Genomic DNA, 57,671 nt, shown 5'->3' with positions numbered 1-57,671 from the left:
CCACCAGCCGTAGTCCTCCGCCAGGTACTGGGTGGACAGCGTGGACGCCCAGACGGTCGCCAGGCCGAGCACCGAGCCGACCGACAGGTCGATGCCGCCGGCGGTGATGACGAACGTCATGCCGATGCTCACCACGCCGGTCGTCGCCGCAAGGGCGAGCAGCGTGGTGATGTTGCCGACCGAGGCGAACCGGCCACCCGTGGTGACGATCCCCACCACGCACAGCAGGACCAGGGCGAGCACGAGGCCGCCCATTCGCAGTGCCGGCCCTGACAGGGCCGATCGTCCTCTCACGGGACACTTCCTTCCATGACCATATCGAGCACGGCGTGCTCGTCGATGTCGTCGGCGGGGCTGTCGTGGACCGCCCGGCCGTCGGAGATGACCAGGACCCGGTCTGCCAGGCCCAGTACTTCGGGGATCTCGCTGGACACGACGATGACGGCGGCGCCGTCGTCGGCCAGTCGGCGGATCAGGCTGTAGATCTCGGAGCGCGCGCCCACGTCGACGCCCCGGGTGGGCTCGTCGAGCAGCAGCACGCGGCAGCCGTGCACCAGCCAGCGGGCGAGCAGCGCCTTCTGCTGGTTGCCGCCGGACAGCGTGCGCGCGTTGCGGTCCACGGAAGCCGGGCGCAGCTCGAGGGCCTCGACCTGCTCCTGCGCCGCGGCACGCTCGGCCTTCTCGTCGAGCCAGCTGCCGTGAGCGAAGCGCGCGAAGGAGGACAGGGTGATGTTCCGGTACACGGGCTCGTCCAGGAGCAGGCCCTGGCTCTTGCGCTCCTCGGGGCACAGGCCCATGCCCGCGGCGACCGCCGCGTCGACCCCGCCGCGCAGGCGCTTGCCACCCAGCCGTACGGTGCCCGACGTCGCGCGCCGAGCCCCGTAGATCGTCTCGAGGATCTCGGACCGGCCGGACCCGACCAGACCCGCCAGGCCGACGATCTCGCCGGCCCGGACCGTGAGGGAGACGTCCTTGAAGACGTCGCCGAGCGCGAGGCCCTCGACCTCCAGGACGGGCGCGGCGTCCTCCGCGACGCCGGGACGCTCGGGGAACGCGTACTCGACAGCACGGCCCGTCATGAGCTTGATGAGGTCGTCCGTCGGCGTGTCCGCGACAGCGAGGCTCGTCGCGACCGTGCGCCCGTCCTTGATCACGGTGATGCGGTCGCCGAGCTGCCGGATCTCCTCCAGCCGGTGCGAGATGTAGACGACGGCGACGCCGTCGGCCGTCAGCTCGCGCACGATGCGGTGGAGGTTCTCGACCTCCTCGGAGTCCAGCACGGCGGACGGCTCGTCCATGACGACCACGCGTGCGTCCCGCGAAAGTGCGCGGGCCAGCGAGACGATCTGCTTGCCCGCCGCCGGCAGGCTGCCCACCTCGCGGTGGGGCGAGATCTCCGAGTGACCGAGCCGCTTCAGGATCGCCCGGGTGTTCCGAGCCGCCTCGGACCGGCGTGTGACGCCGCCTCGTGCGAGCTCGTGCCCGAGGTAGATGTTCTCGGCGACGGTCAGCCCGTCGACGACATCCAGCTCCTGGTAGATCGTCGCGATGCCCAGTCTGAGCGCCGCGACCGGGTCCGGGATCGTCACCTGCTTCTCGTCGAGCAGCACCTCGCCAGCTGTGGGCTGGTGCGCACCCGCCAAGATCTTGATCAGGGTGGACTTGCCGGCCCCGTTCTGCCCCAGCAGGCAGTGCACCTCGCCAGGGCGGACCTCGAGGTCCACCCCGTCGAGCGCCCGCGCACCGGGGAACTCCTTGACAATGCCCCGCATACGAAGCAGGGGCTGCTTCACCTGTTGCTCTGCCCCATGGGGGTCCACGTCGACCATGTAATGAACGTAGAGGGACTTTTGGCGACGGTCAAGCAAAAGTCGCAACTTCGTTGGCCATGATTGACTAGAGGCATGGTGGAAGTGGCACGGGAACTGATGCAGCAGGCGCCCAAGGTCTCCGGAGCAGGGGACATGTTCCAGCTCTTGCGCGACGGCAGACCGCGCACGCGAGCGGATCTTGCGGCGGTCACGGGACAGGCCCGGTCGACCGTGGCTGCGCGTATCGACCTGCTCATGGCCGCGGGGCTGATCGCCCCGGCGGGCGAGGCCTCGTCGACCGGCGGCCGCCCGCCCGCGACGTTCGCCTTCGCGCCGTCCGCCCGGGTGGTGCTGGGCGTGGACCTCGGCGCGACGCACGCGCGGCTCGCGCTGACCGACCTCGCCTCCACCGTGCTCGCGCAGCGCGACCTGCCGCTGCTGATCACCGACGGACCAGGACCGGTGCTCGACCAGGTCGCCGCGACCGGCGCCGAGCTGCTGGCCGAGGCAGGCCGGTCCGCCGACGAGCTCGCGGGGGTCGGCGTCGGCCTGCCCGGGCCGGTGGAGCACGCGACCGGGAAGCCGAACAACCCGCCGATCATGCCGGGCTGGGACGACGCCGACGTGCCGGCCATCCTCGGTGCGCGGTTCAACGCGCCCGTGCTCGTCGACAACGACGTCAACATCATGGCGCTCGGCGAGCACCGCGCCGCCTGGCCCGACGTCGCGGACCTCCTGTTCGTCAAGGTCGCCACGGGCATCGGTGCGGGGATCATCGCCGACGGGGCGCTCCGGCGCGGCGCCCAGGGCTCAGCCGGCGACATCGGGCACGTCGCGGTGCCCGGCGTCACGGACGTCGTGTGCCGGTGCGGGAACATCGGCTGCCTCGAGGCGATCGCCAGCGGGCTGGCCGTCGCGAACGCGCTGGAGGGCACGCGCACGCCCGCCGACGTAGTCGTCCTGGTGCGCGCCGGCGACGTCACCGCGAGCCAGGCGGTACGTCAGGCCGGCCGGGACATCGGCGCGGTGCTCGCCACGAGCGTCAGCCTGCTCAACCCGTCGATGATCGTCATCGGCGGCATCCTCGCGGACGCCGGCGAGCACATCGTCGCCGGCATCCGTGAGGTGGTCTACCAGCGGTCCCTCCCCCTCGCGACGCAGCACCTGCGCATCGTCACGGCCCGGACCGGCACCCATGCCGGCGTGCTCGGCGCGAGCGCCATGGCGGTGGACCAGGCCCTGTCCTCGGAGGCGGTCGACCGCCTGGTCAGCTAACCGTACGCGGACGGCCGGTGGCCCTGACTCGGCGTACCAGGTACGCCGAGTCAGGGCCACAGGCCGTTCAGGACCGCTCGGGCCGCGTCAGCCCAGCTCCTTCACCCGGACGTCGCGGTAGTAGATGGTCTCCCCACCACCGTGGTTCTGGAGACCCACGTACCCCTGGGCGAGGTCACGTGCGGGATCGGTGCTCGTGAAGTCGTTCACCAGCACCCCGTTGAGCAGGACCTTGATGTTCTGGCCCTCCACCTTGATCTCGTAGGAGTTCCACGAGCCGACCGGGTTCAGCGCCTGCTCCACGGCAGCCGCGTCCGCACCCTGGAAGGTGTAGATCGACCCGGTGGTGCGGTCGGGCTCGTCGCTCGCGTCGACCTGGATCTCGTAGCCCTCGTTCACGGCGACCCACGGGTCGTTCCCCGGGTTCGGGAAGCCGACGAAGATGCCGCCGTTGTCGTCCTTGATGAGCTTCCAGTCGAGCTTGAGGCTGTACTCGCCCAGCTCCTGACCGGTGTGCCAGAGCAGGCCCATACCGCCGGTGCTGCGGATCGAGCAGTCGGCCTGGCGGCCGAACGAGCCGGCTCCCGCCAGACGCCACTCGTCGAGGGATGCGAGGGTGCCGTCGAACAGGGCCTCGTAGCCCTCCTCGTAGTCCTCCGACCCGCAGATGTCCGGGTTGCCGTTGCCGACCTTGAGGACGTCGAGGTTGACGTTGCCGTCGTCCTCCGCGTCGTAGCGCAGCGTGATCGTGTTGACGCCCTTGCGCAGCGGCAGGTCCCTGGACGCGGTCGCCCAGGTCTTCCAGTCACCGGTGGACTCCAGCGCCCACGGCTCGACCTCCTCGCCGTTGACGAGCACGGAGACCGTCTTGGTGCCCTCGAACGGGTTGGGACCGTTCGAGTACCGCAGGCTCACCGGCTGGTCGCCCGTGCGCTTGGCGGTCGCCGTGAAGGTCGCAGAAGCGCCCACCTCGCCGAACCCGGCCGCGAAGCCGGAGCCGGAGTAGCCGCTGTGCTCGGTGGCGACGTTCGCCGAACCCCGCAGCGAGGCCTCCTCTGCCTCGAGGTACCCCTTCTCGGCGGGGGCCTTGTAGCCGGGGATCGCGTTGAGCGTGTACCAGGCCTCGGTGTTCCACAGCTCGCGGCCCTCGGTGTCCGCGAACGGGCGCGGGCTACGCAGGTGCACCACGCGTCCCGGCTCGAGACCGTCCACCGTGAGGGTCACCTTCGTACCGTCCCTCGACACCTTGGCCTTGTCGACGAACAGCGGTCGCTCGTCGACCTTCGGCCCGCCGTAGGAACGCGTGGGCACGTAGCGCCAGTGGTCCATCTGGAACGCCGCGTTCGGGTCCTCGGCGATCTTGGCCACCGTCTCCTCGGACAACGGCTGCGTGTACTCGACCTCGAAGCCCTTCTTGGTGGCCCGCATCTCGGTCATGTCGAAGGCGTCCTGGCCGTTCGGAGTGAGCTTCTGCAGGCCGTAGCGGAGCTTGCCCGGCTCGCTCCAGTTGCCGCCCTCACCGATGCCGCCCACGTACAGGGCGCCGTCGGGCCCGACGACGGTGCGGTTGACGCCTGCCTCCAGGCCGGCCGAGTGCCGGAACACCGCGCCCTGGTACTCGCCATCGACCTCTTCGAGGAAGCCGCGCTGCAGGCCGCCGTAGGTGACGTCACCGAAGACGAGCTGGCCCTCGTACGGGCCGTCCTCGAGCTGCACAGGGGCGCTCGGCGAGTTGCCGATCTCGTTCTGCGGCACCCAGAGGGCCGGAGCAGAGACGGGCTGGTCGTCGAACGGACCCGCCGGGTTTGTGAAGTGGTTGAAGAACTTGTCCTGCTCGATGTGCACGAGCTTCGAGCTGGGCAGCCACGCACCCTGGTTGTCCATCACGAACAGCTCGCCGTCCGGGCCCTTGACCATGCCGTTCGGCGTGCGCAGGCCACCGGCGACGAACTCGACCTCACCGGTCTCGCGGTCGATCTTGATGGTGCTGCCGCGGTTCTCGGCCGGCTGGGGGTCCGTGGTGGCGCCGCCGTTGTTGATGGCGACCGAGAGGCTGACGTAGAAGTAGTCCTCGTCGTGCAGCAGGCCGAAGGCGAACTCGTGGAAGTTGCCGCCGAAGGGCCACTCGGCCACCGTGCGGTGCTCGTCGTAGAAGCCGTCGCCGTCGGGGTCGGTGAGCTCGGTGAGCCCGTCGCGCTCGGAGACGAAGATCGAGTCCTCGATGACCGCGATGCCCATCGGGTTGAACAGGTCCGTGGCGACCTTCTCGTAGGTCACCTCGTCCTTCGACGTCTCGCCGGTCACGTTGTCGAGCAGGAACACCTCGCCCGGCTCCGGGTCCTCGACCCAGCCGCCGGGGCTCACGGAGCCGGAGGTGACGACGGCGAGGCGCTCGTCCTCGGTCCAGTCGAGGCCGGAGACCATGGGCTCGAAGCCCTCGGGACGCAGGTCGGTGAGCGTGTAGCCGGGGTACACGGAGTCGAGGCGCATGCCGTCGCCCGCCGAGTCGTCCTGGCCCTCGCAGTACTTGGTGCCGGGAGCGGTCACGCGCACGACACCGGCCTCGGTGCTCAGGACGCTCTCGGGGACGACGACGAAGTCGGCAGTGCCCGGCGGACGCCACTCGAGCCGCAGGATGTTGTCGTTCGTGTTGTCGAAGTACTCGACGCGCAGGTCGTGGAAGCCCGCGTCGAGGGCGATGGTGCCCTCCTTCGAAGACTCGCCGTGCAGGCCGTCGTGGTCCACGACGACCGTGTCGTCGATCGACAGCCGTGAGCCGTCGTCGCTCGTGAGCCGGAACTCGTAGTTGCCGGCGGACGGCACCGACAGGTTCGCGAGCGCGTGCGCGATGAAGCGCTCGCCCATGCCGAAGTCGGCTTCCTCGGTGTAGTCGATGGTCGGCTTCAGCTGGTCGACGTTCGGCGTCTGGCCCGAGCGCAGCGTGCACAGCTCGCTGAGGTCACGGGCCAGGTCGTACGTCCGGAGCGTGACGCCCGGCTCCTGTGGCGGCAGGTCGTCGGTCGCCGCCGTCGCTGCGGGGACCGTCCCCGTCAGTATCACCGCTGTCAGTGCTAGGGCAGTCGCGCCTGCGGCTGCCTGTCTCGCGCGGGTCGTGGTTCCACGTTGACGCATGAACTCTCCTCGGTCGGCGTTGACCTTGCGGCTAGAACCTACGAGAGACTTCTGTCGGGAGTCAAGCAGAAGTTGTCAGACAATCACCGTTAATGGGTGAACTATGCCGGGGCCGAACCGGTGCCTCCGGGCGCCTGGATCGGCCGGCCCGGACGCGAAGTACGCATCCGGGCCAGCCGGCCGAGGTGCCGATGCGGTCAGCTCATCGGCCGCTGTCGGCGACGACGAGCTCCACGGTGGCCCAGTCCCTCGTCCCCTCGCTGTCCGTGGCGATCAGCCGGGCGGTGTACCGACCGGGGGCCGAGTACTCGTGGGTGACCTCCTGGCCTTCCGACGTCGTGCCGTCACCGAGGTCCCAGAGGTAGGACGTGATCTCCCGGTCCTCCGGCGCGACGGCGGAGCCCGACAGCTCGACCGAGAGGTTGTCCGGGCCCCCGGTGCGGCTGGCCTCCGCCTGGACCACCGGGGCGGTCGCGTCGGCGACTCCCCGGCCGTGGAAGACGAGCCAGTCGAGTGCCAGCGCGTCGTCCGCTCCCTGTGCCTGCTCCGTGCTGCCCGACTGTCCCCTGTCGGAGACCACGAGATAGAGGGTGGTGGTTCCGCTCTGCCCCTCGATGTCGATGCTGGGCGAGACGACCTGTCCGGCGGCGGCCGCCGCGCCGACCTTCACCTGGCCGATCTTCGGTCCGGTCGGGCTGCCCGTGCGCACCTCGACGGTGGCACCGGCGGCGCCGGGCACCACTCCGAGGGTGAGCCCGGTGATCCCGGTCAGGTCGACCGGCTCGAACGCGATCCAGTCACCGTCGTCAACGTCGCTGACCAGGCGACCGCCTCGTGCCGAGGAGTCGTCAGCGACGGTCACGCCGGAGGCCTCGCTGAAGAACTCGGCCTCCTTGTCCTTGACCTGCAGCCTGATGCGGTCCTGGCCGGTGAGCTCGGGAACGCCCTCGGTGCCCAGGTCCTGGTAGCCGGCGCCGAGCACCCCGTAGACGTTCTGCCCGACCCCGTGGTCGGCGGGGTCGAGGAAGACGGACCCGGAGCAGCCCGTGTAGTTGTCCAGCGGGTGGGCGTGCGTGTCGTGCCCCAGCTGGGTGTTGACGGTCACGCGGCTGCAGTCGATGGTTCCGGCAGCGGTGGAACCGTCCTCGGCGTCGACGACGTCGACCGAGTACGGGACGGTGTCCCCCAGCTCGGCGAAGCCGCCGTCGGCCGGCGTGTCGAAGGAGACCTCCGGACGGGTGTTGCCCGCCGTGATCTTCTGGACCGCTACACCGGTGAGGCCGTCACTGTCGGTGACGGTCAGTCGCGCGGAGAACTGTCCGCGCTCCTCGTAGGTGTGCACGGGGCTGACCTCGGTCGAGTCCACGACGCCGTCGTTCTCGAAGTCCCAGGCATACGTGATGTCGAGCCCGTCCGGGCTGTGGCTGGCCTCGCCGTCGAAGCTGACCGTGAGCGGGGCCGAGCCGGACTCGACGTCGGGCGTGAACGACGAGATCGGGCGCCGGCCGTCGGCGACGTAGTCGACGCGGTAGATGCCCGCGTCGGTGTTGGTGCTGCCTCGCCCGGCGCCTCGTCCGCTGCCGAAGTCCATGATGTACAGCGAACCGTCGGGCCCGAACTCCGCCTCGAACGGCGAGACGAAGCTCTCCTCGGGGAGGAACGGGTCGATCGAGAGGAGGTCACCGGTGGCCTCGTCGATCGACAGCACCTTGTAGAAGTTGCGCGCGTACTCGGAGACGAACCAGTGGCCGTCGTAGGACTCGGGGAACTTCGTCTTGACGGGGTTCTCGGCGTCGTACCGGTAGACCGGGCCGGCCATCGGGGCGGCACCGCCCGACGCGAGCTCCGGGAACTCCGGCGACTCGCCGTAGCCGTACCAGACGAGGGGCAGCTGGCTGGGCGGCAGCTCGCGCAGGCCCGTGTTGTTCGGGGACTCGTTGACCGGGTTGGCGCAGTCGAACGCCTCGCCGGACTCGCCGGTGGCGAAGTCGTAGTCGATGTACGCCTGGTTGTTCGCGTGGCAGTACGGCCAGCCATGGTTGCCCGGCTCGGTCATCCGGATGAGCTCGACCATGCCCTCCGGTCCGCGCAGCGGATTCGCCACCCGGGCGTCGGGCCCGTAGTCACCGACGAGGACCGCGCTCGTCTCGGGGTCGACGGTGATGCGGAACGGGTTCCGGAAGCCCATCCCGTAGATCTCGGGGCGAGCGCCCTCCGTGCCCGGCGCGAACAGGTTGCCCTCGGGAACCGTGTACGTCCCGTCGTCCTCCGGGTGGATCCGCAGCACCTTGCCGCGCAGGTCGTCGGTGTTGGCGGACGTGCCCTGCGCGTCCCACGCACGGCGACCCTCGCGCTCGTCGATCGGCGTGTAGCCGCTCTGGTCGAACGGGTCGGCGTTGTCACCGGTGGCCACGTGGAGGTTGCCGTCGGGGCCCATCGCCAGGGAGCCGCCCATGTGCGAGTTCGCGCGACCCTCGCCCCGCCAGATCGTGTAGTCGAGCAGGCGCTCCTCCGACGCCGGGTCGATCGTGTTGTCCGGCCCCATGGTGAACCGGGAGAGGTTCATCTTGGCGACGTCCGGGTCGCTCCACAGCAGGTACAACCACCCGTTCTCGGCGAAGTCGTTGTCCAGCGTCAGACCCAGCAGACCGTCCGACTGGGTCAGGAGGTCGAGGGAGTACCCGAAGTCCAGTGCGGTGGTCTGGCGCAACGTGTCCTGCTCGAGGACCTTCACCGCGCCGGTCCGCTCGATGTAGACGACCCGGCCGTCGTCGGCGACGTCCAGCTCGAACGGGTCGCTGAGGCCTTCCGTCACCAGCGGGATCTTCTCGAAGCTGGACGAGTCGGCGTGGTCGCCCTCCCCAGGGTGTGCTGCGGAGACCGAGGCGGTTGCCAGGGACCCGACGGCGACGGCCATCCCGATCATGGCCGCCACGGCTCTGTGGCGTGATGCAGACATCATGAACACTCCTTCGTGTAGGTGAAATGTCTTGGTGCTGGGAGATCAGGTCAGATGGCCTGGTCGCACCACCTCTCCGGTCGACGCGGCCGCATAGATCGCGCACAGGAGCCGGACCGTCTGGACGGCGTCGTCGACGTCCACCGGAACAGGCGAGGAGCGCTCCAGAGCGGAGAGGATCCTGTCCCACTGGGCGAGGTGGCCGCCGTGCCCGATGGCGAGCGGGTCCGCGGCCCCGGTCGCGGCAGTCCCCGACGGCGGCGCCGGGACCCCCGGCACCTCCCAGCGGCGCACCTCCCCCTGAGCGAGCTCCACCGTGCCGCCCGAGCCGTGCACGGAGAGGGTCGCCGGGTGTCCCGGCGGCGTCGCGGTCGTGGTGGTCACGACGCCGAGTGCCCCGGACGCGAAACGCAGGGTGGCGACCGTGGTGTCCTCGGCCTCCATCGCGTGCGCAAGGGTGCCGTACTGCGCGGTCACTGACTCGACCGGGCCACAGAGCCAGCGGAGCAGGTCGACGTTGTGGACGCCCTGGTTCACCAGGGATCCCCCGCCCTGCTCGACGGTGGTCCGCCAGCTCGCGGCGGCGTAGTAGTCGTCGTCGCGGAACCAGTGGACGTGCGTCGTCGCCAGCCGGATCTCGCCGAGCGCGCCGGCGTCCAGGGCGCTCTTGAGCCGCTCGTGCTCGGGCTCGAACCGCCGTTGGGAGATGGTCGAGACCATGAGCCCGCGCTCCCGGGCGACGCGGGCGATGCTCACGGCGTGCTCGACGCTCAGCGCCAGCGGCTTCTCGACGACGACGTGCCGCCCTGCCTCCAGTGCCGCGAGCGCCAGCTGCGCGTGCGTGCCGCTGGGTGAGCAGATCGCCACGACGTCGACGTCCGGGTGGTTCATCACCTGCTCCGGCGTGAGGTGGGCCGCCTCCCAGCCGGCGAGCGCCTCCCGGGTCGCGCCGCGCGAGCTGCTGTACGCCACGAGCGCGGCACGCTCGCCCAGGTCTCGCAGGGCCCGCGCGTGCATGGTGCCGATGTTGCCCATGCCGACGATGCCGACACCGAGGCTGCTCGTACTCATGGATCCTCCTGGAAGGGCTTCGGGTCCGCGGGGTGATGAGGCGCGCCGACCGGTCCGCGGTGGCCGCGGTGGTCGGTGGCGGCCCGTACGTCTACTCGGGTGTGTGCGTGGCCCCGAGCAGGCCCCGGATCCGTTCTGCCGCGCGGGTGAAGCGGGGGTCCCTCAGGGTGGTGCCGTAGTCACGCTCGTCCGGCAGGCCGGGCTCCAAGGTCTCCACGATCCGGCCGGGTCGTGGGCTCATGACCACGATCCGGCTGCCCAGGTACACCGCCTCTGGAACCGAGTGGGTGACCAGGACGACCGTCGTCCCGGTCTCGCGCCAGATCCGGTTCATCTCGACGTTCATCTGCTCGCGGGTCAGTGCGTCCAGTGCTCCGAACGGCTCGTCCATGAGCAGCACCCGCGGTTCGTGCAGGAGTGCCCTGCACAGCGCGACCCGTTGCTGCATGCCTCCGGACAGCTCGTGCGGCAGCGCCTTCTCGAACCCGGTCAGTCCGGTGAGCTCGATGAGGTGGTCTGCGCGCCGCTGCGCCAGCCGCCGGTCCATGCCTCGCATCTCGGCCTGGAGGAGGATGTTCTTGCGCACTCCTCGCCACTCGAGCAGGGCCGACCGCTGGAACGCGAACCCGATGTCACGCTGTGGCCGGGTGACCGGCGCACCGTACAGGTGCACCTTTCCCTCGAAGCCGGGTGTGAGGCCCGCGACGAGCTTCAGCAGCGTCGACTTCCCGCAGCCGGAGGGGCCCGCGATGGTGACGAACTCGCCGGCGCGGACCGTCAACGAGACATCGTCGAGGGCCACGGTCTCCGACCGCTTCGACCTGAACCGCATCGTGAGGTTCTCGACCTCGATGATCGGGTCCGTCGCCACGGACGGCGTCGTCGCTCCGTCGAGAACTGTGGCTGCCATCAGAGGTCCTCACCGAACGTGGCGTCCCAGTACTCCGTCGGCGCGACCTCACCGTCGAAATCCGTGTTCTCGGAGAGGAACGTGAGGGTGTCGGTCCACTGCTCCTCGGTGTTGGTACCAGGCACCGGCGCCTCCTCCAGGTTGAGCAGCTCGATCGTGGCGGCGAGCTGAGCGGACAGGACGCTCTCCTCCGGGGCCTGCTCGGCGCCGGCCGCCATCGCCTTGACCGCGGCATCCTGGTTGTCGGCCGCCTCGAGGAACGAGCGCGACGTAGCGCGCACCATGGCCTCGACGAGCTCCGGGTCCTCCTGGATCATGGACTCGTTCGCCACCAGGCCGGTGCCGAGCAGGTTCATCCCGAAGTCGGCGAACGGCAGGGCATCGACCTCCTCGCCGGACTGGTTCTCGATGGTCGGGGCCTGGTCGTGGTGGAAGCCCTGGATGGCGTCGACCTTGCCCTCGATCAGCGCGGCGATCTTGCCGGCCGCGTCGACGTTGACCACCTTCACGTCAGCCGGGTCGACACCGTTGAGCTCCAGCCAGGCCGGGAACGTGCCGTACATGGCGTCACCCGGTGTGCCGCCGACCGTCTTTCCGACAAGGTCGGCGGGCTCCGTGATGCCCTGGTCGGCGAAGAACTCGACCGAGCTGGGCCCGGTCTGGAGGAAGACGCCCACGCTCCGCACCGGCATCCCCGAGCTGATCCCGTTCGCCAGCGGCGGCGTGTCCGACCAGCCGAAGTCGGTGTTGCGCTGTGCCACCTGCTGGACGGTGTTCCCCGATCCGTTGCCCGGCTGGATCGTGAGGTCGATCCCCTCCTCCTCGAAGAAGCCCTGCTCGACCCCGTAGTAGAGGGGGGCGTGCTCGCCGTAGGGGACCCAGTTCAGGGTGACGGTCACCGCGGCGTTCCCCTCTGCGGCGCTGTCGGGCGTCCCTCCGGCCGAGCACCCCGCCACGGCCAGGCTGACCACTGCCAATGAAGCTCCGAGCTTTGCAGCACGCATGAGAACGGCCTTTCTTTCGTGCCGCCGCTACGGGCGGCCGTTGGCTACAGGCAAGTGACACGAGAGAAGCTGAGGTTCGGGCGGGTGGGGCTCAGGACGCCGCGAGCACGACGCTGCCCCGACGCGACGCGTGCCAGGGGATGAGAAGGTGCTCCGCCAGCTCGACCAGCACGAAGAGGACGACGCCGATGAGCGACATGAGGATGAGGTCCGCGAACAACAGCGGCGCGTCCAGGTTGCCGCTCGCCAGGAGCAGCACGAACCCGAGACCGCGGTCGGCGCCGACGAACTCGCCGACGACCGCACCCACCACGGCGAGCGTCACTGCGACCTTGAGGCCCGACATGAGCTGCGGGAGCGCACCGGGGAACCGGATCTTCACGAACGTCCGCCAGCGCGAGGCGCCCATCGTCGCCGACATCTCCAGCAGCTCCGGGTCGACCGACCGCAGACCCGCTACCGCCGAGACGACGACGGGGAAGAACGCGATGAGCACGGCGAGGATGATCTTGGGCGTCAGCCCGAACCCGAACCAGACCACCAGGATCGGCGCGATGGCGATCTTCGGGATGACCTGGGCGAAGAGGATCAGCGGGTACAACGACTTCTCGGCCGTCTTCGAGTAGACCAGGAGCACCGCCGTCGCTACACCGACCACCGCGGCGATCACGAAGCCGAGGACGGTCTCGACCGTGGTCACCCAGGTGTGCTCGAGCAGCATGGCCCGCTCACTGACCATGGTCTCCAGCACCGCTCCGGGAGACGGGATGAGGTAGGCGGGAACGAGCTCTCGCCACGCGACGAACCACCACCCGGCGAACAACAGGCCGAGGACGACGAGCGGTCGCCAGGACGCATCGGCCAGGCGGACGGCCTGACCCCACGCCGAGGTGCGCCCGCGCCCGGGGACCGCCGTGTCCTTGGCCGTGGCCCTGGCAGTCGCGGTGGGCGGGCCGTCCGACGAGTCAGCCCGCAGGTCCTCAGTGGTGGTCATCGGGCTCTCCTCCGTGCTGGTCGTTCGAGGGTTCGTCGAAGCGGGCGGTGGGTCGGTGGTGGTCACGTGTACGGCACTCCCTCGGCTCGCAGCATGGTGGTGAAGGCTTCCCAGGCGTCCGTGAACAGCTCCGGCCCGGAGAAGCCGCCCAGGCTGTGGGCGTCGCTGAGATGGGGCTCCAGCGAGAAGAACCCGTCGAACCCGTCGGCCCAGAGCGCTCGGACCGTGTCGCGCACCTCGCCGTCGCCCAGCCCTGGGAGCACGATCTCCCCCGTACTGCGCTTCGTGTCCTTGATCTGCACGTACTCGATGTGCGAGCGGAGGAGCTCGTAGGCGTCGGTGTACGGACGCACGCCGACCTGGACGAAGTTGGCCGGGTCCCAGGCCAGGGTCAGGTGCGGTGACCCGACGGACTCCACGACGTCGAGGCACCGCTTCGGGGTGTCCCCGTAGACGCCCTGCTCGTTCTCGTGGAGCAGCACGACACCGGCGTCGGTCGCCAGCCGGGTCAGCGCGGACAGGCGCCGCAGCACCTCGTCCCTGCACGAGTCCGGGTCGGTACCCGGCCGCACGTAGAACGAGAAGATCCTGACGTAGGGGGCCCGGAAGTACTCGGCCGTGTACGCGGCCTGGTGCATCCGTTCGAGGTGCGCGTCGAAGTCCTCGTCCACGAAGATCTTCCCGATCGGGGACCCGATGCTCGACACCTCGAGCCCGTACTGCCGCAGCAGGCTCTTGACGCGCTGACGCTGCGCGTCGTCCAGATCGAGGACGTTGGTGTCCCACGCGCTCCGCAGCTCGATGAACTTCAGGTCGAGCGCTGCCGCCACCCTGCACTGGGTCTCGAAGTCGGGCGATATCTCGTCAGCAAATCCTGAGAGCGTCCACACCTTGGTTCTCCCTCTTTGGCGCATGTCGACACTGACACCCGGCCCGTCCGGGCCGGCCGGCCTTTCTCCTGTGCTGGCCCTGCTGCCGGTCCGCGCGAGCGGACCGGCAGCGTGGATCAGTAGCGCAGCTCGGCGAGGTTGCCGATGCTGGTGCACGCCGACGTGACGCCGTCCGGGCTCGGCCGGTCGTGCTCCGTGAAGCCGTACCGGACCCCGGCGAGCGAGGCGCTGGCGAAGATCTCGGCGAAGTCGATGGTGCCCTCGCCCACGTCGGCGAAGGAGCCGTCAGCCGCGATGTCCTTGAGGTGAAGCAGCTCGAACCGGCCGGGGTAGGTGTTGAACAGCTCGACGGCGCCGACCTCGGCGCTGGCCGCCCAGTACACGTCGAGCTCCATGGTGACGAGCTCGGGGTCGGTCTCCCGGACCAGGACGTCGTAGCCGCTGACGCCGTTCTCGACGGTCTCGAACTCGTACCCGTGGTTGTGGTACGCGACGGTGATCCCGTTCTCCTTGAGCGTCGCGCCCACCTCGTTCAGGACCGCGGCGGTCCGGGAGTAGTCCGCGAGGGTCCAGCTGCTGGAGCCCGAGATGCGCACGTACTCGGCGCCGATCGCCTGCGCCTCCGCGATGACGCCATCGAGGTCGTTCTCCAGGTCCGCCTGGCTGACACCGATGGACGGTACGGCCAGCCCTGCGGCGTCCGTCAGCGGCGCGAGCTCCGCGGAGGTGTACCCGTAGAAGCTGCCGACGCGTCCGGACGGCTCCATGTTCTGGAAGCCGCACTCGGCGAGAGCCGCAAGGGTCCCCTCCGTATCCGTCGGCATCGTGGCCCGGACAGTGAAGCCCACCAGGCCGATCTTGCTCAGGTCCACCGAGCGGGTCCCGGTCACGGGGTGCGGCGCACCCACCTCCGAGGCCGCCGCGGCTCGCGAGATGCTGGAGCGCTCGGCGTCCGTGAGCACACCCGCCCGCTCCAGGTCGCTCGCGACTCGAACGGCAGTGCTCGTGAACTGGCCGTGCGTCGAGAACGGCGCATCCGCCATGATCTCGTCCATGACGGTGCATCCGTCGCCGGTGTCATAGTTAGGCACACCGGAGGCGGCCTCGCCCGCACCGAAGAACACCGCCTGGCTGGCCGAGTACCCGTAGGCGCACTCGTCGGTCGTTGGAGCAGCGGACGCACCTGACGCGACCAGAGGTAGCGAAAGAACGCCGCTGACCGCCGCGACGAGCCACTTGCTGGTGCGGTGTGAGGTCCGCCCGGGGGTGGGAATACGGTCCATCAGCCTGCCTCTCCGTTGAGGTTGCCTGTCCGTTACGCACGAAGAACACCGATGTGGTCCTCATGTCGTGGCAGACGTTATGTCCCCGACAGAGCCGCCACAACGAGTTGCCATTTGTTGCCCTGGGGCGCTCACGAGGCTGGGTGGCGGCCCTCCAGCAGCAGCGTCTTGCCGGGACGCGACGGCCGAGGACCGGCCCCGAACGCATCGGCGCCGAGCTGGGCGAAGTGCCGCACGACGGGCAGGTCGAGCGCCCAGCCCGCGAGCGCCCAGCCGAGGTGGATGTGCCCCAGCGCGCGGGCGACAGCGGCGACGCCCTTGGCACGAGCTCCGGGCGTCTCGTAGGTGATGCGGTACAGGACATCAGGGTGTTCGGCGGCCGGCCGGATCTCCAGCCGGGCGGGCGCGCGGCGGGCGAACCAGTACGCGAGCCCCGTGCACGGGTCGCAGCCGGCGGCGACCCACAGCGTCGCGGCAGGGATGGTGGCCGCCGGCCGCCGACGGGGCAGCCAGGATCGTACCGATGCGCGATAGGTGAGGTAGCGCGCGCCGAACGTCCGGTGCAGCTGCTCCCTCTCGTGCCACTCGCCCAGCCCAGCGGAGTAGCCGACGGCGACCAGCGCGCCGAGCAGGAGCGCCGGCTCACCGAGGGTGAGGGCGAGCATCGCGTACGCGGCGGCGACGGTCGCCTGCATCGGATTGCGCAGGTATGCGTACGGTCCGGAGGTGACCAGGCGCGCGGGCGGGTCGTACGGCAGCGGTGTGCCGTGCCCGACGACGGCCAGCTCGCGCATGGCGGCAAGGCCCGGCAGGCAGACGAGCAGCGTGAGCTGGAGACCGATGGACGTGACCGACGTCGGCCACCTCGGTTCGGGCGCCAGGGCCAGGACGGGCAGGGCGAGCAGCAGCCCGCAGGCCCAGATCGCCTGCGCCCATGCCCGAACCGTCACGCGCGTGCCGCGCAAGGTCCAGCGAGCCAGGAGCAGCGCCGGGACCAGGACCGTCACGACGCCGACCAACTCGCCGACCAACCACGCGTCGCCGAGCACGACCACCGGCTCACCGAGCGGCATGAGGGCGAGGTCCAGCCAGACCAGGGCGGCAACGAAGAGCAGGAGCGATCCCGGTCCCCCGCCTTGTCGTGCGCCCAGGGCCGGCACCGCGCCCCACAGGAGCGACCACCCCAGCCACAGGTCCACCGGCACGTCGAGCCACACCGCGCCGGTCGCGTGGAATGTCCACCAGCCGAGCGCAGGCGCCACGACGTTCAGAGGGAGGAGCAGCAGCGCGGCCCACGCCGTCGCCGTGATCGCCGCTCCGACCGCGCGCGGACTGGGCGCCCGCCAGGCGCACAGGGCGATCATTACGGTCAGCGGGGCCGCTAGCGCCACTCCCCGGACGATGACGGCGGCCGCGGCAGGGTCGAGCTGGCCGGTCACGAGGCCGCCTGCTCCGCCGTGGCCGCGAACGTCTCGATGAGGTACTCGGAGGCCAAGTCCGTCGCGTAGCGCTGGAGCGGGCCGAAGTACCAGGACGGGTCGAAGGTGCGGGTGTACCGCAGTGACCAGGTGACTCGGGTGCGGTCGGCGCCGACTGCTTCCCACGTGACGTCGGCGGCGTGCAGGTCCATCCAGCGGCTCAGGGTCGTGTCGTTCGTGACGTCGAAGCGCAGCCTTCCCCCGGCGTCGGACACCTGGGACCGGGTGATCCGCAGGGACATCGCGCGCGGCGTGGTCTCCGCGCCGATGCCCAGGCTGCGACGCGGGGTAAAGGTCACGTGCCGCTCGTCGCCGACCCGCAGCCCGTCACCCGTCGCGGACACCGGCTCGGGGAACGGGACCGACCGCAGGAACGGCTCCTCGAAGTCGCCGTAGCTGGGTTGGGCGGCCAGGGCTGCCGCTACCTGCTCGGGCGTCGCCTGCACCACGACGGTCGCGGTGCCGGCGTCGTCGCGCGGAAGCAGGCTGAACCCACCGACGCCCTCGGCCAGCAGGACGAGGAGCAGCGGCGCCACGGCGACGGCGCGCCCGCGATGGTTGCGCGACTTCTGGACGAGACCGCCGATGATCGCCGCGACACCGTAGAACAGCGGTGCCGCGATGACCAGGCACACGACGCCCTCGTCCAGGAGCGGACCGGCGAGCGCCAGCCCGACCGTGGTGGTGGCCAGGGCGGTGCCGACCGCACTCCTTGGCCGGGCCGTGAGGATCACGGTGAGCGCGATGACCGCGGGGATGCCCACGTAGAAGAGCGCGGTCTGCTGCGCGTCGGCGGAGCCGAGGAGCTTGGCCGCGAGCATCGCGGCGAACAGGGCGAGGGCGATCCCGGCCAGCTGGAGCCGTGCGCGACGCGCCTCCGGCGTCAGCGGAGGGCGGCGAGTACGGGCAGGCTCGGGGTCGGCGTCCCACTCGGCGTCGGGCCGCGTGTCCCGGCGGACCCGCCGCTCCGGGTCGGGCTCGGTCTCCCGGGGTTCTTCCGTCGGTCCATGCACCAGTTCCTCCGTCGTCGCCGCGCGGGACTGACCGGCGCGCTGTTTGATCACTCGATTTAATCACTCGATTAAAGCATATGATCAAGCGACGGCGGAAGGAGCTCACGATGGCCCAGACCGGGCGCGGGACTGCCGAGGAGACACGCAAGCGCCTGCTGGACGCCGCGGACCAGGTGCTGCGCGAGCACGGGTACGCCGCGGCGTCGGCAAGGACCATCGCGACGGCCGCTGAGGCCAACTCGGCGCTGGTCTTCTATCACTTCGGTGGCGTGGACGGGCTGCTGCTGGCGGCGCTCGACCGCGCGACAGAGGAGCGCATGGCGCTGCACCGGGTCACAGCGGCGAAGGCGCGCACCGTCGAGGAGCTGGTCGAGGCGGCGACCGCCATCTATCGCACGGACCTGGAGCGTGGGTACCTCGCGCAGTTCGGCGAGCTCGTCGCGGCGGCCGTGACCAAGCCGGCCCTGCGGGCGGAGATCAGTGTGCGGGCCGAACCCTGGGTCGGTTTCGTCGCCGAGCACTGGGAGCGCGTCGTGGGCGGGTCACCGCTCGGGAAGCTGCTCCCCGCGCGGGACGTCGCCGACGCCGCGATCACCTTCTACCTCGGCGTGAACCTGTTCTCGGTGATCGACCCCGACCGCCAACGGACCGACGGCGTCTTCGCCCTCGCCGCCCGGCTCGCGCCGCAGGCCAAGCTGCTCACCATGCGGCTGCCGGGCCGCCGGTGAGCCCACCGGCTCACAGCGCCTCTGGACCGCCCTCCAGCAGCGCCTTGAACCCGTCCTCGTCGAGGGTGGGGATCTCGAGCGCCTCCGCCTTGGCGGCCTTGGTGCCTGCATTCTCCCCCAGCACCACGTAGTCGGTCTTCTTCGAGACGGATCCCGAAGCCTTGCCGCCCGCTGCGATGATCGCCTCCTTGGCGCCGTCGCGCGTGAAGTCCTCCAGCGAGCCGGTCACCACGACGGTCAAGCCCGCGAGCGGCCCGGTGGGCTCGGTATCGGCCACTGCCATCGCGGCAGGGCCGGGGTGCCCCGGTGTGGCGAGCTCGACCCCCGCAGCACGCCACGCCGCGAGGATGTCCCGGTGCCAGTCCACGGCCAGCCAGGCCTTGATCTCGGCGGCGATCACCGGCCCCACCCCGTCGACCGCCGCCAGCTCCTCCTCGGACGCCGCCTCGATGGCCTCGACGGAGCCGAACCAGCCCGCGAGCGCCCGCGCCGCAACCGGCCCGACGTGCCGGATGTTCAGGGAGACGAGCTTGCGCCACAGCTCCTTCGTCTTGGCACGCTCCAGCTCTTCGAGGAGCTTCGTCGCGTTGGCCGACGGCGCCCACTCGTCCAGGGTCTCGCCCGCCTCCTCGGCCGCGACGCGCTGCGCCTTGCCGTACGACAGCTTGCGCCGGAACGGGGTACGCCGGCGCACGACGCCGTCGTCGTCCATCTTGGGCAGGCCGGTCTCGGCGTCGCGGACCACCGCTTCGATCGGGAGCAGCTCGTCGAGCGTGAGCGAGAAGAGCTGGGCCTCGGTGACCAGGGGCGGGATCTCCGGCACGTCGGGCTGCGTGAGCGCCGCGGCGGTGACCTCACCGAGGGCCTCGATGTCGAGGCCACCGCGCGAGCCGATGTGCTCGACCCGCCCGCGCACCTGCGCGGGGCAGGACTCCGCGTTCGGGCAGCGCAGGTCGACGTCGGCCTCCTTCATGGCACGCAGTGGCGTGCCGCACTCGGGGCACTCCGTGGGCATGACGAAGTCCTCGCGCGGGTAGCCGTCGTCGGCAAGGGCGGCCACCGGCCCGAGGATCTCCGGGATGACGTCGCCCGCCTTGCGCAGCACCACGACGTCGCCGATGCGCACGCCCTTGGCCCGCACCACGTCCTGGTTGTGCAAGGTCGCCTGACGCACCGTGGAGCCTGCGACCTTCACCGGCTCCATCACGGCGTACGGGGTGGCCCTGCCGGTGCGGCCCACACCGATCTGGATGGCCAGCAGCCGCGTGTTGACCTCCTCCGGCGGGTACTTGAAGGCGATGGCCCAGCGTGGCGCTCGGCTGGTGGACCCCAGCCGGCGCTGCCGCGCCAGGGCATCGACCTTGAGGACTATCCCGTCGAGCTCGTGCTCGATGTCGTGCCGGTGCTCGCGGAAGTACTCGATCATCTCCAGCGCGCCGTCCAGGCCGTCGACCACCCGGTTGTGCGGAGAGACCGGGATGCCCCACTGCTCGAACAGGGCGTACGCGTCGGACTGCCGCTCCAGCTCCGCGTGCTCGCCCTCCTGCCACTGCAGAGCACCCACTCCGTGCGCGTACATGCGCAGGCCTTCCACGCGGGCGAGACCCGCCTCCAGCTCGAGCCCGTCCTTCTTCTCCAGCAGCTGCCGCAGGCCACCCGCCGCAGCGTTCCGTGGGTTGGCGAACTGCGGGAACCGGCGGAGCCCGGCGATGCGCGCCCGGTCCATGTCGAACTCCTTGCCACCGGCGTGCCGTCCGGAACGTTCTCGTGCTTCCTCGACGGCCCGCTCGCGCAGCTGGGCCTGCAGCTCGTTGAGCCGCGCGAAGGTGGCGACCGGGATGAACACCTCGCCGCGCACCTCGACCACGTCGGGCAGTCCCTCGCCGGTGAGGCTCTGGGGGATCTCGGCGATCCGCAGCACGTTCCGGGTCACGTCCTCGCCGACGCGCCCGTCGCCGCGCGTGACGCCCCGCACCAGGCGCCCCCTCTCGTACACGAGGGAGATCGCCAGACCGTCGATCTTGACCTCGCACAGCAGGCCGGGGCGATCCGTGCCGAGGTCGCGGTTGACCTTCTCGGCCCACACCGCCAGCTCCTCGGTGCTGAAGGCGTTGTCGAGCGACAGCATGCGTTCGAGGTGCTCGACCGTGACGAAACCTGCCGCCGCCGCGCCACCGACGCTCTGCGTGGGCGACTCGGGCGTCACCAGCGCGGGGTGGGCGGCCTCGAGCGCCTGCAGCTCACGCATCCGCGCGTCGTACTCGGCGTCCGACGAGACGGGCGCGTCGGCCTCGAAGTAGGCCCGCCGGTCCTCCTCGATCCGGGCCACGAGCCCGGCCCACCGGCGCTGCGCGGTGGCTTCGTCGCTCGTAGTGTCGGCGGGTTCCGGAATGCCTGTCGTCTCGCTCACAGACACAATCATGGACCGAACCACTGACATCCGAGCGGTCATGTCCTCGACGCGCAAGGTCGGCGGCGAGCGGTCAGACCGACAGCGCAGCGGGCGCCGTCGATCCGGCCGTCAATACACCATTGACCACGGTGGATGCACACCTCCACCGCTCGCTTCTCGTCTCTGCGAGCGGATACGATTCGACCGGATTGACCGAGTCGTTGATCGTCGGGTTCGAGGAAGCAAAGGGGTTGGCGTTGAGGATCGCTGTCGTCGGAGCAGGATTTGCTGGAATCGCCCATGCCAGGGTGCTCACCGAGCTGGGGCACGAGGTCGTCGTGTTCGAGAAGGCGCCCGACGTCGGCGGTGTGTGGAGTGCGACCCGGCGCTACACGGGCCTGCGCACCCAGAACAACCGGAAATCCTATGCGTTCTCGGACATGCCGATGCCCAAGGATTACCCGGAGTGGCCCACGGGTGAGCAGGTCCAGGCCTACCTCGAGCGATACGTGCGGTCCTACGGGCTGGTGCCCGTGCTGCGCCTGTCCACGGAGGTGGTGCACGTCGTCCCCACCCCGGACGACGACGGCTGGCTGATCACGGCCCGCCCCCTCGGAGCCTCGCTGCGACCCCCCGAGCGCTTCGACCACCTCGTGATCGCCAACGGCATCTTCTCCGACCCGGTGATTCCGCACTTCGACGGCTATCCCGACTTCGTCCGCTCCGGTGGACGCCTGGCGGCCTCCAGCCAGCTCACCGACGTCGAGTCGGTACGGGGCAAGCACGTCGTGGTCGTCGGCTACGGCAAGTCCGCCTGCGACATCGCGGCCGAGATCGGGCACGTCGCTGCCAGCACCACGGTCGTCGCACGGCACCTGCTGTGGAAGATGCCCAAGCGGATCGCCGGCGCCTTCAACTTCAAGTACCTCCTGCTGACGCGGATGGGCGAGAACCTGTTCCAGTACCAGACGCAGAAAAGCGGCATGGAGCGTTTCCTGCACGGTTCAGGCAGCGGGTTACGGCAGGGCGTCCTCACCCGCGTCGGTTCCGTGGTGTCCTCCCAGCTCGGCCTGAAGAAGCTCGGCCTCGTGCCCCGCGGCGAGTTCTCCGACATCGCCCGCAGCACCGTCTCGCTGTCCACGGACGGGTTCTACGAGCAGGTCGCCGCAGGGACGATCGCGGTGCACCGCGACACCGAGATCGACCGGTTCGTCATCGCCGACGGACAGCCCATGGTCGAGCTGTCCAACGGCGAATCGGTGAAGGCCGACGTCGTGGTCTGCGGGACCGGGTTCAACCAGCGCGTCCCGTTCCTTGGCGACGTCGTCACCAAACGGCTCCTCGACGAGCGGGGCAACTTCCAGCTATGGAAGCACATCCTTCCCCATGACGTGCCCAACCTGACCTTCGCCGGCTACAACTCCTCGTTCTTCAGCCCGTTGTCGGCCGAGGTCGGCGCGCTGTGGGTCGGAGCCCATCTGGCCGGCGTGCTCGACCTCCCGCCCCTCGCCGAACGCCGGGCGCGAGTCGCCGAGCGACTGCGGTGGATGGAGCAGCGCACCAACGGCAGGCACGCCCGCGGCACGAACGTCCTGCCGTTCTCCCTGCACAACATCGACGAGACCCTCGAAGACCTCGACATCGACGTCTCCCCGAGCATCCGGGCGATGCAGTGGCTGCTCCCCGTGAACCCGGGAGCCTACTCAGGCCTGCTGGCCAAGCTCAAGAAGAAGATCGCCAAGGCGCAGGCCACCGCGGCCGTCTGACCGTCACCAGCGGCAGCACCAAGCCCACCGGGGCGTGGCGCGTCGGTGCGACCGGTCGAATCGTCGCCGGTCTCCACCAGGGCCACCAGCCGCGTTGGTCAACCCCGCTCAGGTGCTCTCGCGTCGAGCCGAACCATCCCCAGACCGATCGGAGGGCCCCATGATCGACGACCTCGTCAACCAGCCCCTGTGCACCGCGTCCGACCAGGACATCAGCTGCGCTGCCACCCCGGACGCGCGACCGGGCTCTTGGCGATGAGCCCGCGCCGCCGTGAACGCCAGGTCGTCGGCTCCGACGTGCGCTTCGATGTCGTCGACGTCATCGAGGAGCTGCACCCAGGGGACACCGCCCTGATCTACCTGGCCGGCCCCGGCCACACACCCGGCTCTTACGCCCCTGTCGACCTCATCGACGTGATCGACGTCATCGACGGTGTCCGGCCCGGGGACACCGCCCTGCTCTACCTGGCCGGACCCATGGCCGGTTTCGTGGCCGGCACGGTCGAGTCCGTCCTGACCCCCGGGCCCGGACGGTCCGCCCACCAGATCACCTTCACCACGCCGGTCACCGACGATCTCGGCTCCTCCCGGCTCTCCGTCACACCCCACGGCACACCCGAGAGCACCTGCGTCTTCATCCGTGCCTACCGTGTGAACCAGCCCCGCGTAGACCGTCGCACCCGGCAGGCGACAGACCCTGCAGCCGACGATGACGAACCATCCGGCGCCTCCCCGTCCGCACCTCCAGGCGCAGCCGAGCCCAGCATCGTCTCCGGCGTGGTCGGATCCGTCACGCCCTGGGGGCTGACCTGGCCAGGGCACCTCATCAGCTACACCACACCGGTCATCGACGACGGCTCCTACCAGTTCCCCGTCAACCGGACCTCCGCCTACGCCTTCATCAGCGCCTACAGAGCACAGAGGGACTGAACGGCTCTCAGTCGCTGAGCGTGGCGGCGTGGGCCTTGGCGTAGATCTCCTCGTACGACCTGAACCGGCCGGGATTCTCCTCCAGGAGCCGGAGGACCGTCTCCACCTCCGGGTCAGAGATCTCCCGAGCCCGGATCGCGACGTCCAGGCTGTTGCGGATCTCCTCGTCGTCGCCGGGCAGCGACATGGTGCTGGCCATCTGGATCCTTTCAGGGCGGTAAGGGCGGACATCTTCTGCACGACGGCGGGGTGTGACGCGTGCGCGGCGCACCCCGGAGACCAGCTCGCTGGTGATGTCCGACAGGCTCTTGACCCGGTCGGCCCACAGGTCGTCCCCGAGCAGCGGGCGCACAAGGACCGAGCCGACGATGACGCCGTCGGCCCATCGCCCGACCTCGGCAGCCTGATCGCCGGTGGAGACGCCCAGACCGACACACACGTGTGGCGCGCCAGCGGCCCTGGTGTCCGTGACGAGCTTCTCCGCCCGTTCACCCACCGTGGCGCGGGTCCCCGTGACCCCCATCGTGGAGGCCGCGTAGACGAACCCACGTGACGCCTGGGCCGCGCCGGCCAGCTGCTCCGGCCGCGCGCTCGGTGCCACCAGGAACACACGGTCCAAGCCGTGCCGGTCGCTCGCCTCGACCCACTCCCCGGCCTGGCCGAGGTCCAGGTCCGGGGTGATCAGCCCGGCCCCGCCGGCAGCGCCAAGGTCGCGGGCGAACGCCTCCACGCCGTAGCGCGCCACCGGGTCCCAGTAGGTCATCACCAGCACCTCGACGTGTGGCGCGTGCTCACGCAGCCGCTGCACCGCTTCGAAGACGTGCCCCACCCGTGTCCCGGCCTCCAGCGCGACCTGGGCCGCCTGCTGGATCACTATCCCGTCCATCACCGGCGCAGTGAACGGGATCCCCAGCTCGATGATGTCCACACCGCTGTCGGCAAGCGTGTACAGCGCCTCCATGCTGCGCTCGAGGTCGGGGAACCCGAGCGGTAGGTACCCCACCAGCGCCGGACGCTTCTCCTTCTCACGCAGGCGGCTCAGCAGGGAGGCTGTCCTCCCCTCGCCCGAGACTGCGTTCTCCTGCCAGTTCCCCATAGCGGTTCCTCCCGAGCGATCATTCATGTCGGATCAACGGACTGGCAGGTCACGATGCCTACCAGCTCCGCCGCAGGGAGGGCGAGCTCACGTCATCGGAGGAGTCCGCGACCTGGGTCAGCAGATGGGCCGCGAGTCGTGCGCTGTCAGCGCTCATGGGGTCGCGCAGCCCTGGCAGGAACACCGTGCTGGCCCCTGCCTCCCCGGTCCTGCCCACGATGCGGAACGAGGACAGCCACCCCGAAGCAGCGTGCGCGGCATGGTGGGCGACACGGATGAGCTCCTGCTGCCAGCCGGTCAGCCCCACCTCGGTCTTGCCGTCGACGTCCACCGCGCACAACGCAAGGTTGCCGCGCAGCTCCTCGTCGGGGACCGCCTGTCCAGCCCCCGCCGCCAGAGCCGCCCTGACACGCCGGGCTACCGGGTTGACCGGATACTCCTCCGGCACGTCCCGGGCGGCCTCCGGCCGGTATCCGCCGATCCCCGCAGCACCACCACGAGGGTCCACGACGGCGACCCTGGCGGCCGCCCCGTGCAACGGGTCGGCCGCCTCCCGCACCTCCCGCGGCGTCCCGTCCTTGAGGGTCAGCAACCCGTCCGGATTGATCAGCGCGAACACATTCCTGCTCGAGGTCAGGCGGTGCGCCTCCCGCGCCAGCGCAGCCTGCAAAGTAGGGGCGGCGTCGTCCCAAGGGACCGAATCTGACATGGTCCCAGAGTACGTGAGCACGGGGAAAATACGCATATCGACCCTCATGTGGAGCTACTTCCGACACGTAAGGGCACTCGGGTGCCGGTCACCGTGCGGACGGAGCGACTACCTCCGCAGGTGGTCGGCGCTCGGGACCGCCCAGCCGTCCATCGGCGGGGAGGTGAACCGGACCGGCAGGCTGCGCGGGTAGCGCGACCACGACGAGACCGACATCTTGATCGAGTCCGACGACACGATCAGCTCCATGTCGAGGATCCGGCGCAGCAGGGTATCCACGGCGATGCGACCGATGAGCGGCCCGATCCGGTGAGCGGGGCACGCGTGCGCACCAGCGCCCCACGTGAGCTGGAACCGGCTGCCCAGCTCCTCCCACGGATCGTCCGTGCGGATGGCCCGGTCGGAGTTCGCGGCGGCGACGGCCGGGACGAGAGCGTCGCCGAGCGCGATCCGGCGCCCGCCCAGCTCGCAGTCCTGCAGGGCGAACCGGGGCAGCACGTGCGGCGTGGGCGGGTTGCGCCGCGACACCTCGTCCAGCGCGTCGTCCAGGTCGAGCCGGCCGCGGCGCACGCGGGACGCGAACGCCGGATCGGTCAGGATCATGTGCAGCGTGCTGGCGATCCAGGCGATCTCGGCGTTGTGCCCCAGACCGAACATCACGCCGAGCGAGGCCATCACCTCGGCGTCGTTCCTGTGGTTCGGATGATGCACCAGGGCGGTGATCAGGTCATCGCCCGGCTCAGCCCGGCGCCTCGCCACGAGCGCCGCCAGCAGCGCCTCCTGCTCGGTCGCGGCCGCGATCGCGTTCTCCGTGCCCGCGTACAGCGCCTCGGTGAGCTCGTGCATCTTGTTCCCGTCGGACAGGCTCATGCCGAACATCTCGGTCATGACCAGTACGGGAACGGACACCGCGTACTCGCTCACGAGGTCCGCCTCACCGCGCGGCATCAGCCGGTCGATGATCGCCTTGCACGTCACCGAGACGGTGCGGGCCAGACGCTTCTCGTCGACGCCGCTCAGGGCGTCGACGAGCGGGGCGCGCAGCCGGCGCTGCTGCATCCCGTCGAGGTAGTAGGCGTTCTCCCGCGGGGACAGGGCTGCGAACACGCCCGACTCCGCACGCAGGGAGTGTTCCCTGACGTAGCGCCAGTTGCGCGAGCTGCGCGAGAACAGCAGCTCGTTACGCATCACGCTGCTCGCCTCGTCGTACCCGAGCACGAGCCAGGCGGGTACGCCGGGCTCCAGGTCCATCGGGGCCACCGGGCCCCACTCGTCGCGCAGCTGCTCGTAGAGCTTGTGCGAGTCCCGGGCCGCGGTGATGTCCGACAGCCGCATCCGGTCCGGAACGTCCTCCAGCCGCAGATGCAACCCGTTGGCCAGGGTCACGCGTTCACCTTTTGGAACACGGGAAAGGTCATCGCGTGCTCGACGAGGGTGATCAGGGTCAGCACGGACGACGGCCGGTCCCGCGCGTCGCACTCCACGATCGGCGTCTCGGGCAGCAGGTCCAGCGCCGCGCGAACTCGTTCCAGCGGGTAGCTCGGCGAGTCCGGGAACTGGTTGACGACCACGGCGAACGGGATCTTGGTCCGCAGCTCCAGCTGGTCCAGGACCTCGAAGCTGTCCTCGAGGTTTCTGGTGTCGATCATCACCAGGGCGCCGACGGCGCCGTCCGCCAGGCCCGCCCAGAGGTCCCAGAACCGGCGCTGACCAGGGGTGCCGAACAGGTACAGCGCGATCTCGTCGGTCACGGTGATACGACCGAAGTCCATCGCGACCGTCGTCGTCTCCTTGTTGGGCTGTCCCGGATCGATACCGACGCTGGCCGTGGTGATCCGTTCCTCGGTGCGCAGCGGGTCGATCTCGCTGACCGCACCGATCAGCGTCGTCTTGCCCACCCCGAAGGCACCCACGACGAGCACCTTGACCGACCGTGCCACGGTCGGCGCCAGGTGCTGCTCGGGCGCGGTGCGATCAGAGCTTGCGGAGTCCATCGAGAATCTTCTCCAGGATGTCCTTGCCGGGCAGGACGTGCGCTTGATGGTTGGAACGAATCGTCAGGTTCCCCGAGTCGACCAGGTCAGAGACCATGACCGCCACGAGGCTGACCGGTAGCTGCAGGTATGCCGCAACCTCTGCGAGCGCGAGCGTGCCTCGGCACAGCTGCACCAGCTCGCGCTCCAGCCGGCCCGCCGTCGAGAGCACGGGACGGCTCTCGACGGCACGGACAAGAGTCTCTGGTCGCAGCGTGTTGCGCGACGGGTGCGCCCGCCCCGAGGTGAGCACGTATGAGCGCACCGGGTGGTCGCGGTACTCCTCGGTGTCCATCCCCTCGCCCCCTGTCGGTCGGTCAGGTATCGGTCGAGCTGGTGGTGCGTGAGCACTCGGGCCCTGCCGGGCCGGAGCACTGCCTTCCATCGACGGCGCCCGGTGCGGGATCAGCTCGTGATCCGCTCCGTGCCCAGCGTGCGTTCCCCGATCATGAGGACCTGGGCCTGCATCTGCTGGGCGATCAGCGCCGGGTCGATCACCGGATCGGTGACGACCGCGAGACGAGATCCGTCGCCGGCCCCCCGGACAAACAGGAACCCTCCGTCAAATTCCACCACAATCTGGCGAATCGTGTCGCTGTTTCCAAACTCCCGGCTCATCCCGATCCCCAGTGCCGCGAGACCGGCACACGCCGCGGCTACCTTGTCGGCCGTGTCGAGCGGGGTCTGGTCCGTCCGAACCTTCATCAGGCCGTCCGAGGTGAGCACCACAACATGCTTGACCCCCCGTACACCACTGATGAGCTCGAGCATCCAGCTGTTGCCGTCAGTGCTGGTCATGCCGTCGGCCTGCGTAGTCATCGGTCCTCCGAAGTTCCGCCGGCTCCAGCCGGCGGCTCGCTGCTGTCAGATGAGTCCCCGAACCGCGCCTCGCTCGAACTGAAGAAGGCACCCATCCATTCACCGGCCTCTTCGGCCGATTGCGCGGGACCGGGAGCTTCCGTACGGACCTCCGCGGTCCTGGTCCGGTCGTCGGGCGCTTCCGCCTCTCCACGGCGCGATCGCCGCTGCGGAAGTGCGGACGGCTCGGGGAACTCGTCGTCCTCGGGGCGGGCCCGCCCAGGACGCAGGGGCAGCTCGCCTGGGGCCTTCACCTGGGCACCGGCCACGGGCGTCTCCTCCTCGTCGTCGACCACGTCGCCGGGCACGCTCAGCGGCTCGACAGGGACCACGCTCGCAGGGTCGGGCGCGGCAGGGGCCGGCCACTCGCCGTCGTCCGCGGGCCTTGCACCGGGCAGCTCCGGTGCGAGCTGCGGCTCGATGACGGCGGTGGCGCTGGCGCTGCGGCCGGACCCGAGTGCCGAGACCCCTGCGGACGAGCTGCCTGCGCTCGGCAGGGTCGCTGCCGGCGTGAGCATCCCCGTCGGCACCACTGCCTCCGTGAGCTCGGCCGGGATCATGACGATGGCGCGCAGGCCGCCGTACACCGACTCGGTGACGTCCACGCGGAAGCCGTGGCGCCGCGCGTAGGTGCCGACGACGGCCAGGCCGGTCTGCGGGATCTCGCCCAGCTCGGTGATGCTGATCTCGCGCTTGCCTGAGGCGATGTCGCGCGCCTGCTCGAGCTGCTTGAGGTCGAGGCCCACACCGCAGTCGTCGATCTCGACGACGGCGCCGCGCTGCACCTGGCGGAGCGAGACGAGCACCTGCGTGGTGGGCGGAGAGGACTGCGTGGCGTTGGACAGCAGCTCGGCCACGAGGTGGATGAGCGGCTCCACGATGCGCGCCGAGACGGCGACGCCGGGGTCACCCGACACCTCGACCCGGTGGAACGCGGTGATGCGGCTGGCAGCGCCCTTGACGACGTCGGGCAGCGGGAGCGGCTCGCTCCACTGCTGACCAGGCCACTCGCCGCACAGGGCCGCGAGGCTCTGTGCCTGGCGGGCCTGCTGGGCCGCGGCGTGGTCAACGCGCATGGACGTCTGCAGGATGTCCGGGTCGGTGGGGTGGCGCTGCACCATCCGCGCCGCCTCCTCCTGGATGCGGTGCGCGGCGGCCTGGACCTTGCGGCTCAGGGCGACCACGGCGACCTGGACGGCGTCGCGGCGGGCGACGCGCTCCTCCTGCACCCGGGCGAGCATGGCCGCGGCCGCGTCCAGACGGGCCTGCGCGTCGGCGTCACCGGGAAGGTGAGGCAACGGCGGGGCCGGCTCGCTGTGGAGGAACGCGGGCAGCTGCTCCTTCGCCAGGGCGTCGAGCGCCGCGGAGGCTGCCTCAGCACGCTCCTCGGCCCGGCGCTGCGCGAGGACCAGGACCTGGTGCGATGCGAGATCGTCCCGTGAGGACCGCGCGGCGATCAGCGCGGCCGCCACGGCGAGCCCGACGGCGGCGATGCCGACGAGCCATGCGGGCCACGTGGACGAGGCCCCGGTGGCAGTGAACAGGACGGGCGCTACGAGTACGTAGGCAAGCACGCCGGCGACGCATACCCAGGGCGCAACCTGGCGCAGCCTGCTCGGCGGAGGAGAAGAAGACATCGAGCTCACCGAGCCGATCCCCCTAATAGTTGTCTCGTCAGAGTTTGGGAAGACCGGACACGGCGGATTACCGCGGCCTGCTCCACGAACTCGGCTGGAGGGGGCGAACAACCCCCTGGAGTGCAGTTTCTACCACAGCGCGTCCCACGCGTGGAAGGGCACGGCCGTGGTGCGGCGAGCGAAAATATGTGCCACTGAGGAATGCGGCAGCACCGCAGCCCGATAACCGCACATTACGGCAAAAATCGGGCGCGCGTCACTCAGCCTACGGCACGCGGCCGTCGGCGGTGGAAGCCGCGACCGGCCGCGTAGGGTGCTCACCATGAGCGTCGAGCACACCCAGGCCGCCCCCCGACCCGCTCTCCCGACCACTCCCCTCGACCCTGCGGGGACCGACCCGTTCGAGTGGCTCGAGGACGTCGACGGCGACACCGCCCTGAGCTGGGTCCGCGAGCGCAACGCGCACAGCGCGGAGGCGCTCGGCGGTCCCGCCTTCACCGAGACCGAGCGGGCGGTGCGCGAGGTCCTCGACTCGGACGACAAGATCCCGCACGTCTCGAAGGTCGGCGAGCACTACTACAACTTCTGGCAGGACGCCGAGCACGAGCGCGGGCTGTGGCGTCGCACCACCCTCGACTCCTACCGGACCGACGACCCCGAGTGGGAGATCGTCCTCGACCTCGACGCCCTGGCCGAGCAGGAGCGCGAGAGCTGGGTCTGGCACGGAGCGAGCGTCCTGCGCCCGGCACCGGAGCAGCTCGCGGCGGGCGAGCCCCGCAGGCACGCGCTGGTCGACCTGTCGCCGGGCGGCTCCGACTCCGACGTCACCCGCGAGTTCGACCTGGTCACCAAGCAGTTCGTGCCCGAGAGCGATGGCGGGTTCGTCCGCGCGCAGGCCAAGGGCGGGATGTCCTGGGTCGACCCGGACACCGTCTACGTGTTCACGGACTTCGGCGAGGGCACCATGACGCCGTCGGGCTATCCGCGGCAGGTGAAGCGGTGGCGCCGCGGCACTCCGCCGGCCGAGGCGACCCTCGTCTACGAGGGCACCGACGAGGACATGTACATCAGCGCGTCCCGGTCGCACACCCCGGGCTTCGAGCGCGACCTGGTGCATCGCGCCCTGCGGTTCTACGCCAACGAGACGTACCTGGCCACGAGCGTTGGCACCCCCGACCAGACCCTCACCAAGATCGACGTGCCGGACTCGGCGAACGTCGGCCTGCACCGCGAGTGGATGCTGGTCCGCCTGCGCGACGACTGGGCGCTCGGCGACCTCACCTACCGCGCCGGCTCACTCCTGGCCACCGGCTTCGACGACTTCATGGCCGGGTCCCGCGAGCTGACGGTCCTCTTCGAGCCGACGCCGACGACGTCGCTCGTCGGGACCACCTGGACGCGGAACCACCTGGTGCTCAACGTGCTCGACGACGTGAAGAACCTGCTGCACGTGCTGACCCCGCCGTCATCGCCGTCGGTGGCCGAGGCCGCCACGACGGGCTGGGTGCGCTCCGAGCTCTCCGTGGGCGGCGAGCTGCTCACCGTCGGCGTCGGCGCGGTGGACGTCGTCGACTCCGACGACGTCTGGGTGGTCACCACCGGCTACCTGACGCCGTCGAAGCTGGGACTCACCACCGTGGCGCAGGAGCGGCAGTCCGCGCCAGAGGTGCTCAAGTCGGCGCCCTCCTACTTCGAGTCGGCCGGGCTGGCGGTCCGCCAGCGGTTCACCGAGTCGGACGACGGCACGCGGGTCCCCTACTTCGTCGTCGGCCGGGCGGACCTCGTCGCGGGCGAGGCCGGACCCGCGCCCACCCTGCTGTGGGGCTACGGCGGCTTCGAGCAGTCGATCCTGCCCGGCTACTCGGGCACCGTCGGGCGCGCGTGGCTGGAGCGCGGCGGGGTGTACGCCGTCGCGAACATCCGGGGCGGCGGCGAGTACGGGCCGGCCTGGCACCAGGGCGCGCTGAAGGAGCATCGCCACCGGGCGTACGAGGACTTCGCCGCCGTCGCGCGCGACCTCGTCGCCCGCGGTGTCACCGTCCCGGCGCAGCTCGGGATGGAAGGCCGCTCGAACGGCGGTCTGCTTGCCGGGAACATGCTCACGCGTTACCCGGAGCTCTTCGGGGCGATCATCGTGGGCGTGCCGCTGCTGGACATGAAGCGGTACTCCCACCTGCTCGCCGGCGCGTCCTGGATGGCCGAGTACGGCGACCCGGACACGGACGACTGGGAGTTCCTCCAGAAGCTCTCGCCGTACCACCTGTTCGACGCCGCGCGCGACTACCCGCCGGTGCTGTTCACGACGTCGACCAAGGACGACCGCGTGCACCCAGGCCATGCCCGCAAGATGGCGGCACTCATGCTGGCCGCGGACAAGGACGTGACCTACTACGAGAACATCGAGGGCGGCCACGGCGGTGCGGCGAACAACGCGCAGGCCGCGTACATGGCGGCGACGCACTGGACGTTCCTCTGGAACCGCCTGAGCAGCTGACTCGCGGGCTGCTCTCACCTCCTGCTCCTGCCCTCCTCCCTTTCGAGACCTAGGTTGCTCCGCTTTGGAAGGCTTCAAAGCGGAGCGACCTAGGTCTCGAAGGAGAGACCGTTACGCCTCCGCGCGCTCCGCCAGGGTCTCCGCGACGCGGCCAAGGTTGGCGAGCTCCGCGCGGTGAGCGTCGGACGAGCCGAGCGACGGGCGGGGTGCGGCCAGCAGCGTCACGTCCGCCAGCCGCGCGGCAGGCAGGCCGATCCGCCGCCACGGGACCGCCACGAGATCGGCGAGCCGGCCGAGCGCAGGCCCAGCGCACTGCGAGACCTGCGCCGGCGGCAGCCCGGCCCAGAGCCCGGTGCCGCGCTCCGTGGCGCGGGCCAGCAGCTCCCAGGCCTGCTCGTTCCAGCCACCCGGCCCGACGGCGGCCAGGTCCAGGCCCAGCGCGTCGGCACCGGCGAGCACCACGGGCGGCACGCCGACCCACGTGCTACCGAGGTGCACCACGGACCGCGCACCGGCGTCCCGCACCGCCGCGAGCACCGGCTCCAGTCCTTCGACGATCTCGGGCCCGGCAACGGCCCGCAGCCGCGAGAAGCCGGAGAACGTCGGCAGCACACCGGCGTGCACCTGACCGAGCAGCGGCTCCGCGAGCTGCACGGTGACCTCGGCGCCCGGTACCTGGGCCACGAGGTCCGCCACGAGCGTCCGCAGGCTCTCGGCGAGCGCGAGGGTCAGGTCCGCCCGGGCGCCGGTGTCGGCAAGGACACGGTCTCCCCGCGCCGACCAGAGCTGGGCCGCCAGCGTCCACGGCCCCAGCAGCTCAACGGTGAGCGGACCCGTGTGCCCGTGCGCCGCGACGGCGAGGGCCCCGAGGTCCTCACGCCAGAACGCCTCGGCACGGCGCGCGTCGATGCCTGGACGTTCGGTGAGCTTCCAGCCGTGCGGGCCCAGCTCGACGGGCATCTCGGTGAGGCGCACCGCCGTCCGCCCCAGGGCATCGGCGCCCGGACCGCGCTGCGGCAGCTGCGTCAGGAACGGCACGGCCTCGACACCGGTCGGCAGCTCGGCGAGCTCGCCGAGCGCCGTCTGCTGTGCCTCGAGCACCTCGCGCTCGCCGCCGGGCCACGGCCCGTGTCCGCTCACAGCAGTCATCAGTTCTCCTTGTCGAGATGTGTCGTGCAGGTACCTGAGCCCTTCGCTCCGCGCCGGGATGAGATCGGTCTCCTGGGACGAGATCGGTCAGCTGATTGACCGATCTCGTCCCAGGGGACCGAAGTCAGCGAGCCCGGTCGGTCGCAGGGGCTCGCCAGGCTCGGGAGACCGTCGCCTGGCCCAGCACGCGCGTTCCGCGGTACACCACCACCGACTGGCCCGGCGCGACGCCGCGCAGCGGCGCCCCGGTCAGCTCGATCTCCATGGCGGTCGCGGCCCGGTGCGATCCGTCCGCCGACGGCGGTCGCTCACCTTCCGGGACGCCGTCACCATACGCGTCGCCGGCCGGGGCGGCTGACCGCACCCGCGCAGGGACAGGCGCCCCGTGCGCACGGACCTGTACCTCGGCGTCGAACCAGCCGTCCGGGTCAGGGACGACGTCGGCGGGGGGCACGACGGGCCCGACCAGCGGGGTGGGCTCGGCCAGCACGCCGTCGAACCACAGCGCCTTCTCCCCCGTGATCCGGTCCACGCTCAGCAGCTCGGCGGGCCCGACGACCACGGTGTTCGTCGTGGGCTGCACGTCGACCACGTACCGCGCCTTGCCGTCGGCGGCAGGGCGACCCAGGCCGAGCCCCTTGCGCTGGCCCACGGTGAACGAGTATGCGCCGCCGTGCTCGCCCACCACCTCGCCGGCGGTGTCCACCACCGCACCGGGCCGGGAGCCCAGGCGGGACTGCAGGAAGCCGCGGGTGTCGCCGTCGGCCACGAAGCAGATGTCGTAGGAGTCGGGCTTCGCCGACACCGACAGCCCGCGGCGCGCGGCCTCGGCCCGCACCTCGTCCTTGGACGCGAACCCGCCGAGGGGGAACAACGCACGGGCGAGCCGGTCGGCCCCCGCGACCGCCAGGACGTACGACTGGTCCTTGGCGTCGTTCGGCGAGCGGTGCAGCTCGCGCACGGTGCGCCGGCCGCCGTCGGGCAGCGGGACCTCACGCGTCTCGATCCGGGCGTAGTGGCCGGTCGCGACGGCGTCGAACCCGAGGGCCGTCGCCTTGTCGAGCAGCGCCTCGAACTTGATGTGCTCGTTGCAGCGCACGCACGGGTTGGGGGTGCGGCCCGCCTCGTACTCCGACAGGAAGTCGGCCACCACGGTTTCCTCGAACCGCTCGGACAGGTCCCACACGTAGTACGGGATGCCGAGCAGGTCGGCGGCGCGGCGGGCGTCACCCGCGTCCTCGATGGAGCAGCAGCCGCGCGATCCCGTGCGGAACTGGTCCCGGTTGCGGGACAGCGCCATGTGCACCCCCACGACGTCGTGCCCCGCCTCGACCGCGAGCGCCGCGGCGACCGCGGAGTCCACACCGCCCGACATCGCAGCGAGCACCCTCATGCCATGCCTCCTTGTCCCCGGCCGGACACCAGTCCAGCGGCCTGTGCCCGCGCCACGACCTGGGGCAGCGCGGCGACCAGGCGGTCGACGTCGGCCTCGGTGGACGTGGCCCCGAGCGTGAACCGCAGCGCGCCGCGAGCCTCGGTCTCGGGGACGCCCATCGCCAGGAGCACGTGCGACGGCTGCGGCACGCCCGCCTGGCACGCCGAACCGGTCGACGCCTGCACTCCCGCCGAGTCGAGCAGGTACAGCAGGGAGTCGCCCTCCGCGCCGGGGAAGGTGAAGTGCGCGTTGCCGGGCAGCCGGTCGACCGGTCCCGTGGACCCGGGCGACGGGTCAGCGGCGGTGTCCGGGTCGTGCGCGGGGTGCGGCGTCGGCTCCGGGCCACGCAGCACGGCGGTAGGCGCCGCGGCGCGCACCCGTTCGACGAGGTCGTCGCGGAGGGCGCTCAGCCGGGCTGCACGCTCCGGCATGCATCCGACGGCGTGGGACGCGGCGACGCCGAAGGCCGCGATCGATGCCGTGTCGAGCGTGCCGGAGCGCACGCCGCGCTCCTGGCCGCCGCCGTGCAGCACGGCGTCGAGCGCGAGGTCCCGCTTGGCGAGCAGTGCGCCGACGCCGACGGGGCCGCCCAGCTTGTGGCCGCTCACCGTCATGGCGTCCACGCCCGACTCCGTGAAGTCCACCTCGGTCTGGCCGACCGCCTGGACGGCGTCGGTGTGCACGGGGATGCCGTACGGGCGCGCCGCGCGCACCACGTCACGGATGGGCTGGAGCGTGCCCACCTCGTTGTTCGCCCACATGACGCTGATCAGCGCGGTCTCGTCGGCGTGCGCGGCGAGCTCGGCACGCAGGGCGTCCAGGTCGAGCCGGCCCTCGCCGTCGACGGGCAGCAGCACGATCTCGGCGCCCGCGTGGCCGGCCAGCCAGAACGCGGGGTCGAGCACCGCGTGGTGCTCGACGCCGGAGACGAGGACGCGGCTGCGGCGCGTGTCCTGCGCGCGCCGCCCCCAGAAGATGCCCTTGATCGCCAGGTTGTCGGCCTCGGTGCCGCCCGACGTGAAGATGACCTCGCTGGGCCGCGCGCCAAGAGCCTTCGCGAGCGTCTCCCGCGCCTCCTCGACGGTGCGCCGCGCCGTACGGCCCGCGGAGTGCAGCGACGACGCGTTGCCGGTGCGCTGCGCCACGGCCACGAACGCCGCGAGCGCCGCCGCCGACATGGGCGTGGTCGCGGCGTGATCGAGGTACGCGCCGTCCGGCTCGCGGGGCGGTGTGCCGTGCGCGCCGCTCACCGTCATGGGTGTGCGCGCGGGCTCAGGGGGCGGAGTGGTCACGGTCATCAAGTCTACGAACGCCGCGGAGGCCCGATCGCATCCCGGGTGTGTGAGATGACGCCACGTGAGCCTCCTCGTAGGACGCCGCTGGCCGAGCCTGCCGGGACCGGGCCTCGACAGGCCCTGGTCTCGACGAGCTCGGCCAGCGGCGAGCGGTGCCGGGGGTCAGCTGTCGGAGCGACCGTGCCCGTTGCCGTGCCCGTTGCCGTGCCCGTGCCCGTTGCCGCGGCCTCGGTACACCTGCACCACCGTCGGGCGCGGGCCGCGGAAGTCGCCGGCCTCCACCCGCGCCCCCTCGGCGATGTAGTCCGGGAAGAGCGACTGCGGCGCGTCGAACGTGCCGTCCTCGCCCGGGTGCTGCACGTTCACGTAGACCATGCCGTCACGGGAGTCGATGACCGGGCCACAGGTCTCGGCGCCGGCGGGCACCGAGAGGAACTGCTGCACGTGGCCGCGCTCGCGGCCCGCCACCGGCACCTTGAACAGGCCGTCGCACTTGGCGATGCCGCTGGAGCTGGGCTGCCCGTCCGTGGAGATCCAGAGGTTGCCCTCGGCGTCGAACGCCAGGTTGTCCGGGCAGGAGATGGGCGAGACCCGGTCGCGCGGGTAGCCGGCGAAGTACGTGCCCTCGACGGTGGGGTCGCCCGCGACGAGCAGCAGGTTCCACGCGAAGCGGGTGGACGTCTGGTCGCCCGACGGGATGATCTCGACCACGTGGCCGTCCCGGTTGCCGTTGATGGTCGCGCCACCCTGGACCTTGTGGTCGCGCGGGTTCGGCTCCGTCGCACCCTCGGTGCCGTTGCCAGGGGTGCGGCCCGAGTTGTTGGTGCACGCCACGTAGATGCGACCGGTGACCGGGCTGATCTCGACGTCCTCGGGGCGGTCCATCTTGGTGGCGCCGACGGTGTCTGCCGCCAGGCGCGTGTAGATCAGCACCTCCTCGACGGACATGCCGGCCACCTGGCTGGCGCCGTCGAGCACCAGGGGCAGCCATTCGCCGGAGCCGTCGAAGGCGCCGTCGGACGGGACCGCGCCCGAGCCGTCGATCTCGGTGGCCGGCGAGTCACCGGTGAGCTTGGCGACGTACAGGTCGCCTTCCGAGAGCAGCGTCTTGTTGTGGGCCCGCGCCCATCGGGAGCTGCCCTTGGCGACCCGGTCCTTGGACACGAACTTGTAGATGTAGTCGAACGCCTGGTCGTCACCCATGTACGCGACGGCGTGCCCGCGGCGGGACAGGGTGACGTTGGCGCCCTCGTGCTTGAACCGGCCCATGGCGGTGTGCTTCACGGGCGGTGCGGACGGGTCGTGCGGGTCGAGCTCGACGATCCAGCCGAAGCGGTTGGACTCGTTCTCGTAGCCGGCGCCGCCACCGAAGCGCGGGTCGTCGGCCTCCCAGTTGTAGCTGGTGGAGCGGCCGAGGCCGTAGCGGGCGTCAGCGGTCGGGTTGGCTCCGGCGGCCACGAAGTAGCCGTTGAAGTTCTCCTCGCCCGACAGGACGGTGCCCCACGGCGTGGTGCCGCCCGCGCAGTTGTTCATGGTGCCGAGCACGCGGGTGCCGGTCGGGTCAGCGGTCGTCCGCATCAGGTCCGTGCCGGCGGCAGGCCCGTCGATGACGAACTCGGTGTCCATGTGGATGCGGCGGTTGACCGGGCTGATCCGCTGGTACGTCCAGGGCTTGCCGGGGGCCCGACGCCGGACCTCGACGACCGCCATGCCGTGCGCGGCGCGCTCGATGGCACGGGCGTAGGCGTTCTGGTCTCCGGTGACGTTCCCGTCGGCGTCGGTCTCCCAGTACTTCTCCGTGGCCGGGAACATGATCGACGCGTTCGTGTACTCCAGGTTCGACACCAGGAGACCGCGGGTGCCGCGGTGCTCGTCGCCCGCGTCGAACGGCAGGATGTCGAGGTAGTCGCAGTTGTAGCCGAACTGCTTGGCCTGCTGCTCGGGCGACTGGTTGTTCGGGTCGAACGTGCGGGCGCCCGGGAGGATCGGGTCACCCCAGCGGATGATCGGGTCCCAGGTGTAGCCGTCGGGTACCACGAGCTGGTCGACGTCGACGTGCTGCGGTTCGATCGCCCCGAAGGCGAGGCCCTTGCCGTGGCCGTGGCCGGGGAACCGTCCCTCGGGCAGGGTCGCGGCGGCGGCCGACGGCGCGCCGACACCCTGCGCGCCGATGACCACGGCACCGGCGGCGACCGCCATGGTGCCTAGCATCGCGCGGCGGGACAGCACCGAGCTCACGACGTCCTTGAAGTACTCGTTGGCGCTCTCGTTGGGAGCGGGGTGCAGGCACGCGTCGTTGCACTTGAGACGGCAAGTGACGGGGCTGCGCTTGCCACGCGCGTGCGTGTGCACGTTCAGCAGCTGGCGATGTTCAGGGGCGATCGTCATCGGAGGTTCTCCGGTCCGAGCTGGGGGGTAGGTCGACGTCAACCTAGGAGCAGGCGGTGTCTCACCCGCGAAAGGTCTGGTACGTCCAGGTGAACGGGACGTGTCCAGGTGGGTGATCATCCGAGCATCGCGTGGCTCGTGACATCGCGCCACCCGTCGGCGCGGAGCAGCTGCTCCGCGCCGCGCGACCGCAGGCCGCGCTCGCAGACCACGACGACCGGCCCGTCGACCGGGTGGTCCAGCAGCTGGGGGGGCAGATTCCCGGCCGCCAGGTCCTCCAGCCGCGCGAACACCGCACCGGGCACGGCGCCCGGCCGGAGGCCGACGTCGAGCAGCAGCACGCCGGGCTCGGCGGGTGGCACCTGACCGGGAGCAGGCGCCGGTCCTCCGGGCGCCGCCGGCTCAGCGGGTGCCGCCGGCTCAGCGGGCAGTACGGCGGGGCCCGACGGCGCCGCCAGCTCGATCGTGTCCCACGAGGAGGTGCGCGCGTCATAGGCCAGCAGCCGGCCCAGCGCCGGGTCGCCGGTACCCGTCAGCATCTTGACGGCCTCGACCGCCATCGTGGAGCCCACGACGCCGCACGCCGGGCTCAGCACGCCGACCGTCGCGCAGGACTCTCCCTCGGACGGCTGCGCGCCGAACACGTCCGGGTAGGTGATGCCCCGGCCGCCCGGCGCCGCCGACCAGAAGACGCTCACCTGGCCGTCCCAGCCCAGCACGGTGCCCCAGACGACGGGCAGACCGAGGCTCGCCGCGGCGTCGGACACGGCATAGCGCGTCTCGAACGTGTCCGAGCCGTCGACCACCAGGTGGTACCCGCCGAGGATCGCTGCGGCGTTGTCGCGCGTCAGCCGCTCACCGTGCGCTATCACCTCGACCTCGGGAGCCAGCCCGCGCAGGGTGTCGGTGGCCGACGCCGTCTTGGCGCGTCCGACATCCGCTATCGAGTGCAGCACCTGTCGCTGCAGGTTGGAGGCCTCGACGACGTCGTCGTCCACGATGCCGAGCGTGCCGACGCCGGCCGCCGCGAGGTACTGGAGCGCCGGTGAACCCAGGCCGCCTGCGCCGATCACCACGACCCGCGACGCGGCGAGGCGCTCCTGTGCGGCCAGGCCGAACCCGTCGAGCAAGAGATGCCGCGCCGTCCGACGCCGCTCGGTGGGCGCCAGCGTCCCGACGGGGGGCGATCCTGTCGAGACCGCCGGCGCCGTCGGCGGTGGAAACTGCTCCATCACGTCATTCCACCACGAGATGCCGGCCGCCCGACGTGGCCGAGGGCTCGGCTGCGTGCCAGGCCTTGGTCCGGGTACGAGGTTCTGGTCTGCATGGCGCAGCAGGCAGCGGCCCTGCCTCAGCTCCTGCGCTTGCGGATCTCCGCCGCGGCCTGCGGGAGCACGTCGGCGAGCTGCCCCACGACGGCGAAGTCGCAGATCTCGAAGATCGGCGCCTCCGGGTCGCTGTTCACGGCGACGATCACCTGGGAGGCCTGCATGCCGCCGCGGTGGTGCGGCGCGCCCGAGATGCCCGCGCCGATGTAGACGCGCGGGGCCACGGTGACGCCGGTCTGTCCAACGTAGGCGTCCCACCAGCCCTCGAACGCCGCGTCGCGGGACGCGCCGACGGCCGCGCCGAGGGCGTCCGCGAGGTCTTCGACGGGTCCGAAGTCGCCGTCGGTGCCGCGACCGCCGGCCACGACCACCGCTGCCTGGTCCAGGGGCGGGCGGCCACTCGTGTCGGCCTTGACCTCGCGCGACAGCAGCGTCACCGGGGACGGCGCCACCTCGACCGCGAAGCCCTCTGTCACGGGCTCGACGGCGGCCTCGGCGGGCTGCGCGACCGCCGAGTTGGCCCGGACGGTCACCACCGCGACGTCGGTGGTCACCGCGCACTCGGTGTCCCACGCCCCGGCGAAGACTCGCTTGCCCGCCACGATCCGGCCGTCGACCTCGCGCACGGCGGCGGCGTCGATGACGAGCCCGGCGCCGAGCTCGTGGGCCGCGAGCGCCGCGGTCTCCTTGGCGGCGAACGACGTGGGCAGCAGCACCACGTCGGCGTCCGTCAGGCGCACGGCGGCGGCCAGGGTGGCCGCCACGACGGCGGGCAGGTGCCGCTCGTCGCCACTCACGCAGGCTCCGTCGCGAGCGAGCTCGGCCTGGTGCACGGTCTCGATGCCGTAGGCGCCGAGCTGCGCGAGCACCTCGACGGTGGGTGCCTCCAGGGCTACCGCCTCGACCCGGCCGAGGCCGCGTGCGATGGTGAGCAGCTCGAGCACGCTGGTGCGGACCTCGGTTGCGGGGTCGAGCAGGACCAGGACTGTGCGGTTGGTCATCACGTGCCTCTCGGACTGAGCTTGCGTGGTCTGATGCTGCGGTTCCGCGCCCACATCAGACCAGGTCGTTGCGGATGAGGAAGTCGGCGAGCGCCACGCCGCCCTCGCCCTTGTCGGTGACGATCTCGGGCTCGGCGCGCTCCGGGCGCGGGGCCGCGGACAGCGTCTCGGTACGGGCACCGGCGGCACCGGCCACGGCGCTGTCGAGCCCGAGGTCTGCCGAGGACCACACCTCGATCTCCTTGGTGCGGGCCGCCATGATGAGCTTGAAGCCGGGAAAGCGCGGCTGGTTGGCGGCGTCCGTCACGGACAGCACGGCGGGCAGCGGGGCGGACAGGTGCTCGGTGACGTCGTCGATCTCGCGGGTGATCGTGAGCATGCGCGCCGGGCTCCCCGCGGGAGCCAGCTCGACCTTCTTCGCGAGGTTCAGCGTGGGCAGGCCGAGCTCGGCGCCGAGCAGGGTCGGCACCACGGAGCCCAGTCCGTCGAGGGCGGCCATGCCGGTCACCACGAGGTCTACCGGCTCCTCGCTGCCGAGCTTACGGACGGCGGCGGCCAGCACCGCGGCGGTGCCGAAGTAGTCGGAGCCGGCCAGGGCGTCGTCGGACACGCGGATGCCGCGGTCGACGCCGAGCTGGAAGGCTTTGCGGAGCGCCACGTCGCCGTCGGTCCCGGCCATGGTGACCACGATGACCTCGCCGTCGTCGGGGCCGACGCCGCCGGACTCGCGCTCGGCCTCGACGAGCCGCAGGGCGGCCTCGATGGCGTTCTCGTCCAGCTCGTTGAGGGTGCCTTCACCGGCGTTGCGCACTACCCGACAGTCCTGGAAACCACGCTCGGTGTTGATGTCCGGGACGTACTTGGCGGTGACGACTATGCGCATGGGGTAACGGTACGACGGCGGGCGGGGTGGGACGGATCCCGTCTACTGCGTGGGCAGGTGTCGGAGGCTAGTCGTTCACACACTTTCCGTCCGGGCCGATCACCGCCCGCCGAAGAAGTATCAGGCGTCGTCGTCCTCCGGGATGCCGTCACCGACTGGGAGGATGGGCTTCCCGGTATCTGCGGGCACCAGAAGTGAGCCACGTCGGGTGCTATGTGACCAGAAGCCCCGCCAAGCGGGCCGAGTAGCCTTGCCGCTGCGAGTGACGGCCGGGAACTACTGAACTAGTCGTCCACGCGCTTGCCGTCCGGGCCGCGCACCATGTCCGGGGTTGCCTCGTGCAGGAGGTCGATGTCCGGCGGGGTCGTGTACGTGCCCACCGCGAACTCGTCGGTCGGCTCGCACTCCTGAGTTGATTCCCCACCACCGTCAACACGCCACCCGTCAGGCGACTTCCACACCTTGTACTGGTGCTCGACGAAGTGTTCTTGCTCGATCCGATACGCACCGTCCACCTCACGGATCTCCCCCTTCTCGAAAGTGTCACTCACCGCGAGAGTCCAACGAGGAGCCGTCCTCTGGCACACGTGCACGTCGGAAAAGAGCTCCTGGCGCTTGCGCTTCACGACGTCGGTCACCGTGAACGACGGCGGTCCCTCCCACATGGTTGCGCTGTCAAGCGGGGACTGGCGGATGGAGGACGCGGTGGATGTAGCCATGCCGAAGATTGTTGCGTTCGTTGCGATCTCGGTCAGGGCGGGGTCAGAGTAGTTAAAGGCGTTGTCCGCGGCATGCTTCTGCACGACGTACTCCCGAACGACCTGCACGCGCGGGTCGTCCTCGAACTCACCCGTGTTCTCACCGTCCCACTCGACCTCGGCATGTACCGGCACAGCGGCAGGCCCACACCCGGCAAGAAGAACAGCGATGACGCCTGCTACGGCGGCGGTGGTCAGGGTTCGGATGGTGTTCATGTGCCGGCGTCGCTTTCCTCTTCGGCCCGGTTGATCCAGGCCCCGTACGCGTTGTCGAACGCGGTCTGCTTGTGTGTGGCGAACTCGGCCGCGCTTATTGACTGCTGGCCAAACTCACTGATGTAGGCGTCGTAGGCGTCAGCGGACTTGTCGGCCAACTGGTCCGCCATGGCCGTAAAACGCTCCTGCTCGGCTTCCTTGATCTCTTCGACCCTGGTGGCGGCCAGGTGCTCTTCCATGAGCGCGTTGGCCTTCTCCATCGACCAGTCCACGACGGATTCCGGAACCCACTTTTTCGCGACGGCTCCGACGGCCGTCGTGCCCAGCTCGGCCGCCGTCTCGGTCTTATCGTCCGCACGGAGCGCTGCTTCGCTCACGGCCACCAGCCGGGCACCTTCCAGTGCGCCGTCGACCTGGAACATCAGGTTCGCTTTCTCACCCGATTCCAGCTCGCTCGTGGACCCGAACGACGCCAACACATCCACACGGAACTCCTCCGACGCCCGGTTGGCGACCTCCATCCCCGACTCCTGCGCCAGGACCGGCCCCAACGCGCGAGCCAACTCCCACTGCGTCGCGTTCATAACTGGCACCGGCCCGTCACCACCCACCAGCTTCACGTCTGCGAAAGGAGGATCACCGGACGGGTCTCCGATCACACCGTTGACCGCGAAATGCGGGAGCTGCTGCAGCATGGCCTCGGCCAGATGCTCAGCCGCCGCTGGGGTAAGCCGCTCCGGAACCAGCCCCTCATTATTCGCGAGCTGCTTGAACACCTCGGTGGAGAGTTCCGCCACCGCCATCTGAGTTTCGGCGTCGCTACCGCCCTCGAGCAGTGAGCCGTCTGCGTGCTGGGCGCTGGACCACAGGTCGGCCACGGTCTCAAACCGTCCCTGCCGGCGTGTGCCGGTCTCGCTGAAGTAGTGCGCCACCCGCTCGCCTCCCAACGTTTCACCGGTCAGCGGGTCTGCTTCAGCCGCGGTGAGCCAGTCCAGTGCCGCATCGGGATACTCGGCCAGCGTGGTCAGGACCAGGGTGCTCTCGTCATACCAGAGCCCGTCCTCCATCTCGGGGCCTCCCAGGTCCGCCAGATAGGTCACGCCCGGCTGGCGCGGCACCACCCCGGTACCGCGTTCCCACTGGTCCAGCTCGTCGGCCATAGCGACGGTGAACTCCCGCCCCATCAGCTCCGGACCGGTGAACAGGAACCCGACCGGCGCACCGTCGCGCCTGGCGTTGATCCCGACCATCATGTCCTGAGCGAACTTCTCCGCCTTGGCCTGCCCGGCCTGTCCTCTGCTGTCCCAGACGTGACTGGCGCGCACCACGCCCGCACGCACAGCGACCAACGCCGCCAATGCGGCCGCGCCGTAGACCTCATCGTCACGATCGTCGTACGCACTGGCACCGATGGTGCTTATCGCACCAGCGACCGCGGCCCCGCCGGCACTGGCCACCGCAGCCGGCATGATCTTTGCCCCACCGAACAGCTCCGTCGCCAGCACCAACGCCTGCCCGTCAGACCCATCCGCGTCCATCGCCCCCGCGTCGATCAACGCGTCAGTGACCAGCCGCCGCCGCACCACCGGCGGCAGGTCCGACTCGTCGATCGCGTCAGCCATCAGCTCCCGCTGCCAGTCCGGCAGCCCGTTCCACCACGCCAGGACCTCATCCGGCGACGCGGTCCGGAGCCACTTCTCGTCCGGGACGAAGCCCTGCGAGCCCGGCAGCGAACTAAAGCCCTGCCCGACAGCGCCGAACGACCCGAACCCGCCAGCACCCGGGCCCTGGCCCTGCCCGTGCAGCTTGCGCGCCAGTTCCTCGTCAGCCGCCTGCAGCTGCTCCATCACCGCACGCGCCAACGCCAGCAGCTCCTCGTGGTACTCCACCAGCTGCCTCGCCTCAGGGTCCTGCGCCGCCGCCAGCCGCGTCACCGCCCACGACTCACCCCGCATCGCCACCGACCGCCGCAGACTCTCGGCTTCCCGCTCCGCGGTCTCCAGCCGGGGCTTGCACGCCGAGACCTCCTCCACCCAGGCCTCCATCTGGTCAGCCCCGGCGAAGAACGCCTCGTGCTCGTCCTGACCACCGGTCTTGACGACCGCCATCTTCGCTTGCAGGTCAGGTGCCTCAGGAGCGGCGTAGTACTCACCCATGGACCGCCAGATCCCATCCACGGCCTGCGTCACGTCCGACGTCTTGGCACCCAGCTGCCGCGCCAGCACCGCCTGCCGGGCCACCCACTCGATCCCCAGCGAGTACGACCGGAACGGGAACCGGCCCATATCGATCAGCCCACTCGAGTCCTGCAGGTCCGCGAACGTCACCACGCGCGACCACCCCCACCCAGCGCATCCCCACGCCGCGCGAGCCCCTCGGTCTGCGCAGCCATCTCCCGATCACCCGCCTCGTAGACCTCGATCACCTCAGCCGCCACCCTGACCGCGGTCTCCGCCCGGTTCCGCAGCTTCTCGACCACCTCGGCACGCTCCTCGAAGAACACACTCACCGCGCCACCCACCAAGAACGACCCAGCATCACCGGCATCGACACCCCGCGCCTCACGCGCCACATCCGACAGATCCTCGACCCGATCCCCCGCCTGTCGCACCACTCCAGCAGCCGACGCCGGCTGCACACTGAACTTCATCCCCGTGATCCTCTCCAGCAATGTCTTGGAGCGTCGCGCCAGTCCGGCGCCGTCCGCGGCCTACTGCGTGATGACCTGCGCCTCGCCCACGACGACCTGAGTCTCGGTGGTGCGCTCCAGCTCGATCGTGCCGCCGATATCTCCCGGGCCCTGCCAGTCAGCGACCCAGTACGACGTCGCAGTCACCGTGTACGGGTCCCCCTGCTTGGTGTACTGGTGGCCACAGTCGGGCGATTCGGTGATGCCGTACCGGTCCTCGTACGGGGTGCCCGGGCTGTTGCACGTGACGGTCGTCCCGTCACCCATGTCGTACACGATGCGGACCACCCGCGCGGTCGCCGTAACCGTCACGTCCCCCGCGGTTGCCTCGCCATCGCCGGGGCCATAGGTGGTCGGGCCGGGTTCCTGGACCCACATCCACACCGGCATGCCCACGATGCCGACCCGGTCCGGCTTGTCCTCAGGGACGATACCGATCGTGATGGGCTCGATCCCCATACTCTCCACCGCACGTTGGGCCAGAGCCTCGAAGTCAACATCCGTACCGGGCGGCACCGGAGCCCAGTACGCCGTCTCCTCACCAGGGAAGCAGTGCGCCTCGTCGTTCTGGTCCAGGCGCTCGGCGCATGCGAGAGACCTGCAGAGCACGATCACTCCGTCGTCGTGCCCCTTCCAGGCTGGATGACCCGAGTCCGGTTCGGTGTCGATGACACCGGCGAAGCAGGCACCACTCCACGTGCCGCTCGCGAACTTGCACGTCGTCTTGCCGTTCACCTTGGGACAGTCGATCTTCTTCCCGTCCCCCGACGAGCCAGAACTCGCCGGGGTGGTCTCGGTGCCGCCGCAGTCCTCGGCCACGATTCCTAGGCTGTTATCCGTGCCCGCATGTACGCCGCTGCCCGAACAATCGTCCATCGCCACGGGCGCGGAACGGAATGCTTCGGCCGGAACTGCCGCAGCGGCCGGTGCGAGAGCCAGAGCGATCAGGACCGTGACTGCGAGGGATGCAAGTGCGCGCATATCAGCACTCCTTGTCCGTGGTCTTGAACTCGTTGGCGGTCCACCGGCCGTCCTCCTGGCCCTGCATGACCACCTTCACGATGGTCCGTCTGGGCTGGCCCTTCTTCACAGCCGACGTGCCGTCCTCCCGAACGATGTCGACCTCGCTGTTGTCAAGGCAGACGGCGAACTTCACGCGGTGGCCACCGATGCCGTCAGCCAGCGGGTCGCCGTCATAGCCAGTTACCTTGACGGACGCGATCCGGGTCTGCCCGATCTGCTTGAGGCCCTGGTCGGCCCAGAAATCGTCGTCCGCCTCCACTGCGTCCCACACACCCGGCTCACCGAGAAGCCCTCTCTCGTCGAACAGCTCATGAAAGGCGCGAGTGCCCTCGATGCGGTGCCGGTTTGTGATCTCCCGATACTCCCGGTACCGCTTCTCCGCCGCGGCCGCCCGCTCAGCGATAGCAGCCTCCGACGGCGCGACGCTCGGGCTCGGGCTCGGCGACGCCGTCGGACTCGGCGGCGGATCGGTCACGTGCGGCAGCCCGGACGGTTCGTCCTCGGACTGGCACGCCGCCAGGCTCAAACAAAAGACAGCGACAGCCACCACGCCACCCAGGCGCGTCGTCATGCGGGTCACCAGAACCGACTCCTCAGCATCAATTGGGCCGAAAACGAGTCGACCACGCACAAAAACCCAGCAAAACGGAATACCGCAGGCCACGCTAGCCGGTCGACACCGCCCCAACCACGAAAGCCCGGAACACCCAGCGCCGGCCTCGCCGTCGGCCGATCCAACCACGGCTCGCCGGCACCGGCCTGTACTCTTTGGGCCGACAGTCGTCCCCTGCAACGATTGGGCACATGGTGCAGTCACGACGAGCAGAACCGCAGCGGGCGCCGGGCGACCCGGCGCCGCGGCCCGTAGTCCGGCCGCTCATCCGCCCATCGGCGCGGCGTAGCCATGTCCCGCCTCTCGGGGTCTACGTCACGCCCGACGGCGGGATCGACGCCGCTGTCCTGGCGTCCCACGCGACCGCCGTCGATCTCTGCCTCATCGACGTCACCGACCAGTCCCTGGACGAGCACGACCCGAACCGGTACACCGAGCGGCGGGTCGAGATGGTGGGGCCGGTGTACGGCGTCTGGCACACGCACGTCCCGGACGTCGCCCCTGGTCAACGCTACGGGTTTCGCGTGTACGGACCGTGGGACCCCCGCGCGGGGCTGCGGCACAACCCCGCCAAGCTGCTGATCGACCCGTACGCCCGCGGTTTCGCCGGCCGGCTGCGCTACGGCCCTGAGGTGGTCGGCTCGGTGTCCACCGAGCGGGAGCCGGGCTGGTGGCTCGGCGATCCCTACGGGGCGGCGGACGAGACCGACTCGCTGGCCTACGTGCCGCACTCCGTCGTCGTCGCGCCGCTGCCGCCGCCCGCTCCTCTGTCCCGGCCGCGCGTGCCGTGGGCCGAGACCGTCATCTACGAGGCGCACGTGCGCGGGCTGACGATGCTCCGCGAGGACATCCCGGCGGAGCTGCGCGGCACCTACGCCGGGTTGGCGCACCCCGCCGTCGTCGAGCACCTGCTGAGCCTCGGCGTGACCACGCTCGAGCTGCTGCCGATCCACAAGAGCGTCGCCGAGTCGCACCTCGCCGCGACCGACCTGCCGAACTACTGGGGCTACAACACCCTCGGGTTCTTCGCGCCCAACGCCGCGTACGCGACCCGGGCCGCACAGGAGCAGGGCGCCGAGGCGGTGCTCGACGAGGTGCGCGGCATGGTGCACCTGCTGCACGAGGCGGGTATCGAGGTGCTGCTGGACGTGGTCTACAACCACACCTGCGAGGGCGGCGACGACGGGCTGCACGTGGCCTGGCGCGGCCTCGACAACCCGGTCTACTACCTGCACGACGGCGCCTCGCCCGCCGCCCTCGCGGACGTCACGGGCACCGGCAACTCGCTGGACTTCCGACGCCCGCGCGTGATCCAGATGGCCCTGGACTCGCTGCGGTACTGGGCCGAGACGGTCGGCGTGGACGGGTACCGGTTCGACCTCGCGGTGACCCTGGGCCGCGGCAACGTCGGGTTCGACCCGGACCACCCGTTCCTGGTGGCCCTGCAGACCGATCCCGTGCTGTCCGGCCTCAAGCTCGTCGCGGAGCCCTGGGACGTGGGGCCGGGCGGCTGGCAGACGGGTTCGTTCCCGCCGCCCATGGCGGAGTGGAACGACGGGTTCCGCGACGCCGCACGCGGCTTCTGGCTGGAGGCGCCCAAGCAGGGCGTTCGCGGCCAGGAGATGCTCGGCCTGCGGGACCTCGCCACGCGGCTCGCGGGGAGCGCCGACCTGTTCGGGCCGAGCGACCCTCCGCTGGTTCGCGGCCCGGTGGCCTCGGTGAACTACGTGACGGCGCACGACGGCTTCACGCTCGCGGACCTCGTGGCCTACGACCACAAGCACAACGAGGCCAACGGCGAGGACAACCGCGACGGGTCGAACCACAACCTGTCGTGGAACCACGGGATCGAGGGCCACACCCCGACGGGCGACGACGCCACCACGGAACCCTGGCAAGCGCTCGTGCCGCCGCGCCGCAGGTCGCAGCGCAACCTGCTGGGCACCCTCCTGCTCGCGGCCGGCACCCCCATGCTCACGGCGGGCGACGAGTTCGGCCGCAGCCAGGGCGGCAACAACAACGCGTACGTCCAGGACAACGAGATCTCCTGGCTGCGGTGGTCGCTGGACGACGCCGCCAACGACCTCCTGGAGACCACCCGGTACCTGCTGCGGCTGCGGCGGGAGCACCCGGCGCTGCGCGCCGACTCGTTCTTCCTGGGTTCGCCCCGGCCGAACGAGTCCGACACGGACCTGCTCTGGTTCTCCGAGACGGGGGCGCTGATGGAGCCCGCGACCTGGAACGACCCCCGCCGGCGCGTGCTGCAGATGCTGCGGCCAGGCCCGACGGCGGGTGACGCGGACGTGCTCCTGGTCGTGAACGGCGGCATGGACGACGCGCACGTGACGCTGCCCGAGCGCACGGGCAGCGCAACACCCTGGCAGCTGGTCTGGGACTCCTCCTGGGACTTCCCGTTCGTGCCCGAGGACGAGGCGGGTCCGCGGAGCTCGGTGACGATGGACGCCCTCAGCCTCCAGGTGCTGCTCTCGCCGGGCAGGTGAGCGCCGTTTCACCCTCGAAATGACCTGCTGGCAGCACCGTGGGAGGTATGTCCCGGTTAAAGTGCGCTCATGACTGACTCCGTCTACAACAACGACGTTGCCGCAGCGGTCGACACCGACGTCATAGTCATCGGTGCGGGGCTGTCGGGGCTCGTCACCGCTACCGAGCTGACGGCGTCGGGCAAGCGGGTGATCCTGCTCGACCAGGAGCCCGCCGCGTCGCTGGGCGGGCAGGCCTGGTGGTCGTTCGGCGGGCTGTTCCTCGTGGACTCCCCCGAGCAGCGCCGCCTCAAGGTCAAGGACTCGTTCGACCTCGCCTTCGCCGACTGGCTCGGCTCCGCCCAGTTCGCGCCCGGTGCCGAACGTGGCGAGGGCCCCGACCGGTTCGGGTACCGGTGGGCCAAGGGGTTCGTCGAGTTCGCCGCCGGCGACCTGCGGTCGTGGATGCACGCCAAGGGCGTGCGCTGGTTCCCGCTGGTCCAGTGGGCGGAGCGCGGCGGCTACCCGGTTGGATCGCACGGCAACGCTCATGGCAATTCAGTGCCCCGCTTCCACGTCACGTGGGGCACGGGTCCCGCCGTCGTCGAGCCGTTCGTCGTGGCGGCGCACGAGGCGAACCGGGCGGGTCTGCTGGACCTGCGCTTCCGCCACCGCGTCACGTCCCTTGTCACCACGGACGGGCGGGTCACCGGGGTCCGCGCGGAGATCCTGGCCGACGACGACGCCGGCCGCGGCGAGCCCTCCGGCCGCACCGTGACCGGCGAGGTGGAGCTGTCCGCGCACGCCGTCGTCGTCGCGAGCGGTGGCATCGGTGCGAACCACGGCCTGGCACGCGCCCACTGGTCCGCCGACGCCGGGCACCTGCCGACGCGGATGCTGTCCGGCGTACCGGACTCCACGGACGGGCTCATGCTGGGCGTCGCCGCGGCGTCGGGCGCCGCGCTGGTGCACGAGGACCGCATGTGGCACTACCCGGAGGGCATCGCGAACCACTCGCCGGTCTGGTCCAAGCACGGCATCCGGATCCTGCCCGGCCCGTCGTCGCTCTGGCTCGACGCCGACGGCGGGCGCCTGCCCGGCCCGCTGTACCCCGGTTTCGACGCGCTCGGGGCGCTGCGGCACGTGACCACGCGGGGCGACGACCACTCCTGGTTCGTCCTGAACAAGGCCATCATGGAGAAGGAGTTCGCGCTGTCGGGCTCCGAGCAGAACCCGGACCTGACCGGGAAGTCCGTGCCGCTGCTCCTCGAGCGGGTGCGCGGCAGGTCGGTGCCGGTGCGGACCTTCGCTGAGCAGTCGGAGGAGTTCCTCTGGGCGGACTCGCCAGCCGAGCTCGCCGGCAAGATGAACGCCCTCACCGAGGCGACCGAAGGCTCGTCCGGACACATCGAGAGCGAGGCGCTGGCCGCTCTCATGACGGCCCGGGACGCGCAGGTCGCCACGGGGCTCGGCAAGGACCCCCAGGTCGTGGCGACGGCGGCCGCGCGGCACTTCATCGTGGACAAGGCGATCCGGGTGGCGCCGCCGCGCGCCCTCAGCGACCCGAAGGACGGGCCGCTGCTCGCGGTACGCCTGTCGGTGCTGACCCGCAAGACGCTCGGCGGGCTCTGGTGCGACGAGACCGGCCGCGCGCTGACCCCCGCGGGCGACGTGCTGGAGGGACTCTGGGCGGTGGGCGAGGCCGCGGGCTTCGGGGGCGGGGGCGTGCACGGGCACCGCGCGCTGGAGGGCACGTTCCTGGGCGGCTGCTTGTTCACGGGCCGCACGACGGGCAGGGCTCTGGCGGAGGCGTTGTAAGGCCTGGCGAACCGTCGGGGCATGACGAAGGCGGCTGGGCTGTACGTGGGCACTGCCTGCCGCCTTCACTCATAGTGTATCGCGGCGGGTCAATCGTGTCGCGGTCACGTTCTTGGCGACATGCATGACTTCGGTGAAGTTCTTGGCCCCGACCAGACGACGTCGCATCTCCTGGAGCACAACCCTGTCATCGAGCACCGACCGTGCGGTATCGATCACCAACCGGTCGCTCTGGGCCGCAGCTCGTGTGAACTGTCGTGCGATTGTGTTCTTGCCTGCACCCTCGGGTGACTTCAGCTCCCAGATCTGATAGCCGATCGTCACATCCGGGTTCTTCACACCGGGCTCGTGCGACAGCCTGTTGAACCGGACGTTGAATCCAACAACCGCCAAACGCTGCGCTGTGGCCAGCTCATGCGGACTGACGAGAAGTCCTGGTGGGACGATCACACCACCTTGCCGGTCAACGGGCAGCGGTATCAGCACAATTTCATCAAGGCCATAATCGCCATCGCACGACCCCAATCCGGTCATCTGTGGCTCACAGTTTGGGGAGATAAACTCTGCATTGGTGAATGTTCGCTTGACCCGGCCAGTTTCGCATCCGAGAATGTCACATGTTGCTTATACGCAACGGAAAACAATCGTTTCAGCGCACCAGCCGAAGCTCCGCACCACGTTCATCGAGCCGGATGACCACGGCGCCCGCCGCGCAGCGGGCCACCAGCTCAGCGGGCCAGTCGCCCGTCAACGGCACCGTCTCGACATCCGGGCCGACGTCGGCGCCGGTACCAGCTACCCCGTCGCCCGGACGCAGACCCGTCACGCGCATACCACCGGGGCGACCGATCAGCTCCCGCACCGGGTCGGGCCGGTCGAAGAACCAGTGCGTCGGCGCGTTGGAGTCGAGCTCGTCGGCGAGCCGCTCGAGGTCCCGTGCCGCCAGCCGCAGGACGGGAGCCACCCACGCGGCGTTCTCCGTGACCATCGCCTCGGTGCGGCGCGGGTCGGTGAGCCCGACCCGGGTCCCGTCCCGGAACGATCCCGCCGCGAGGCCCAGCGCCAGGTCTTGCACCGGCGCACCGGACACAGCCCCGAGCAGCTGGTTGGCCAGGACGTGCGGCACGTGCGAGACGAGGGCGGCCGCCTCGTCGTGCAGCTCGTCGGTGAGCACTGCGGCCGTCCCGCCGAGCGGGCCGGTGACGAGTCGCAGCACCAGTTCCAGGCGGGCCGGGTCGGTCCCGGCCGCACCGGCTCCGGCCACCGCACACGTCACGGCCCACGGGATCCCCTGCAGCAGCTCCGCCGACGACGCCGCGAACCCGCTCCGCTCCGTCCCCGACATCGGGTGAGCCCCCACGTAGCGGTCACCCAGGCCGGCGTCGGCCACTGCCTCGCGCACCGGCGCCTTCACCGAGCCGACGTCGGTCACCGTCGGGTCCCAGCCCAGTTCCCCCGCCAGCGCCTCGGCGAGCTCAGCCGCTACGGCCCGCATGGCGCGCAGCGGCGCGGCGAGCACCACGATCTCGGGTCGGTGCACGGCGAGCCCCGCGACGTCGTCGGCCACCAAGAGGCCTGCCGCCCGGGCCTCCTCCGCCGAAGCGGGGTCAGTCGCGACGACCGGCACTGCTGCCGCCTGCAGGGCCCTGGCCAGGGAGCCGCCGATCAGCCCGAGGCCCACGACGCCGACCGACCCGCGCTGCGCGCCGAACCCGCTCACCACAGCAGCCCCCGGTCGCGCGCCGGGTCGGAGTCCTTCGACGACACGGAGCCGACCGGGACGTGGTCGGGGTCCAGCACTCCGTCGAGCGCCCCGAAGGACCCGCGGGCAGGGAAGAGACCGAGCGTCTTGAGGGCGTCGCCGGCGGCGAGCAGGTCGCTCAGCACCTCCCGCGCGCCCCGGTCCCACGGCGCCTCGTCGAGCGTCACCACGAAGACGTACTTGCCCTGCTGCGCCTTGAGCGGCCGCGTGATCAGGCTCGACATGTTGACGCCCCGGTCGCCGAAGGCCGCGGTGATCCGCGCCAGCACGCCCGGCCCGGTCACGGCAGGGGTGATCGCCAGCATGGTCCGCCAGGCGGTCACGCCGGCGTCGCGGGACCGCGCCAGGTGCGCGTCGGCCGCGCTCCGCCTGGCCAGGACCAGGAAGCGGGTGCGTCCGCCGCGGAAGTCCTCGACCGCCTTCGCGTACGTCTCCAGACCGTAGAGCTCGCCGCAGATCGTGGGGCCGAGCGCGATGGTCCCCGGTCCCGCGTCGCGGCACGCGGCGGCGTTGGACGACGCCGGAGCGCCTACCAGCCCGGTGCTCGTGACGAAGCCGGCGCACTGCGCCAGCCCGTGCGGGTGCGCGGACACCTCGGTCAGCTCGCCGTGGCCAGGACGCACGAACGCGTCGAACGACACGTCGAGCGCTACCTCGTCGACGGCCACGACGTCCGCGCTGGACAGCAGCGCGTCCAGCGACGGCACCACGTAGCCCTCGACGGAGGACTCGATGGCGACGACGCCGACGTCGGCGACGCCGGCAGCCACGACGTCGTGCACGTTCTTGACCGTGTCCAGCGGCTCCGCGATCAGATCGCCGGCGGGCTCCCCTGCCGTGGCGTGCAGGCGCGCCCACTCCAGCGCCGCCTGGTGCGTGAACGTCCCCTCCGGCCCCAGGTACGCGGCCCGCGTACCGCGCTCGGCGCCCGGCACCGTCACGCCCACCGCGGCGTCAGTGCGTCCGGCCCTGGCACGAAGGCCTCGCCCGGCAGGACGGCCAGCGTGCGGTACGCGACGCCGCGCTGAGTGAGCGCTGCGACCAGGTCGCTCAGTGCCGCCGACGTCGGGCAGGAGAACGACGTGAAGAACACGTGCGGACCACCGGTCGACGGCTGGCTGCGCAAGTGGTCCAGGTCGAGGCCGGCGTCCGCGACGAGCGCGAGGGTCGGCTGCAGGGAGCCGAGGTGGTCGTCAGCCGGGCCGAACGCGAGCCACACCTGCGCGGGCTCGCCGAACGGGGGCCAGTCGCCGCGCGACTCCAGCAGCCCGTACCAGACGGGCCCGCCCTCTGCGAGGGCCGCGCTGTCCGGAAGCTCGGTGAACCCCGCCGGGATCCGGGACCGCTCGATCACGAGCGACCCGCTCTCGCCCGCCAGGGCTATCCGCTCCTCGACCGTCGCGCGCGTCGGCACCAGGCGCGGGCTCGCGCCGAGGGTCCGCAGCACACCCGCGCAGTCGCGCATGCCTGCCTCGTCGATCACCACCTGGCCGCCCGTGGCCCCCGCGCCCACCCAGACCCACTGGCCGGGCACCGCCACCGCCGCCGTCACGATGAGCGACGACGCGCCCTCCAGGAGGGCGCGCTCGAGGCCAGGCGCCGGGTGCTCCGGGTGTCCCAGGTGCACCACGGCCGCCAGGCCCTCGATGCTCGCCACCGTGGCGAGCGTGTCCGCCGTGGTGCCGAGGTCCAACAGTTCGACCGGGTCGTTCCAACCCGCTATCTGCGCGGCAAGCACCGCGTGCGCGGGAGACTCCCGCTCGCTACGTCCAAGCATGTGCGCAACCTACCGCTGGTCAGTCCCCCGAGCCTTGCGGCTTGTCGCACACCACCGGGTTGTCCGGGTTGTAGGAGTGGTTGAACGAGTTCTCCTTGGCCAGCTCGTCGCCCACGAAGACCTTGCGGTGGATACTGATCGAGAACCCGTCCTCACCACCCGGATACGGCTTGCAGTCCGCCGACGAGTCGTGGATCACGGTCTTCGGGACGATGCTCTGCTTGCCGCTGGTGCTCTCCTCGACCCGGTAGTGCTTGGTGCTCCAGACCTTGACCCAGAGCTCGTTGTCCGCCACGTAGGACTGCAGCACCGCGCCGTACGGAGTGTCGTTGGTGAACTTCATGTCCTTGGCACCCACGTAGATCGTGGCTTCACGACCCGGTGGGTAGCGCGGGAACCAGTACGAGTGCGCGTGGTGCTCGACATCCTCGTACCCGGCGAAGAAGCCCGCGTTGAAGGTCGTCGTAGCCATCTGCGACAGGCCGCCACCGACCGCCTCGACATGCATGCCGTTCTCGACGACACCGGCGTCGAAGTACCCGTTCTCGAGCGTGATCGGCGCGAGCGCGTCAAGCAGCGAGAACGTCTCACCTGGCTTGATGAGGTCGCCCGTGATCATCTCCGCGCCACGCTCCAGGTTGTCCGTACGCACCGGCTCGTTCGTCAGCGGCGTGTGGAACTCGGAGACAACTTCCTTGACGCCAAGGGCCTCCAGGGACTCCACGGTCTCCTTCGGGTCCTGCTCGACCAGCTCGACCGACGTCTCCCGGTCGTCGCTCTGCGCCGCGATCCGCACGGCCTTGCCCGCCTCGGCGGGGTCGAGGGTAGTACCGGTCTTGCCCTCCACCACGGTCGGCGTGCCGCTGACGAACTCGAAGTGCGCGTCGTCCGGCAGCTGCAGCAGGTCGGTGGTGCCTGCGACGACAGCCTCGACGGTCGCCTTCCGGTCCACGATGGTGGCCAGCTTGCCGTCCCGCTGTTCGAACCGGACGAGCCCGGCGAGCACCTCGGGCGACAGCACCGGCGACTGCTCGCCCACGGACACCGTGACCGGTGCCGAGACGACCTTCTGCGCCACGACGAAGCCCTCGTCGGTCTCCTCCTGCGTGATCGCCGGCTCGACCGGCTCGACCGGCAGGTCGAACGGACCGTCCTGGAGGAGCCAGCGCTCCTGGATGATGCGTGCGGTCTCGCTCGCGACGATCCGCGAACCCTCCTCCGCGTCCGTCTTGACGGCCTTCCCGTCGACGAACGCGACGGTGCCGTCCACTGCGTCGACGGCCAGGGAGTCCTCGAGGCCCGCCACCGCGGAATCGAACTTCTCCTCGTCGACGGCCAGGACCAGCTCCTCGTCGGAGCCGCCGAACATGTGCGCCCACAACCGGGCCGGGCTCAGCGAGAACCCGGTGAGCTCCGCGACCGTGGCCTCGGCGTCGACCGAGAGGCCGCTCGGTTCGGCAGAGAGCTGTGCCTTGCCCTCACCCGCTGTGAGCTCGATCGGCTCCTTGGCCCGCGGGGCCAGCTGCTCGGTGAGCGCGGACGCCGCCTCTGCCTGCGTCATGCCACCGACGTCGACGCCCGCCACCGTGGTGTCGCCGGGCGTGGTGTCGCTCACGCCCCACGCCGCCAGGGCGTAGATCCCGAACAGCACGACGACGGCCAGCACCGAGAGCAGTGCGATCTTGGGGCCGCGGCGCGGGGCGCCGTCGCCGGCGAGGCCGAAGAACTCCCCCTCGCCGGAGCCGCCCGAACCGTACGGTCCCATGGGGCCGTTGGGGCCGTTGGGGCCGCTGGAACCGTTGGAACCGTTGGAACCGTGAGGCCCGTTGGGGCCGTGGGGGCCGTTCGGGCCGTTGGGACCGTTGGGACCGTTCGGGCCGTTCGGGCCGTTCGGGCCGTTGGGACCGTTCGGGCCGTTGGGACCGGGCGGACCACCCTGTCCGTTCGGCGCCGCAGGACCCTGTGCAGAGGCCGCCATCGACGTCGCCTCAGGGCGCACGGGCGACCAGCGGGTACCAGCCAGCGGGCGCGAGACCCGCTGGATAGCGCCGGTCAGCGGCTTGAGGAAGGAGTTCTGGCCCGTGTGTGGCGGGGGCACCGCGCCGGTGCCCGCAGCAGCGGGCGGCACCGCGCTCGACGGCGGGACGAGCGAGCGGGGCTGGACGGACGGCGGCGCCGACGGCGTGGGCGGGGTGGATGGCCCAGGCATGGGCGGGACGGGCGTCGGAGCAGCGCTCGCTGCTGCCGCGCCGGCCACCGCTGAAGCACCGGCTGCTACGGCTCCGCCAGCTGCTGCTGCTGTGGGGGCCGATGCTCTGGGAGCTGACGCACTCGGTGCCGGCTTCTCAGGTGCCGGCTTCTGGGGTGCCAGCTTCTGAGGTGCAGGCTTCTCGGGGGCCGGCTTCTGAGGTGCAGGCTTCTCGGGGGCCGGCTTCTCAAGTGCCGGCTGCTCGGGGGCCGGCTTCTGTGGTGCCTGCTTCTCAAGTGCTGGCTGCTGAGGTGCAGGCCTCTCGGGTGCAGGCCTCTCGGGTGCAGGCCTCTCGGGTGCAGGCCTCTCGGGTGCAGGCCTCTCGGGTGCAGGCCTCTCGGGTGC

At 70.7% G+C, this 57,671-nt stretch carries 44 protein-coding genes (1 of these 44 running past the window's edge); 7 read left to right on the top strand and 37 right to left on the bottom strand.

Translation table 11 applies throughout. The features are described from left to right. Positions 1-255 carry the start of an ABC transporter permease gene (locus APR04_RS27190; protein WP_253876999.1) on the bottom strand. 684 nt of this gene lie to the left of the window's left edge, so 255 of the gene's 939 nt are visible here — the first part of the coding sequence; it begins with the start codon at positions 253-255; its stop codon lies off the left edge, out of view. 35 nt (positions 256-290) lie between these two features. Then, positions 291-1,772, bottom strand: a complete 1,482-nt coding sequence (locus APR04_RS27185; RefSeq protein WP_253876968.1) for a sugar ABC transporter ATP-binding protein — start codon at positions 1,770-1,772, stop codon at positions 291-293. 132 nt (positions 1,773-1,904) lie between these two features. Between APR04_RS27185 and APR04_RS27180 the strand changes: the two genes are divergently transcribed. Beyond that, positions 1,905-3,086: an ROK family transcriptional regulator gene (locus APR04_RS27180; protein WP_253876966.1), complete on the top strand. Its 1,182-nt coding sequence runs from the start codon at positions 1,905-1,907 to the stop codon at positions 3,084-3,086. Positions 3,087-3,173: 87 nt separating this feature from the next. Here APR04_RS27180 and APR04_RS27175 read toward each other — a convergent pair whose 3' ends face one another. The 10 genes from APR04_RS27175 to APR04_RS27130 form a co-directional block, all read right to left on the bottom strand. Further along, positions 3,174-6,146, bottom strand: coding sequence for a 3-keto-alpha-glucoside-1,2-lyase-like domain-containing protein (locus tag APR04_RS27175; protein ID WP_253876964.1), 2,973 nt, complete (start codon positions 6,144-6,146; stop codon positions 3,174-3,176). 274 nt (positions 6,147-6,420) lie between these two features. Next, complete coding sequence (locus tag APR04_RS27170; protein WP_253876962.1) at positions 6,421-9,177, bottom strand: PKD domain-containing protein; 2,757 nt, start codon at positions 9,175-9,177, stop codon at positions 6,421-6,423. A gap of 45 nt (positions 9,178-9,222) precedes the next feature. Continuing rightward, complete coding sequence (locus APR04_RS27165; protein ID WP_253876960.1) at positions 9,223-10,248, bottom strand: Gfo/Idh/MocA family protein; 1,026 nt, start codon at positions 10,246-10,248, stop codon at positions 9,223-9,225. A 91-nt stretch (positions 10,249-10,339) separates the two neighbouring features. Beyond that, positions 10,340-11,158: an ABC transporter ATP-binding protein gene (locus tag APR04_RS27160; RefSeq protein ID WP_253876958.1), complete on the bottom strand. Its 819-nt coding sequence runs from the start codon at positions 11,156-11,158 to the stop codon at positions 10,340-10,342. Further along, on the bottom strand, positions 11,158-12,162 hold the full coding sequence (locus APR04_RS27155; RefSeq protein WP_253876956.1) for an ABC transporter substrate-binding protein: 1,005 nt from the start codon (positions 12,160-12,162) through the stop codon (positions 11,158-11,160). The genes APR04_RS27160 and APR04_RS27155 overlap by 1 nt, the downstream gene beginning before the upstream one ends. 91 nt (positions 12,163-12,253) lie before the next feature. Beyond that, positions 12,254-13,156 carry an ABC transporter permease gene (locus APR04_RS27150; protein WP_253876954.1) on the bottom strand — a complete coding sequence of 301 codons (903 nt, stop codon included), beginning with the start codon at positions 13,154-13,156 and terminating at the stop codon, positions 12,254-12,256. Positions 13,157-13,218: 62 nt separating this feature from the next. Then, positions 13,219-14,046, bottom strand: a complete 828-nt coding sequence (locus APR04_RS27145; RefSeq protein WP_253876952.1) for a sugar phosphate isomerase/epimerase family protein — start codon at positions 14,044-14,046, stop codon at positions 13,219-13,221. A 116-nt stretch (positions 14,047-14,162) separates the two neighbouring features. Further along, positions 14,163-15,329 (bottom strand): sugar phosphate isomerase/epimerase family protein, encoded by a 1,167-nt coding sequence (locus APR04_RS27140; RefSeq protein WP_253876950.1) that lies wholly within the window; start codon positions 15,327-15,329, stop codon positions 14,163-14,165. A 131-nt stretch (positions 15,330-15,460) separates the two neighbouring features. Further along, a complete protein-coding gene (locus tag APR04_RS31195; RefSeq protein ID WP_253876948.1) occupies positions 15,461-16,768 on the bottom strand; it encodes a methyltransferase family protein in 1,308 nt (435 codons plus the stop codon). Beyond that, positions 16,765-17,820 (bottom strand): SRPBCC family protein, encoded by a 1,056-nt coding sequence (locus APR04_RS27130; RefSeq protein WP_253876946.1) that lies wholly within the window; start codon positions 17,818-17,820, stop codon positions 16,765-16,767. Before APR04_RS27130 ends, APR04_RS31195 begins: the two co-directional genes overlap by 4 nt. Before the next feature lie 107 nt (positions 17,821-17,927). Between APR04_RS27130 and APR04_RS27125 the strand changes: the two genes are divergently transcribed. Continuing rightward, positions 17,928-18,548 (top strand): TetR/AcrR family transcriptional regulator, encoded by a 621-nt coding sequence (locus APR04_RS27125; protein WP_253876944.1) that lies wholly within the window; start codon positions 17,928-17,930, stop codon positions 18,546-18,548. A gap of 10 nt (positions 18,549-18,558) precedes the next feature. Here the strand turns inward: APR04_RS27125 and ligA are convergent, their stop codons facing one another. Continuing rightward, on the bottom strand, positions 18,559-20,970 hold the full coding sequence (ligA, locus tag APR04_RS27120; RefSeq protein WP_253876942.1) for an NAD-dependent DNA ligase LigA: 2,412 nt from the start codon (positions 20,968-20,970) through the stop codon (positions 18,559-18,561). A gap of 227 nt (positions 20,971-21,197) precedes the next feature. On the opposite strand from ligA, the gene APR04_RS27115 reads away from it, so the two are divergent. Both APR04_RS27115 and APR04_RS27110 read left to right on the top strand, forming a co-directional pair. Beyond that, entirely contained in the window at positions 21,198-22,706 is a 1,509-nt protein-coding gene (locus APR04_RS27115) for a flavin-containing monooxygenase (protein ID WP_253876940.1), read from the top strand. Between the two features lie 255 nt (positions 22,707-22,961). After that, positions 22,962-23,636 (top strand): hypothetical protein, encoded by a 675-nt coding sequence (locus APR04_RS27110; protein WP_253876938.1) that lies wholly within the window; start codon positions 22,962-22,964, stop codon positions 23,634-23,636. A gap of 7 nt (positions 23,637-23,643) precedes the next feature. Here the strand turns inward: APR04_RS27110 and trpA are convergent, their stop codons facing one another. The 7 genes from trpA to APR04_RS27075 all read right to left on the bottom strand — a co-directional run bounded on the left by trpA (position 23,644) and on the right by APR04_RS27075 (position 29,969). Next, complete coding sequence (trpA, locus tag APR04_RS27105; protein ID WP_372496178.1) at positions 23,644-24,732, bottom strand: tryptophan synthase subunit alpha; 1,089 nt, start codon at positions 24,730-24,732, stop codon at positions 23,644-23,646. A 58-nt stretch (positions 24,733-24,790) separates the two neighbouring features. Next, positions 24,791-25,441 (bottom strand): hypothetical protein, encoded by a 651-nt coding sequence (locus tag APR04_RS27100; protein WP_253876936.1) that lies wholly within the window; start codon positions 25,439-25,441, stop codon positions 24,791-24,793. 108 nt (positions 25,442-25,549) lie between these two features. Beyond that, the gene (locus tag APR04_RS27095) at positions 25,550-26,827 is read right to left on the bottom strand and encodes a cytochrome P450 family protein (RefSeq protein WP_253876934.1); all 1,278 of its coding nucleotides are present in this window, start codon (positions 26,825-26,827) and stop codon (positions 25,550-25,552) included. Further along, positions 26,824-27,435 carry a GTP-binding protein gene (locus APR04_RS27090; RefSeq protein ID WP_301313053.1) on the bottom strand — a complete coding sequence of 204 codons (612 nt, stop codon included), beginning with the start codon at positions 27,433-27,435 and terminating at the stop codon, positions 26,824-26,826. Before APR04_RS27090 ends, APR04_RS27095 begins: the two co-directional genes overlap by 4 nt. After that, entirely contained in the window at positions 27,416-27,769 is a 354-nt protein-coding gene (locus APR04_RS27085) for a DUF742 domain-containing protein (protein WP_253876932.1), read from the bottom strand. Before APR04_RS27085 ends, APR04_RS27090 begins: the two co-directional genes overlap by 20 nt. Positions 27,770-27,879: 110 nt before the next feature. Continuing rightward, on the bottom strand, positions 27,880-28,293 hold the full coding sequence (locus APR04_RS27080; RefSeq protein ID WP_253876930.1) for a roadblock/LC7 domain-containing protein: 414 nt from the start codon (positions 28,291-28,293) through the stop codon (positions 27,880-27,882). Beyond that, positions 28,290-29,969 (bottom strand): ATP-binding protein, encoded by a 1,680-nt coding sequence (locus tag APR04_RS27075; protein WP_253876928.1) that lies wholly within the window; start codon positions 29,967-29,969, stop codon positions 28,290-28,292. The genes APR04_RS27080 and APR04_RS27075 overlap by 4 nt, the downstream gene beginning before the upstream one ends. A 322-nt stretch (positions 29,970-30,291) precedes the next feature. Here APR04_RS27075 and APR04_RS27070 point away from each other — a divergent pair, with 322 nt between their 5' ends. Then, positions 30,292-32,463: a prolyl oligopeptidase family serine peptidase gene (locus APR04_RS27070; RefSeq protein WP_253876926.1), complete on the top strand. Its 2,172-nt coding sequence runs from the start codon at positions 30,292-30,294 to the stop codon at positions 32,461-32,463. Between the two features lie 111 nt (positions 32,464-32,574). Here APR04_RS27070 and APR04_RS27065 read toward each other — a convergent pair whose 3' ends face one another. From APR04_RS27065 to APR04_RS27010, 12 genes are all read right to left on the bottom strand, one after another. Next, positions 32,575-33,612, bottom strand: a complete 1,038-nt coding sequence (locus tag APR04_RS27065; protein WP_253876924.1) for a uroporphyrinogen decarboxylase/cobalamine-independent methonine synthase family protein — start codon at positions 33,610-33,612, stop codon at positions 32,575-32,577. Between the two features lie 124 nt (positions 33,613-33,736). Then, a complete protein-coding gene (gene mnmA / locus APR04_RS27060) occupies positions 33,737-35,005 on the bottom strand; it encodes a tRNA 2-thiouridine(34) synthase MnmA (RefSeq protein ID WP_253876922.1) in 1,269 nt (422 codons plus the stop codon). Beyond that, positions 35,002-36,303: a cysteine desulfurase family protein gene (locus tag APR04_RS27055; protein ID WP_253876995.1), complete on the bottom strand. Its 1,302-nt coding sequence runs from the start codon at positions 36,301-36,303 to the stop codon at positions 35,002-35,004. Before APR04_RS27055 ends, mnmA begins: the two co-directional genes overlap by 4 nt. Before the next feature lie 201 nt (positions 36,304-36,504). Next, complete coding sequence (locus APR04_RS27050; RefSeq protein ID WP_253876920.1) at positions 36,505-38,730, bottom strand: PhoX family protein; 2,226 nt, start codon at positions 38,728-38,730, stop codon at positions 36,505-36,507. Positions 38,731-38,846: 116 nt separating this feature from the next. After that, positions 38,847-39,962 carry a HesA/MoeB/ThiF family protein gene (locus tag APR04_RS27045; RefSeq protein WP_253876918.1) on the bottom strand — a complete coding sequence of 372 codons (1,116 nt, stop codon included), beginning with the start codon at positions 39,960-39,962 and terminating at the stop codon, positions 38,847-38,849. Positions 39,963-40,081: 119 nt separating this feature from the next. Beyond that, positions 40,082-41,059 (bottom strand): electron transfer flavoprotein subunit alpha/FixB family protein, encoded by a 978-nt coding sequence (locus APR04_RS27040; protein WP_253876916.1) that lies wholly within the window; start codon positions 41,057-41,059, stop codon positions 40,082-40,084. A gap of 55 nt (positions 41,060-41,114) precedes the next feature. Then, the gene (locus APR04_RS27035) at positions 41,115-41,942 is read right to left on the bottom strand and encodes an electron transfer flavoprotein subunit beta/FixA family protein (RefSeq protein ID WP_253876914.1); all 828 of its coding nucleotides are present in this window, start codon (positions 41,940-41,942) and stop codon (positions 41,115-41,117) included. A 284-nt stretch (positions 41,943-42,226) separates the two neighbouring features. Then, positions 42,227-42,916: a hypothetical protein gene (locus APR04_RS27030; RefSeq protein WP_253876911.1), complete on the bottom strand. Its 690-nt coding sequence runs from the start codon at positions 42,914-42,916 to the stop codon at positions 42,227-42,229. Next, positions 42,913-45,246: a hypothetical protein gene (locus APR04_RS27025; RefSeq protein ID WP_253876909.1), complete on the bottom strand. Its 2,334-nt coding sequence runs from the start codon at positions 45,244-45,246 to the stop codon at positions 42,913-42,915. Before APR04_RS27025 ends, APR04_RS27030 begins: the two co-directional genes overlap by 4 nt. Next, entirely contained in the window at positions 45,240-45,566 is a 327-nt protein-coding gene (locus tag APR04_RS27020) for a DUF6507 family protein (RefSeq protein WP_253876907.1), read from the bottom strand. The genes APR04_RS27025 and APR04_RS27020 overlap by 7 nt, the downstream gene beginning before the upstream one ends. Positions 45,567-45,626: 60 nt before the next feature. After that, the gene (locus APR04_RS27015; protein ID WP_253876905.1) at positions 45,627-46,424 is read right to left on the bottom strand and encodes a hypothetical protein; all 798 of its coding nucleotides are present in this window, start codon (positions 46,422-46,424) and stop codon (positions 45,627-45,629) included. A gap of 163 nt (positions 46,425-46,587) precedes the next feature. Continuing rightward, positions 46,588-47,199, bottom strand: coding sequence for a hypothetical protein (locus tag APR04_RS27010; protein ID WP_253876903.1), 612 nt, complete (start codon positions 47,197-47,199; stop codon positions 46,588-46,590). 233 nt (positions 47,200-47,432) lie between these two features. Between APR04_RS27010 and glgX the strand changes: the two genes are divergently transcribed. Further along, the gene (gene glgX / locus APR04_RS27005) at positions 47,433-49,742 is read left to right on the top strand and encodes a glycogen debranching protein GlgX (protein ID WP_253876901.1); all 2,310 of its coding nucleotides are present in this window, start codon (positions 47,433-47,435) and stop codon (positions 49,740-49,742) included. Between the two features lie 69 nt (positions 49,743-49,811). Then, complete coding sequence (locus tag APR04_RS27000; protein ID WP_253876899.1) at positions 49,812-51,539, top strand: FAD-binding dehydrogenase; 1,728 nt, start codon at positions 49,812-49,814, stop codon at positions 51,537-51,539. Positions 51,540-51,608: 69 nt separating this feature from the next. On the opposite strand, the gene APR04_RS26995 is transcribed toward APR04_RS27000, so the two are convergent. From APR04_RS26995 to APR04_RS26975, 5 genes are all read right to left on the bottom strand, one after another. Beyond that, positions 51,609-52,073, bottom strand: coding sequence for a CdiA C-terminal domain-containing protein (locus APR04_RS26995; RefSeq protein WP_253876897.1), 465 nt, complete (start codon positions 52,071-52,073; stop codon positions 51,609-51,611). Positions 52,074-52,188: 115 nt separating this feature from the next. After that, entirely contained in the window at positions 52,189-53,259 is a 1,071-nt protein-coding gene (locus APR04_RS26990) for a prephenate dehydrogenase (RefSeq protein ID WP_253876894.1), read from the bottom strand. Next, positions 53,256-54,248 (bottom strand): prephenate dehydratase, encoded by a 993-nt coding sequence (locus tag APR04_RS26985; protein ID WP_253876892.1) that lies wholly within the window; start codon positions 54,246-54,248, stop codon positions 53,256-53,258. Before APR04_RS26985 ends, APR04_RS26990 begins: the two co-directional genes overlap by 4 nt. Further along, positions 54,239-55,078 (bottom strand): hypothetical protein, encoded by an 840-nt coding sequence (locus APR04_RS26980; RefSeq protein WP_253876890.1) that lies wholly within the window; start codon positions 55,076-55,078, stop codon positions 54,239-54,241. The genes APR04_RS26985 and APR04_RS26980 overlap by 10 nt, the downstream gene beginning before the upstream one ends. A 19-nt stretch (positions 55,079-55,097) precedes the next feature. After that, the gene (locus tag APR04_RS26975; protein ID WP_253876888.1) at positions 55,098-57,287 is read right to left on the bottom strand and encodes a VanW family protein; all 2,190 of its coding nucleotides are present in this window, start codon (positions 57,285-57,287) and stop codon (positions 55,098-55,100) included. Positions 57,288-57,671 lie beyond the last annotated feature (384 nt).

It is taken from the genome of Promicromonospora umidemergens (genome assembly GCF_024171995.1).
In the GTDB taxonomy this organism is placed as follows: domain Bacteria; phylum Actinomycetota; class Actinomycetes; order Actinomycetales; family Cellulomonadaceae; genus Promicromonospora; species Promicromonospora umidemergens.
This window is presented reverse-complemented; position numbering and strand designations above follow the sequence as displayed.

Excerpts from the sequence above, each read along its gene's own strand:
- APR04_RS27185 (WP_253876968.1), bottom strand. The coding sequence starts at position 1,772 with ATGCGGGGCATTGTCAAGGAGTTCCCCGGTGCGCGGGCGCTCGACGGG.
- APR04_RS27180 (WP_253876966.1), top strand. The coding sequence starts at position 1,905 with ATGGTGGAAGTGGCACGGGAACTGATGCAGCAGGCGCCCAAGGTCTCC.
- APR04_RS27170 (WP_253876962.1), bottom strand. The coding sequence starts at position 9,177 with ATGTCTGCATCACGCCACAGAGCCGTGGCGGCCATGATCGGGATGGCC.
- APR04_RS27165 (WP_253876960.1), bottom strand. The coding sequence starts at position 10,248 with ATGAGTACGAGCAGCCTCGGTGTCGGCATCGTCGGCATGGGCAACATC.
- APR04_RS27160 (WP_253876958.1), bottom strand. The coding sequence starts at position 11,158 with ATGGCAGCCACAGTTCTCGACGGAGCGACGACGCCGTCCGTGGCGACG.
- APR04_RS27155 (WP_253876956.1), bottom strand. The coding sequence starts at position 12,162 with ATGCGTGCTGCAAAGCTCGGAGCTTCATTGGCAGTGGTCAGCCTGGCC.
- APR04_RS27150 (WP_253876954.1), bottom strand. The coding sequence starts at position 13,156 with ATGACCACCACTGAGGACCTGCGGGCTGACTCGTCGGACGGCCCGCCC.
- APR04_RS27140 (WP_253876950.1), bottom strand. The coding sequence starts at position 15,329 with ATGGACCGTATTCCCACCCCCGGGCGGACCTCACACCGCACCAGCAAG.
- APR04_RS27125 (WP_253876944.1), top strand. The coding sequence starts at position 17,928 with ATGGCCCAGACCGGGCGCGGGACTGCCGAGGAGACACGCAAGCGCCTG.
- ligA (WP_253876942.1), bottom strand. The coding sequence starts at position 20,970 with ATGATTGTGTCTGTGAGCGAGACGACAGGCATTCCGGAACCCGCCGAC.
- APR04_RS27110 (WP_253876938.1), top strand. The coding sequence starts at position 22,962 with ATGAGCCCGCGCCGCCGTGAACGCCAGGTCGTCGGCTCCGACGTGCGC.
- trpA (WP_372496178.1), bottom strand. The coding sequence starts at position 24,732 with ATGGGGAACTGGCAGGAGAACGCAGTCTCGGGCGAGGGGAGGACAGCC.
- APR04_RS27100 (WP_253876936.1), bottom strand. The coding sequence starts at position 25,441 with ATGTCAGATTCGGTCCCTTGGGACGACGCCGCCCCTACTTTGCAGGCT.
- APR04_RS27090 (WP_301313053.1), bottom strand. The coding sequence starts at position 27,435 with ATGGACTCCGCAAGCTCTGATCGCACCGCGCCCGAGCAGCACCTGGCG.
- APR04_RS27085 (WP_253876932.1), bottom strand. The coding sequence starts at position 27,769 with ATGGACACCGAGGAGTACCGCGACCACCCGGTGCGCTCATACGTGCTC.
- APR04_RS27080 (WP_253876930.1), bottom strand. The coding sequence starts at position 28,293 with ATGACTACGCAGGCCGACGGCATGACCAGCACTGACGGCAACAGCTGG.
- APR04_RS27075 (WP_253876928.1), bottom strand. The coding sequence starts at position 29,969 with ATGTCTTCTTCTCCTCCGCCGAGCAGGCTGCGCCAGGTTGCGCCCTGG.
- APR04_RS27070 (WP_253876926.1), top strand. The coding sequence starts at position 30,292 with ATGAGCGTCGAGCACACCCAGGCCGCCCCCCGACCCGCTCTCCCGACC.
- APR04_RS27065 (WP_253876924.1), bottom strand. The coding sequence starts at position 33,612 with ATGACTGCTGTGAGCGGACACGGGCCGTGGCCCGGCGGCGAGCGCGAG.
- mnmA (WP_253876922.1), bottom strand. The coding sequence starts at position 35,005 with ATGAGGGTGCTCGCTGCGATGTCGGGCGGTGTGGACTCCGCGGTCGCC.
- APR04_RS27055 (WP_253876995.1), bottom strand. The coding sequence starts at position 36,303 with ATGACGGTGAGCGGCGCGCACGGCACACCGCCCCGCGAGCCGGACGGC.
- APR04_RS27050 (WP_253876920.1), bottom strand. The coding sequence starts at position 38,730 with ATGACGATCGCCCCTGAACATCGCCAGCTGCTGAACGTGCACACGCAC.
- APR04_RS27045 (WP_253876918.1), bottom strand. The coding sequence starts at position 39,962 with ATGGAGCAGTTTCCACCGCCGACGGCGCCGGCGGTCTCGACAGGATCG.
- APR04_RS27040 (WP_253876916.1), bottom strand. The coding sequence starts at position 41,059 with ATGACCAACCGCACAGTCCTGGTCCTGCTCGACCCCGCAACCGAGGTC.
- APR04_RS27035 (WP_253876914.1), bottom strand. The coding sequence starts at position 41,942 with ATGCGCATAGTCGTCACCGCCAAGTACGTCCCGGACATCAACACCGAG.
- APR04_RS27030 (WP_253876911.1), bottom strand. The coding sequence starts at position 42,916 with ATGAACACCATCCGAACCCTGACCACCGCCGCCGTAGCAGGCGTCATC.
- APR04_RS27020 (WP_253876907.1), bottom strand. The coding sequence starts at position 45,566 with ATGAAGTTCAGTGTGCAGCCGGCGTCGGCTGCTGGAGTGGTGCGACAG.
- APR04_RS27010 (WP_253876903.1), bottom strand. The coding sequence starts at position 47,199 with ATGACGACGCGCCTGGGTGGCGTGGTGGCTGTCGCTGTCTTTTGTTTG.
- glgX (WP_253876901.1), top strand. The coding sequence starts at position 47,433 with ATGGTGCAGTCACGACGAGCAGAACCGCAGCGGGCGCCGGGCGACCCG.
- APR04_RS27000 (WP_253876899.1), top strand. The coding sequence starts at position 49,812 with ATGACTGACTCCGTCTACAACAACGACGTTGCCGCAGCGGTCGACACC.
- APR04_RS26995 (WP_253876897.1), bottom strand. The coding sequence starts at position 52,073 with ATGACCGGATTGGGGTCGTGCGATGGCGATTATGGCCTTGATGAAATT.
- APR04_RS26980 (WP_253876890.1), bottom strand. The coding sequence starts at position 55,078 with ATGCTTGGACGTAGCGAGCGGGAGTCTCCCGCGCACGCGGTGCTTGCC.
- APR04_RS26975 (WP_253876888.1), bottom strand. The coding sequence starts at position 57,287 with ATGCCTGGGCCATCCACCCCGCCCACGCCGTCGGCGCCGCCGTCCGTC.